Source organism: Flavobacterium sp. CG_9.10, assembly GCF_015752245.1.
In the GTDB taxonomy this organism is placed as follows: domain Bacteria; phylum Bacteroidota; class Bacteroidia; order Flavobacteriales; family Flavobacteriaceae; genus Flavobacterium.
Window position 1 is genome coordinate 1 of sequence record NZ_JADOVD010000014.1, and the last position, 57,671, is coordinate 57,671.

47 protein-coding genes, 1 tRNA gene and 1 pseudogene are annotated in these 57,671 nt (G+C 32.6%); 15 read left to right on the forward strand and 34 right to left on the reverse strand.

The features are described 5' to 3' along the window. Nucleotides 1-177: 177 nt before the first annotated feature. The 15 genes from IWX84_RS12195 to IWX84_RS12260 all read right to left on the reverse strand — a co-directional run bounded on the left by IWX84_RS12195 (nucleotide 178) and on the right by IWX84_RS12260 (nucleotide 22,163). Nucleotides 178-654, reverse strand: coding sequence for a hypothetical protein (locus tag IWX84_RS12195; protein ID WP_196851038.1), 477 nt, complete (start codon nucleotides 652-654; stop codon nucleotides 178-180). Between the two features lie 3 nt (nucleotides 655-657). Beyond that, nucleotides 658-1,329 carry a peptidoglycan DD-metalloendopeptidase family protein gene (locus IWX84_RS12200; RefSeq protein WP_196851039.1) on the reverse strand — a complete coding sequence of 224 codons (672 nt, stop codon included), beginning with the start codon at nucleotides 1,327-1,329 and terminating at the stop codon, nucleotides 658-660. A 165-nt stretch (nucleotides 1,330-1,494) separates the two neighbouring features. Continuing rightward, nucleotides 1,495-1,788 (reverse strand): putative quinol monooxygenase, encoded by a 294-nt coding sequence (locus IWX84_RS12205; RefSeq protein ID WP_196851040.1) that lies wholly within the window; start codon nucleotides 1,786-1,788, stop codon nucleotides 1,495-1,497. A gap of 1,005 nt (nucleotides 1,789-2,793) precedes the next feature. Continuing rightward, nucleotides 2,794-2,922: a hypothetical protein gene (locus IWX84_RS15465; RefSeq protein WP_255549324.1), complete on the reverse strand. Its 129-nt coding sequence runs from the start codon at nucleotides 2,920-2,922 to the stop codon at nucleotides 2,794-2,796. A 109-nt stretch (nucleotides 2,923-3,031) separates the two neighbouring features. Further along, nucleotides 3,032-4,396, reverse strand: a complete 1,365-nt coding sequence (locus tag IWX84_RS12210) for an NAD-dependent succinate-semialdehyde dehydrogenase (RefSeq protein ID WP_196851041.1) — start codon at nucleotides 4,394-4,396, stop codon at nucleotides 3,032-3,034. 951 nt (nucleotides 4,397-5,347) lie between these two features. Continuing rightward, nucleotides 5,348-7,756, reverse strand: a complete 2,409-nt coding sequence (locus IWX84_RS12215) for a thiamine pyrophosphate-dependent enzyme (protein WP_196851042.1) — start codon at nucleotides 7,754-7,756, stop codon at nucleotides 5,348-5,350. 186 nt (nucleotides 7,757-7,942) lie between these two features. Beyond that, nucleotides 7,943-10,690 (reverse strand): aminopeptidase, encoded by a 2,748-nt coding sequence (locus IWX84_RS12220; RefSeq protein ID WP_196851112.1) that lies wholly within the window; start codon nucleotides 10,688-10,690, stop codon nucleotides 7,943-7,945. Between the two features lie 190 nt (nucleotides 10,691-10,880). Then, nucleotides 10,881-11,609 (reverse strand): TIGR00730 family Rossman fold protein, encoded by a 729-nt coding sequence (locus IWX84_RS12225; protein ID WP_196851043.1) that lies wholly within the window; start codon nucleotides 11,607-11,609, stop codon nucleotides 10,881-10,883. 126 nt (nucleotides 11,610-11,735) lie between these two features. Then, nucleotides 11,736-14,567 carry an excinuclease ABC subunit UvrA gene (gene uvrA, locus IWX84_RS12230; RefSeq protein ID WP_196851044.1) on the reverse strand — a complete coding sequence of 944 codons (2,832 nt, stop codon included), beginning with the start codon at nucleotides 14,565-14,567 and terminating at the stop codon, nucleotides 11,736-11,738. Nucleotides 14,568-14,668: 101 nt separating this feature from the next. Continuing rightward, nucleotides 14,669-15,622, reverse strand: a complete 954-nt coding sequence (locus IWX84_RS12235; protein ID WP_196851045.1) for a Fic family protein — start codon at nucleotides 15,620-15,622, stop codon at nucleotides 14,669-14,671. 64 nt (nucleotides 15,623-15,686) lie between these two features. Beyond that, a complete protein-coding gene (locus tag IWX84_RS12240; RefSeq protein WP_196851046.1) occupies nucleotides 15,687-17,471 on the reverse strand; it encodes a chloride channel protein in 1,785 nt (594 codons plus the stop codon). A gap of 42 nt (nucleotides 17,472-17,513) precedes the next feature. Then, nucleotides 17,514-18,209 (reverse strand): DNA alkylation repair protein, encoded by a 696-nt coding sequence (locus tag IWX84_RS12245; RefSeq protein WP_209548849.1) that lies wholly within the window; start codon nucleotides 18,207-18,209, stop codon nucleotides 17,514-17,516. Continuing rightward, nucleotides 18,187-19,872, reverse strand: a complete 1,686-nt coding sequence (gene ggt / locus IWX84_RS12250) for a gamma-glutamyltransferase (RefSeq protein WP_196851048.1) — start codon at nucleotides 19,870-19,872, stop codon at nucleotides 18,187-18,189. The genes IWX84_RS12245 and ggt (IWX84_RS12250) overlap by 23 nt, the downstream gene beginning before the upstream one ends. 24 nt (nucleotides 19,873-19,896) lie before the next feature. Next, a complete protein-coding gene (ggt, locus tag IWX84_RS12255; protein ID WP_196851049.1) occupies nucleotides 19,897-21,582 on the reverse strand; it encodes a gamma-glutamyltransferase in 1,686 nt (561 codons plus the stop codon). Continuing rightward, nucleotides 21,579-22,163, reverse strand: a complete 585-nt coding sequence (locus IWX84_RS12260; RefSeq protein ID WP_196851050.1) for an ACP phosphodiesterase — start codon at nucleotides 22,161-22,163, stop codon at nucleotides 21,579-21,581. Before IWX84_RS12260 ends, ggt (IWX84_RS12255) begins: the two co-directional genes overlap by 4 nt. A 98-nt stretch (nucleotides 22,164-22,261) precedes the next feature. Here IWX84_RS12260 and glmM point away from each other — a divergent pair, with 98 nt between their 5' ends. The 4 genes from glmM to IWX84_RS12280 all read left to right on the forward strand — a co-directional run bounded on the left by glmM (nucleotide 22,262) and on the right by IWX84_RS12280 (nucleotide 28,889). Continuing rightward, nucleotides 22,262-23,665 carry a phosphoglucosamine mutase gene (glmM, locus tag IWX84_RS12265; RefSeq protein ID WP_196851051.1) on the forward strand — a complete coding sequence of 468 codons (1,404 nt, stop codon included), beginning with the start codon at nucleotides 22,262-22,264 and terminating at the stop codon, nucleotides 23,663-23,665. Between the two features lie 223 nt (nucleotides 23,666-23,888). After that, the gene (locus tag IWX84_RS12270) at nucleotides 23,889-25,739 is read left to right on the forward strand and encodes a T9SS type B sorting domain-containing protein (protein WP_196851052.1); all 1,851 of its coding nucleotides are present in this window, start codon (nucleotides 23,889-23,891) and stop codon (nucleotides 25,737-25,739) included. Nucleotides 25,740-26,260: 521 nt separating this feature from the next. Then, nucleotides 26,261-27,034: a membrane metalloprotease gene (locus IWX84_RS12275; protein WP_196851053.1), complete on the forward strand. Its 774-nt coding sequence runs from the start codon at nucleotides 26,261-26,263 to the stop codon at nucleotides 27,032-27,034. A gap of 367 nt (nucleotides 27,035-27,401) precedes the next feature. Then, the gene (locus IWX84_RS12280; RefSeq protein WP_196851054.1) at nucleotides 27,402-28,889 is read left to right on the forward strand and encodes an aminotransferase class V-fold PLP-dependent enzyme; all 1,488 of its coding nucleotides are present in this window, start codon (nucleotides 27,402-27,404) and stop codon (nucleotides 28,887-28,889) included. Between the two features lie 53 nt (nucleotides 28,890-28,942). Here the strand turns inward: IWX84_RS12280 and IWX84_RS12285 are convergent, their stop codons facing one another. Continuing rightward, nucleotides 28,943-30,508: a protein adenylyltransferase SelO gene (locus tag IWX84_RS12285; protein WP_196851055.1), complete on the reverse strand. Its 1,566-nt coding sequence runs from the start codon at nucleotides 30,506-30,508 to the stop codon at nucleotides 28,943-28,945. Nucleotides 30,509-30,672: 164 nt separating this feature from the next. After that, on the reverse strand, nucleotides 30,673-31,542 hold the full coding sequence (locus IWX84_RS12290) for a lysophospholipid acyltransferase family protein (RefSeq protein ID WP_196851056.1): 870 nt from the start codon (nucleotides 31,540-31,542) through the stop codon (nucleotides 30,673-30,675). Between the two features lie 116 nt (nucleotides 31,543-31,658). On the opposite strand from IWX84_RS12290, the gene IWX84_RS12295 reads away from it, so the two are divergent. Both IWX84_RS12295 and IWX84_RS12300 read left to right on the forward strand, forming a co-directional pair. Then, a complete protein-coding gene (locus tag IWX84_RS12295) occupies nucleotides 31,659-32,297 on the forward strand; it encodes a rhomboid family intramembrane serine protease (protein WP_196851057.1) in 639 nt (212 codons plus the stop codon). Nucleotides 32,298-32,348: 51 nt separating this feature from the next. Next, entirely contained in the window at nucleotides 32,349-33,038 is a 690-nt protein-coding gene (locus tag IWX84_RS12300; RefSeq protein ID WP_196851058.1) for an SIMPL domain-containing protein, read from the forward strand. 239 nt (nucleotides 33,039-33,277) lie between these two features. Here IWX84_RS12300 and IWX84_RS12305 read toward each other — a convergent pair. The 6 genes and pseudogenes from IWX84_RS12305 to IWX84_RS12330 all read right to left on the reverse strand — a co-directional run bounded on the left by IWX84_RS12305 (nucleotide 33,278) and on the right by IWX84_RS12330 (nucleotide 36,325). Then, a tRNA-Tyr gene (locus IWX84_RS12305) sits at nucleotides 33,278-33,358 on the reverse strand. A gap of 173 nt (nucleotides 33,359-33,531) precedes the next feature. Beyond that, nucleotides 33,532-33,918 (reverse strand): annotated as a pseudogene (locus IWX84_RS12310) (peroxiredoxin family protein); the annotation flags it as partial. An 18-nt stretch (nucleotides 33,919-33,936) separates the two neighbouring features. Next, complete coding sequence (locus IWX84_RS12315) at nucleotides 33,937-34,713, reverse strand: DUF4369 domain-containing protein (protein WP_196851059.1); 777 nt, start codon at nucleotides 34,711-34,713, stop codon at nucleotides 33,937-33,939. 339 nt (nucleotides 34,714-35,052) lie between these two features. Then, on the reverse strand, nucleotides 35,053-35,289 hold the full coding sequence (locus IWX84_RS12320) for a hypothetical protein (RefSeq protein WP_196851060.1): 237 nt from the start codon (nucleotides 35,287-35,289) through the stop codon (nucleotides 35,053-35,055). 170 nt (nucleotides 35,290-35,459) lie between these two features. Beyond that, nucleotides 35,460-35,900 carry a KTSC domain-containing protein gene (locus IWX84_RS12325; RefSeq protein WP_196851061.1) on the reverse strand — a complete coding sequence of 147 codons (441 nt, stop codon included), beginning with the start codon at nucleotides 35,898-35,900 and terminating at the stop codon, nucleotides 35,460-35,462. Nucleotides 35,901-36,076: 176 nt separating this feature from the next. Beyond that, a complete protein-coding gene (locus IWX84_RS12330) occupies nucleotides 36,077-36,325 on the reverse strand; it encodes a hypothetical protein (protein WP_196851062.1) in 249 nt (82 codons plus the stop codon). A gap of 91 nt (nucleotides 36,326-36,416) precedes the next feature. Here IWX84_RS12330 and IWX84_RS12335 point away from each other — a divergent pair, with 91 nt between their 5' ends. Then, nucleotides 36,417-36,962 carry a hypothetical protein gene (locus IWX84_RS12335; RefSeq protein ID WP_196851063.1) on the forward strand — a complete coding sequence of 182 codons (546 nt, stop codon included), beginning with the start codon at nucleotides 36,417-36,419 and terminating at the stop codon, nucleotides 36,960-36,962. A gap of 9 nt (nucleotides 36,963-36,971) precedes the next feature. Here the strand turns inward: IWX84_RS12335 and IWX84_RS12340 are convergent, their stop codons facing one another. After that, nucleotides 36,972-37,367, reverse strand: coding sequence for a response regulator (locus IWX84_RS12340; protein ID WP_196851064.1), 396 nt, complete (start codon nucleotides 37,365-37,367; stop codon nucleotides 36,972-36,974). Continuing rightward, nucleotides 37,364-40,123, reverse strand: coding sequence for a PAS domain S-box protein (locus tag IWX84_RS12345; RefSeq protein ID WP_196851065.1), 2,760 nt, complete (start codon nucleotides 40,121-40,123; stop codon nucleotides 37,364-37,366). Before IWX84_RS12345 ends, IWX84_RS12340 begins: the two co-directional genes overlap by 4 nt. Before the next feature lie 485 nt (nucleotides 40,124-40,608). On the opposite strand from IWX84_RS12345, the gene IWX84_RS12350 reads away from it, so the two are divergent. From IWX84_RS12350 to IWX84_RS12375, 6 genes are all read left to right on the forward strand, one after another. Continuing rightward, nucleotides 40,609-40,761: a hypothetical protein gene (locus IWX84_RS12350; protein WP_196851066.1), complete on the forward strand. Its 153-nt coding sequence runs from the start codon at nucleotides 40,609-40,611 to the stop codon at nucleotides 40,759-40,761. Between the two features lie 11 nt (nucleotides 40,762-40,772). Continuing rightward, on the forward strand, nucleotides 40,773-41,003 hold the full coding sequence (locus IWX84_RS12355; protein ID WP_196851067.1) for a hypothetical protein: 231 nt from the start codon (nucleotides 40,773-40,775) through the stop codon (nucleotides 41,001-41,003). A 20-nt stretch (nucleotides 41,004-41,023) separates the two neighbouring features. Next, nucleotides 41,024-41,404 carry a YchJ family protein gene (locus IWX84_RS12360; RefSeq protein ID WP_196851068.1) on the forward strand — a complete coding sequence of 127 codons (381 nt, stop codon included), beginning with the start codon at nucleotides 41,024-41,026 and terminating at the stop codon, nucleotides 41,402-41,404. Between the two features lie 255 nt (nucleotides 41,405-41,659). Further along, a complete protein-coding gene (locus IWX84_RS12365; protein WP_196851069.1) occupies nucleotides 41,660-42,778 on the forward strand; it encodes a vWA domain-containing protein in 1,119 nt (372 codons plus the stop codon). 184 nt (nucleotides 42,779-42,962) lie between these two features. Further along, on the forward strand, nucleotides 42,963-44,426 hold the full coding sequence (locus IWX84_RS12370; RefSeq protein ID WP_196851070.1) for an AAA family ATPase: 1,464 nt from the start codon (nucleotides 42,963-42,965) through the stop codon (nucleotides 44,424-44,426). 163 nt (nucleotides 44,427-44,589) lie between these two features. Then, nucleotides 44,590-45,183 carry a 2OG-Fe(II) oxygenase gene (locus IWX84_RS12375; protein ID WP_196851071.1) on the forward strand — a complete coding sequence of 198 codons (594 nt, stop codon included), beginning with the start codon at nucleotides 44,590-44,592 and terminating at the stop codon, nucleotides 45,181-45,183. 89 nt (nucleotides 45,184-45,272) lie between these two features. On the opposite strand, the gene IWX84_RS12380 is transcribed toward IWX84_RS12375, so the two are convergent. The 3 genes from IWX84_RS12380 to IWX84_RS15390 form a co-directional block, all read right to left on the reverse strand. Continuing rightward, nucleotides 45,273-45,983 (reverse strand): DUF4339 domain-containing protein, encoded by a 711-nt coding sequence (locus IWX84_RS12380; RefSeq protein WP_196851072.1) that lies wholly within the window; start codon nucleotides 45,981-45,983, stop codon nucleotides 45,273-45,275. Nucleotides 45,984-46,127: 144 nt separating this feature from the next. Then, on the reverse strand, nucleotides 46,128-46,577 hold the full coding sequence (locus tag IWX84_RS15385) for a hypothetical protein (protein ID WP_231385489.1): 450 nt from the start codon (nucleotides 46,575-46,577) through the stop codon (nucleotides 46,128-46,130). A 135-nt stretch (nucleotides 46,578-46,712) separates the two neighbouring features. Beyond that, on the reverse strand, nucleotides 46,713-47,270 hold the full coding sequence (locus tag IWX84_RS15390) for a saccharopine dehydrogenase NADP-binding domain-containing protein (RefSeq protein WP_231385490.1): 558 nt from the start codon (nucleotides 47,268-47,270) through the stop codon (nucleotides 46,713-46,715). 671 nt (nucleotides 47,271-47,941) lie between these two features. On the opposite strand from IWX84_RS15390, the gene IWX84_RS12390 reads away from it, so the two are divergent. Then, nucleotides 47,942-48,502, forward strand: coding sequence for a DUF6642 family protein (locus IWX84_RS12390; protein WP_196851073.1), 561 nt, complete (start codon nucleotides 47,942-47,944; stop codon nucleotides 48,500-48,502). 220 nt (nucleotides 48,503-48,722) lie between these two features. On the opposite strand, the gene IWX84_RS12395 is transcribed toward IWX84_RS12390, so the two are convergent. Beyond that, complete coding sequence (locus IWX84_RS12395; RefSeq protein ID WP_196851074.1) at nucleotides 48,723-49,190, reverse strand: thermonuclease family protein; 468 nt, start codon at nucleotides 49,188-49,190, stop codon at nucleotides 48,723-48,725. A gap of 108 nt (nucleotides 49,191-49,298) precedes the next feature. On the opposite strand from IWX84_RS12395, the gene IWX84_RS12400 reads away from it, so the two are divergent. Next, complete coding sequence (locus IWX84_RS12400; protein WP_196851075.1) at nucleotides 49,299-50,102, forward strand: hypothetical protein; 804 nt, start codon at nucleotides 49,299-49,301, stop codon at nucleotides 50,100-50,102. Between the two features lie 161 nt (nucleotides 50,103-50,263). On the opposite strand, the gene IWX84_RS12405 is transcribed toward IWX84_RS12400, so the two are convergent. The 5 genes from IWX84_RS12405 to IWX84_RS12425 form a co-directional block, all read right to left on the reverse strand. Further along, complete coding sequence (locus IWX84_RS12405) at nucleotides 50,264-50,686, reverse strand: DUF6943 family protein (RefSeq protein ID WP_196851076.1); 423 nt, start codon at nucleotides 50,684-50,686, stop codon at nucleotides 50,264-50,266. A 1,005-nt stretch (nucleotides 50,687-51,691) separates the two neighbouring features. Further along, nucleotides 51,692-52,813 carry a hypothetical protein gene (locus IWX84_RS12410; RefSeq protein ID WP_196851077.1) on the reverse strand — a complete coding sequence of 374 codons (1,122 nt, stop codon included), beginning with the start codon at nucleotides 52,811-52,813 and terminating at the stop codon, nucleotides 51,692-51,694. Between the two features lie 168 nt (nucleotides 52,814-52,981). Then, nucleotides 52,982-53,302: a hypothetical protein gene (locus tag IWX84_RS12415; RefSeq protein ID WP_196851078.1), complete on the reverse strand. Its 321-nt coding sequence runs from the start codon at nucleotides 53,300-53,302 to the stop codon at nucleotides 52,982-52,984. Between the two features lie 172 nt (nucleotides 53,303-53,474). After that, entirely contained in the window at nucleotides 53,475-54,203 is a 729-nt protein-coding gene (locus IWX84_RS12420; protein WP_196851079.1) for a hypothetical protein, read from the reverse strand. A 27-nt stretch (nucleotides 54,204-54,230) separates the two neighbouring features. Continuing rightward, a complete protein-coding gene (locus tag IWX84_RS12425; RefSeq protein ID WP_196851080.1) occupies nucleotides 54,231-57,656 on the reverse strand; it encodes a UvrD-helicase domain-containing protein in 3,426 nt (1,141 codons plus the stop codon). Nucleotides 57,657-57,671 lie beyond the last annotated feature (15 nt).

Genomic DNA, 57,671 nt, shown 5'->3' on the forward strand with positions numbered 1-57,671 from the left:
TGTCATCGAGAATGGCTTTTGTTTTTTGGTCACCTCAAAGGTAAACTTTGAGTTAAAAACTAGCCATTCTTTTTTAATCGTTTAGGACGCTATTGGTTTTTTACATACTATTCACTGAGAAATCAATATTATGGCTACTTAAATTACGGTGCTTATACTAAGGAATTTTATTTAAAGTTATTTGTTTTGAAAAGTGTCCACCCAATCAAGGGATTTAATCGAGGAAACTTTGTTTTCATCATTCATGGATACCCTTAGTTCTTTATTTGCAACCTTTTTTGTGTATAAAGCTTTATAACGAAAAACGGTTGTTTTTTCATAAATATTTTTATAAGCCTCCACTAATTGAAGGTCTTTAAAAGTTCCATAATATTGACGGAATTTGGTACATGTTTTTGTCAATTTTTCTTCCGTTGTGTTTTTAATTACGGATTGTGTTGCTTCACTTTCGTTAAAAGGTTTAAACTTGGAGGTGTTGCACGTCATTAAAACTCTTTTACCTAATTCATATGCTTTAGATTTTTGATTTTCATCTATTGCCGAAAGGGAAAGTTTAACGATTTTAACTTCTACAGGTTCTGGAGTATTTGTAACTTTTTTCGATTTACAACCAACAAGCAAAAGGATGGACAAAACAAGAATTAATTTTTTCATAATTTATTTAATTTTTAATAAGATATTTGGATCTGGACAGTTTTCTAAATAATAAGGGAGGTCATTTTTACTGCAAACTCCTGGATAATCGCCAAAATTATTGGATAAGTTTTTTATAATTTGAAAATGTAGATGAGGCGAGTAATCTCCATTTACCAATGCCGTTCCCAAAGTGGCTATTTGTTGACCTTTCTTATAAATATCTCCTTTTTGAATCTTGGAAATACTGTCTAAGGAAAGATGCCCATATAAGGTGTAAAAAACATGATTTTCAATTTTGTGTTCTAAAATAATAGTAGGTCCATAATCACCTAAACCGATATTATATTTGAAGCTATGAACTACACCATCTAGCGCGGCTAATACTGACGTTCCTGCTTTTATCCATAAATCTAGGCCAATATGAACATTGCGTTCATCAGTGTTTTGAACATTAAAAACAGTACTTCTTTTATATAAATTCCGTACTTCATTATAACCACCAAAAGCTACTTTCGCATGTTTTTCTGATAAATATTTTTCAATATATTCTTCAAAATCATTTGAATTGTCAATTTCTTGTTGTGAAAAAATAGCATTCGAAACTGATAAATCTAACGGAATGTATTTGTCATAGTCAATAGTTTCATCAATAACTTTTACATTTTGAATGTTTTCTAAGATAGTTTCAAGCATTTTTGTAATTTAATATTCTAATAAGGTCTAAATTTAAAATAAAAAATGCCAACATAAAAATTTTACGTTGGCAATGTAACTTTTAATTTTGAATTCAAAGTAAAAAGGTGCTATTCGCAAAAGAGTACTTTGTAATTTTTTAGAAAAAAATAAATAGCTTTTCGATTATTTTACGGCCAATAATTCTAAAAATTCAATAACAGGATCTTTGGATAGTAAGGTACCCGCATTTGCCATTAAAGCTTCTGCAATTTTACCTGCTAGATGCGCTTTTCTGCCAGCTTCAGTTTCAAATGTATCAAAAATTCCAAATGTGGAAGTTCCTATTTGCCAGCCATACCAGTTTACAGTGTCTGGTTCGTCTAAAACCAATGGTAATGCACTTTTTAAAAATGCAGCAACTTCATTTTCTTTTCCAGGTTTAGCTTCTAATCGTGCTAATAATGCATATTTTTCCATAATTTCTATTTTTGATTAAATTAATATTTTATTGATAAAGTATTGTTTTAAGAATTATAAAAAAATAACAATTCATTAAAATCAAAATTTGCTTGACTTTGAACAAGGTCTTTTCATTATTTGTAAAAGGCTTAAAAATTGCATATTGTCCAGTTTAAAGTAATAGCAAGTTTTTAAGTAACGGTTAGGAAAAGTTTATAACTATTTTTTTAAGCTCAAGATGATAATTTTGTATTGTATAAATTTGATTAATTCTACTTTTTTTAGAGTTCTTAAACGTCTAGATATATTATAATTAACGACACTATATAATTTAATACTTTTCTTATAATAGCCATTTGTGAAATAACTTATTTTGCAAATTTTTTCGCCTTTACCGAAAATTGTTTTATAATTTTTATAGACTTTAGATGGCCTAATTTTTTCATTGTCTTTATTGGAAGAATTTTCCTTAAGTTAAAGCGATTGGATTCTATTTTAGATAGGTGAAAATAAATTAAAAAAAAGCGTCTAGAAGTTGCAATATAATGAAGCTAACGACTTCTTTCTTTTATTTTTACTTTCAAAATTAAGCTTTGACAATCATTATACTGTTGTTATTACCTACAATTAAACCTAGAAATGCGGTGGGTAATTGGTCAAATCCATTCACAATTGTTCGCGTAAATTTTAGTTTTCCTTCTTTGACCCATGTGGATAACTGCTTCATCCCTTCAGGAAATCCATCAAACCAAAATAAGCAATTAAATCGGTCATGCCTAATATACTTAAGTAGTAACTCAACTCAGGAACATTTTTATCGACCTTTTGTATCATATCATCTTTTGACATAAAAGTTTCCTTCCATTGAAATCTCCCTACCACTGTATCACCTATTTTAAATTTATCTCATTTGCTCTCTATCACAATTGCAACTGCACGACCTTCCAGATGTTCAATTATTTTAAAAGGTTCAACATATTATTTGGCATTATTCATTCGACCACGCATATAAGGATCTACTAATTAACATTTTCCTTTTAATAATACTTCCCCAGCATCTTTTTTATTTAAGGTGGTATTTTCAATTTTAAAATTCTTAATTAAGACTGTTCCGTTAGGTCTTGCTTCCATAATAATTTGCCTTGTTGTCATATTTTTGTAATTTAAAATATTGTATAGATGAAACACGCATTTAATATAAACAGAAAAAATATCGCTCTATTTAAAAGTTATAAAACATATTTTAAATAGAGCAATCCTATTAGATTACTCTAATAAGTTTTTTATTTACAAACTCACTAATTCCTAGCTCAGATAATTCACGTCCGTACCCTGATCCTTTAGTTCCTCCAAAAGGTAAATCCGGTTGTGTTGAAGTAGGGTGATTGATGAAAATCATACCGCTATCAATCTTATCGGCTATTTTTACGGCTCGTTTTATATCTTTTGTATAAATAGATCCTCCTAAGCCAAAAGGCGAATCATTTGCAAGGTCTATTGCTTCTTCTTCATTTTCGACTTTATAGAATGAGGCTACGGGGCCAAACAATTCTTCTTGAAAAGTAGGCACTCCCCGTTTTAAATTAGTTAAAATTGTAGGTTGCATAAAGGCACCAGCATCAGAAGCCCTTTTACCACCCACTAAAATTTTCGCACCTGCTTTCTCAAATCTTTTAACCTGTTCCAATATATTTACTAAAGCTTCTTCGCTGCTAAGGGGTCCTACTTGTGTATTTGGATCCATTGGGTCTCCAACTTTAAGGGCAGCGACTTTTTTAGTAAATTTTTCTAAAAACTCATCGGCTATGGATGCTACTGCAATAAATCTTTTTGAAGCTATACAGCTTTGACCATTATTGTTCATTCTTCCTGCAATAGCCATTTCTACAGCGGTATCGATGTCAGCGTCTTCCAGTACAATAAAGGCATCGCTACCACCTAATTCAAGAACTGAGTTTTTTAAATGTTTTCCTGCAGCTTCAGCAATACTTGAACCGGCACCTTCGCTTCCAGTTAATGAAACTCCCTTGATTCTTTGATCACTTACTAATGCTGTACTTCGCTTTCCTGAAATCAATAAATTTATGTAAAGTCCTTCTGGAGCTTTAGCTTCTGTAAATAAATCTTCAATTGCAATAGCACATTGAGGCACTATAGATGCATGTTTTAATAAAATTGTATTTCCTACCATTATATTTGGAGCGGCAAATCGTACTACCTGATAAAATGGAAAGTTCCAAGGCATCACTCCAAATAAAACACCTATCGCGCTACTGCGAATAAACGCTTCGCCTGATTCAGGGTTTAATTTTTTATCGGCAAGAAATTCAGCACCATTATCTGCATAATAGTCCAATATATCTGCGCTTAAATCAATTTCCCATTCCGCTTGTGAAATAATTTTCCCCATTTCAAGAGTAATTAACTTGGCTAAGTCGCTTTTTCGTTTCCGCATTAGCGAGGCTACTTTACGTAATAGTTTAGCTCGATCTCCGTAAGAAGTTTTTTTCCATTCTTGAAAAGTGTTATTTGACTTTTGAAGTGCAGCTTCAATTTGCTCATCAGTCATTTCGTTGAATGATTTTACAACTTTGTTTGTTGCAGGATTTGTTGTTTGAATAGACATAAATTTATTTTTAATTTGTTAAAAAAGATTTAATCGTCCTTTTACTGAGATATAATAAGTAGAAACAGATACTGTGATTTGTAATAATTAGAAATACAGTATCTATTCCGAAGTTTTTAATCAGCTTTTTTACGGATTAAATTGAGTTCCATAAAATTAGCACTAAGTCCTTTCCTTTTTTCGTAATTAAATGTTAAAAGAAAAAAGCAGCAATATTAATTAATTCGCAAATTTTAACGAGTAATTATTTATTATTAAATCTCGAAAACGTCTATGTAATTACAAGATTGGTTTTCAGTTAATTAGCAATTTTAAGGTTTGCATTAAAACGTTAAAACGAAAGGTTGCGGTATGGAGTTTTGAGGCCGGTAACTTTTGTAAATCGTTATAAGAAATACATGATAAAACGTTATTTTTCTATTATTTATATGGACTTTAAAATAAAAATGAAAACACTATTACTTTTTCGTAAGCTCTTAACATAGTTCGTATTATTTTCTTTTAATGCTATTCCTTAGTTGGAATTAAAATAGCCAATAAATTCACTTTAGATTGGCTTTTTAGATTACTTCATTAAAAAATACTAGTGTTTTTTAATTGTAACAACGGTACTAAAATTATCAACATTTTTCCTCTTTAACTATTACCATGAGTAAGAAGAATATCAAAACAATCATTTTCCTTTATATATATATATATATATATATAGCCATGAGGACTTTATACCGGTTCTATATATTCAATAAAAACTTTAATCATTTTATTAGAATTATTTGTAGTTTCTATCTTTTTATAACAGTAAAAAAATCTATTTACTGATTTGAAATCTAGACTGTTGGTGGTTATTTTAGGTTGATGCTTGTAGCTATGTAACTTGGAAAAATAGTAGATTGATAGATAAAAAAAATCCCAACTTTATAAAAGTTGGGATTTAGAAAAATTTTATTTTCTTTAATATAAATTCGGATATTTAGTCGGATTTACCTCGTTCATCATAGCATAGACTTTTTCGAAAATGTCCTCAGTTGAAGGTTTAGAGAAATAATCACCATCTGTTCCATAAGCAGGTCTGTGTGCTTTTGAAGTTAAAGTTTGCGGTTTACTGTCTAAATAATTATAACCATCCTGTTGCTCGATAATTTGTTGCAAGATATAAGCTGAAGCTCCGCCTGGAACATCCTCGTCAATTACTAAGAGACGATTCGTTTTGATGATACTTTTCACTAAATCTTTATTAATATCAAATGGTAATAAAGACTGTAAATCTATAATCTCACAATCAATACCTACTTCAAGCAATTCTTTGGCCGCTTGTTGTACCAATCTCAAAGTGGAACCATACGAAACCAAGGTTATATCTGTTCCTTCTTTCAACGTTTCAACAACGCCAATTGGGGTTTTAAATTCACCATAGTTCAAAGGCATTTTTTCTTTTAATCGGTAGCCATTCAAACATTCGATCACTAAAGCTGGTTCGTCACATTCCAATAAAGAATTATAAAAACCTGCTGCTTGCGTCATGTTTCTAGGTACTAACACATGTATTCCTCTGATGGCGTTTATGATCATTCCCATAGGAGATCCAGAATGCCAGATTCCTTCTAAACGATGGCCACGTGTGCGTATAATTAGTGGAGCTTTTTGTTTTCCTACCGTACGATATCTTAAGGTGGCTAAATCATCACTCATGATTTGGATGGCATACAATAAATAATCTAAATATTGAATTTCAGCAATTGGGCGTAAGCCACGCAATGCCATTCCAATACCTTGACCAATAATGGTTGCTTCACGAATTCCTACATCGGCTACACGAAGTTCTCCGTATTTCTCTTGCATTCCTTCTAAACCTTGGTTTACATCACCAATATTTCCTGCATCTTCTCCAAAAATCAAAGTCTCAGGATATTTTGTAAAAATAGCATCAAAATTATCACGCAATATCATTCGTCCATCAGTGTCTTCTGTGGCATTTTCGGAATATTGGGGTAAAACTTTTTCAACTGAAAACACATTCAAATCAGTTTCAGAAAATAAGTTGCTACTAAAATTTTTCTGTGTTTTTTTAGTATACGCCGTTATCCATTGAGACAATTCCTCTTTTCCGTTTTCATTCATTACTAATCGTAATGTTTTTCTGGCTGCAACAAGAATCTCTTTTTTCAAAGGAGATTTATTGCTGCTTAATTCAGAAATGAAATTTAAGATTGTTTCTTTATTTTTGCTAGTTTCCGCTATTTTTTGTAGCAAAGAAATCAGTTCTTTTTGTTCTTCAATAATAGGATTCAAAAAGGCGCTCCAGGCCGCCTTTTTACCTTCCATTACTTGTTTTTTGGCTTCTTGGTCAATAGCTTCAATTTCTTCTGGAGAGGCAATATTAATAGCAATCATCCATAGTTTCATTTGGCGAAGACAATCAAAATCTCTTTCCCACGCTAATCGGGCTGCGTCTTTATATCTTTCATGAGAACCAGAACTAGAATGTCCTTGTGGTTGAGTGAGTTCATTTACATGAATTAAAACTGGAACGTGATTTTCTCTTGATATGAGAGCTGCTTTTTCATAAGTAGCTACTAGATCAACATAGTCCCAACCTTTTACTCGCAGTATTTCAAACCCGTTTGTATCTCCTTCTTTTTGGTATCCTTTTAAAATTTCAGAAATGTTTTCTTTAGTAGTTTGATGTTTTGCATGTACCGAAATACCGTATTCATCATCCCAAACACTCATAACCATAGGCACTTGTAAAACACCCGCAGCATTTATGGTCTCAAAAAATAAACCTTCAGATGTACTTGCATTTCCAATAGTTCCCCAGGCAATTTCATTACCTCCATTAGAGAAATTAGTTGCATTGGGTATTCCTGAAACCTGTCTGTATATCTTTGAAGCTTGTGCAAGTCCCAATAATCGAGGCATTTGCCCGGCAGTAGGAGATATATCAGCGCTTGAATTTTTTTGTTTCGTTAAATCTTTCCAAGATCCGTCTTCATTTAAACTGTGAGTGGCAAAGTGACCACCCATTTGTCTTCCTGCTGACATCGGTTCTTGTTCAATATCAGTGTGACCATACAATCCGGCAAAAAATTGTTGCACGGTTAATTCACCAATGGCCATCATAAAAGTTTGGTCGCGATAATATCCAGAGCGAAAATCACCGTCTTTGAAAGCTTTGGCCATTGCCAATTGTGGAACTTCTTTTCCGTCTCCAAAGATTCCGAATTTTGCTTTTCCAGTTAATACTTCCTTACGTCCTAATAGACTACATTCCCTGCTTATTGTGGCTATTCGATAGTCATTTAATACTTCGGTTTTGAAATCTTCAAATGTCAATGTAGAATTGATTTTTTCTTTTATCATAATTGAAAAGTATAACTTTGTGAGGCAAATTTAATTAAAAACTAGCTATTTTCATAATTCATTGAAAAAAATATAATTAAATTATTGCAATATATTTGGATAAAAAAGGGGCTCTTTTTTAATTATAAGTACTTAAATAACTATTTTTTTAGTAATAATGTAAATATAAATGGTATTTGTAATGAATTAAAACCATTTTCGATTAAAAATATTGATTAATGTTTTTGGTGATAAAGTAACTAAAAATCTTATTTTTTCATTATAATTATTTTGTCCTATTTCCCATCCATTATTAGAATATACAGGAAAAAACAATTCAAAATAATCGGTGACCAAGTTGAGACGAATACCAGAATCATAAACAAATTTGCCGTTCTGAAACTTATTTTTAACTACACCTACATCACCATAAATTTCAATCCAATTCCAGATATTAAAACTTCCGTTTACCGTTGTAATCCATTGATTGGCATATGGAGCAGCTAGTTTGGATTTGAATCCTCCTTCGGCTAATATGAATTGTTGACTAAAAAGACCTGCCTTTTCAGATCGGCCGTAATAATTGTAATCAAATAGATAATCCGTGGGTCTGTCAAGTGCAAAACTATAAAAATCAGAATCCGTTTTATTATACAAAAAACTACCGGCGTACATTCTCAAATTAATCTGAAGATTGTTTTCAAAAAGCTTTCTATATTCCAATTCGCCTGAAATTTTCCCAAATTCACTTGAGATTTGTAAATCAGAGGTGAAACCAAAATGATTAGTAACTTCCGTTTTTGAATTAAAATATTTTGCATCAAATACGGAATAATTTTCTTTTGAATTAGTAAGCAAAATGGAACTCTTTTCTTTATTTACGAGTACTTGTCGTAACAATATTGCTTGTTTTCTGTTGTCTCTAAAATTTTCTTCTCTGATTCTCAGTAGAACCATAGGATTTATCCTTAGGTAAGATGCATCAGGAGCGTAATGAAAATAGGAGCTTGACAGAGAATATCTCACGTTATAAAGTCTGCTATTTCTATAATTTTGATTGATTGCTAATGAACCCGATCCTGAAAAATTATTAGTTTTCGTTGAATAAGACGGATTAATGTCAAAAGTAAAAGGTTTATCCAGTATCGTTTTATTGTGTAATCGCAAACCGGGAGACAAACCATCATATAAATTATAAGATAAGGAAGGGACATACAAAATTTGATTGTAATAAGGATCTTCTAAATCCTTCATAAAATTAAATTTAATAGGACGATTGTTTGGGTAAAAGCTTTTTAATGATTTCCAGTTGTTTCTCAAATTGTACTCTGGAACTTCATTTTTATAGTTTAAAACGATTTTATCGACACTTTTTCTTTCAATTGTAAAACTGCTGTCTATTTCGGGAATATCAAGCCATTTCTTAAAAATAATTTCCCCTTTTTTGATACCGTAAACAGGAACTGGAACTAAAACACCTGTTTTACTTTTTACAGAAAAGGTTATACTGTCTTGAGTTCTTGAAACAGTAGAAAATTTGTAATCAATAATATCACGAGAGTTAATAATCGTTTTAAAAAACCAGTTGATATCTTTATTTGAATTGGATTTTAATATTGTTTCAAAATCATCTCTTGAAGTTTGTTTTTCCTTATTTTGAGTATAAAACTGACGAATACTACTGTTTACAATATTGTGGTCAAGATAATCGTCTAAATAGATAAGACTAAGTCCGGCCCGGTATTTACTGGCAATCTGTTCGTTGAATTTTATCAAGCTGTTTTTTGGATTTCCTAGTGGCTGATCTAAATTTTTTCGAGCCATTAGCATGTAAAAATAGCTGTATTGCTCGTTAAAATCTAAATTAGTCAAATTATAACTTTTCAATAATCTAAATTTAGAAACACTGCCAAACATCTTGGTATTTGGATAATTTTCATCAATGTATTTCATCATTGCATAGACTTGAATTCCATCATAAATCCAGTTGTCTTTTCTTGGATCTAAACGCAAACTGTTTTTTAAATAGGAATTCAGGTAGGTTTTTAAAAATTTGATTTCAAAAATAAATTCATCCGAAAATGGACTTAAAAAAGACGGCAACTGATTCAAACCGTAGAAAGGATTTCTTTCATAATCTGTTTGGGAAACAATTATTTTTTCATGTGGATATTTTCCAATCAGGTTATTGGCATAATTCATTACACGATCCACAATAATTGCTTTTTGAACGGCACTTACTTTATTTTCTTTAAGATTGGTCAGGACTTCAGTTGCACTGTTTTTATAAATGATGAAAGTAGATTTTGGTTCTATAAAAAGACTAAAATCTGTTCTGTTATTTCCAGATAGTTTATAGTTAGAAAAGACCTCATTTTTAGGGGTTAAACTATTATTTAAATCAGAAGTGATTTCTAAGTTTTTTGGAATTTTCAAGTCAATGTCAAAATCTGAAACGGCATTGGCAATATCATCTAAATTGTTATTGTTGTTCCGAATAAAATCATGGTTTTCATAGCGGGCAGGAGTAAGGAACCAGTTTTTTAGGTTCATTTCCCCGTCTTTACCGTAGCCATATTTTGTAAATTTATCACTGGGAATTTTAGTAATATAAGTAAGTTGTAAAATTACTTTCTGATTGGGAAGTAATTTTTCTTTTAATTTGACTACAATTAAATCCGGATTCTTCTCTGTTCGTTCCCAAGAAATTATCGACAGATTTGAATCTGATACGGTTAAATTTTTTGTACTCCCTCGTTCTTCTTCTTTCGCCAGATGAAAACCTCGGTAAAATTCATCAGAAAAACGTTTAGCTAATGGTGTATTTTTATTAGAATACCCATTGTTCCAATCATTCAAAACAATCGACGTCAAAGTGTCACTCGATTGGTTAAAAAAAGAGATTTCTTGTTGTATGTTCAGCGCTTTATCCTCTGAATTCAACTCGATAATCATCTTAGAATGATGTTGTCCATATTGTTTTATCGAACTCAATAAAACAAGATTAAAAAAGATGATTTTATAAAATAATTTCAAGTAGCCGTTTTAAAATTTTAAAAAAATAAAAGTACTTATTATTAGACACAAAATGAAAAAATGTCGATTCAAAATAAAATAAAAAAAGCTGCATAAAAGCAGCTTTTTCTTAAAAATTGGGAGTTAAATCGTATTTTTTATAAAACTTATCTAAAACTTCAACCACTTCATCTTCGGTATCAACAATTTTAAACAAATTCAAATCCTCCGCATGGACAGTGTGCTCTTTTTCTACCAAAACTGTTTTGATCCAATCAATTAATCCTGCCCAAAAGCTGGTACCAACTAATATTATCGGGAATCTGGCGATTTTTTTTGTCTGAATTAAAGTCATCGCTTCAAACAATTCGTCCATAGTTCCAAAACCTCCCGGCATCACAACAAATCCTTGCGAATATTTAACAAACATTACCTTTCGAACAAAGAAATAATCAAAATTCAAATTTTTGTCGCTGTCAATATAAGGGTTGTAATGTTGTTCAAATGGCAATTCAATATTAAGCCCCACAGAGGTTCCGCCACCTAAATGTGCACCTTTATTACCCGCTTCCATAATTCCAGGTCCTCCGCCAGTGATGACGCCATAGCCGGCTTTACTTATTTTATAGGCAATTTTCTCAGCCAGTAAATAATATTTATCCTCTGGTTTTGTTCTGGCAGATCCAAAAATAGTCACACACGGACCTATGCGCCCCATGCTTTCATAACCGTTGACAAACTCGGCCATGATTTTAAAAATTGCCCAACTATCATTGGTTCTAATCTCATTCCAAGTCTTTCTTTTCATCCGGTCTTGGATTACTTTATCCTCGTCATTGTCAAAATCTTCTAATCTCATCTTCTAAAATATAATTTAATATCAATTTTTTGGAGCTATTTCCAGCTATTCGCTTGTATCTTTTTACTTTTTAAAGAAAAAAAATAAAAAGGATATCGCTTCTATCTGGGCTAGGACTCCAATCGACTAAAGTAATTCTTTTTTCAAGAACTGCGCCGTATAGCTTTTTTTATTTTTTATAATTTCCTCAGGAGTTCCTTTCGCAATAAGTTGTCCGCCGCCTTTTCCGCCTTCAGGACCAATATCTATAATGTAATCTGCCAGTTTGATTACGTCCATATTATGTTCGATAATCAAGATCGTATTTCCTTTATTAACCAGTTTATTGATTACTTCCATCAACACTCTGATATCTTCAAAATGCAAGCCAGTTGTGGGTTCGTCGAGAATGTAAAAAGTGTTTCCAGTATCTTTTTTAGACAATTCACCTGCCAATTTGATGCGTTGTGCTTCTCCACCAGAAAGTGTCGTGCTTTGTTGTCCAAGAGTGATATATCCCAAACCAACATCCTGAATTGTTTTTACTTTTCTATAAATCTTAGGAATCATTTCAAAGAACGGAACCGCTTCATCTACGGTCATATTCAGCACATCCGAAATGGATTTTCCTTTGAATCGAATTTCCAAAGTTTCTCTGTTAAAACGTTTTCCTTGACAGGTTTCACATTCCACATAGACATCAGGCAAAAAGTTCATTTCAATCGTTCGTACTCCTGAACCTTCGCAGGTTTCACAACGTCCGCCTTTCACATTGAAACTAAAACGACCTGCTTTATATCCCCGAATCATACTTTCGGAAGTCATCGTAAACAGATTTCTTATTTCGGTAAACACTTCTGTATATGTTGCAGGATTCGAGCGTGGCGTTCTCCCAATTGGACTTTGGTCAATATCAATTACTTTGTCAATATGTTCTAGACCTTCAATTTTTTTATAAGGTTGTGGTTTTTTGACACCATTAAAATAATACGCATTCAAAATAGGGTAGAGCGTCTCATTAATCAAGGTAGATTTTCCGCTTCCCGAAACTCCGGTCACGCAAATCATTTTGCCCAAAGGCAATTCTATCGAAACGTTTTTCAGGTTATTTCCAGTTGCTCCAGTTAATTTTAAGAATTTTCCATTTCCCTCACGGCGTTTTGCTGGAACTTCGATTTTCATCTCGCCGTTCATGTACATTGCTGTGATGGTATGGTGTTTCAAGATTTCGGCAGGTGTTCCTTTACTGATGATTTCGCCGCCATATTTCCCAGCTTTTGGTCCAATATCAATCACATAATCCGCACGTTCAATCATGTCTTTATCGTGTTCCACCACAATAACGGAGTTCCCAATATCTCGTAATTGCTCCAAAGAATGAATAAGTTTATCATTGTCTCTTTGGTGTAAACCAATACTTGGTTCATCCAAAATATACAAAACACCAACCAACTGCGACCCGATTTGAGTGGCCAAGCGGATGCGTTGTGCTTCACCACCAGATAGCGATTTAGAACTTCGGCTTAAAGCCAAATAATCCAAACCAACATTCATCAAGAAATTCAGTCTATCCTTAATTTCTTTTATAACTTCAGTAGCGATACGTTTTTGTTTATCGGACAAATGGTTGTCTAAATCGTAAAACCACAACGTCAAATCCGAAATATCCATATCACACAATTCCGCAATATTTTTTTCGTTTATTTTAAAGAATAGTGCTTCTTTTTTCAAACGGGAACCTTCGCAAACCGGACATTTTATTTCGTCCATGAATTCCTTAGCCCAACGTTTTATGCTTGTTGAACCGCTTTCGTCATGTTGGTTTTTGATAAAATGAGAAATCCCTTCAAAATCAATTTTATATTCACGGGCAACTCCCAAATCTTTGGAATTGATTGTAAATTTTTCTTTTCCGCCATTCAAAATCATTTCCATGGCTTCCTCTGGAATAGTTGATACAGCATCTGTCAATTTGAAACCGTATTTTTCTCCTATAATTTCCAATTGCGTGAAAATCCAAGACGATTTGTATTCGCCCAAAGGAGCAAAACCGCCCGCTTTTATGGATAATTTTGGATTTGGAATAATCTTCTTTGGATTTATTTCATTTACTGTTCCTAAGCCGTTGCAATGATCGCAAGCGCCTTTTGGGGAATTGAAAGAAAATAAATTTGGTTCTGGATTTTGATAGGAGATTCCAGTTGATGGACACATCAAATTCCTGCTGAAAAACCGTACTTCATTAGAATCTTGGTCTAAAACCATCAAAACGTTTTCACCATGATGCATCGCTGTATTGATGCTATCGCTTAACCGTTTTTCATTTTCGGGAGTATCATCAATCACCATTCTGTCTACCACAATTTCTATATCGTGCGTTTTATAACGGTCTAATTTCATTCCTAATGTAATATCCAGTATATCACCATTCACTCGAACTTTAAGAAAACCTTGCTTCGCAATTTGCTGAAAAAGCTCGGCATAATGTCCTTTTCTAGCGCGAATAATTGGAGCTAATATATTGATACGTTTTCCGGTAAAATCATTAATAATCAAATCTTTGATTTGTTCATCATTATAACTAACCATCTTTTCGCCCGTATTATAGCTATACGCATCGGCACCTCGAGCATAAAGCAAGCGCAGAAAATCGTAAATTTCAGTTATGGTTCCTACAGTCGATCGGGGGCTTTTACTAGTCGTTTTTTGTTCGATGGCAATCACGGGAGAAAGTCCATCAATTTTATCCACATCGGGACGTTCTAAACCTCCTAGAAACTGTCTTGCATAAGCCGAAAATGTTTCTACGTATCGACGTTGCCCTTCGGCATAAATGGTATCGAAGGCTAATGATGATTTTCCTGATCCCGAAAGCCCAGTAATTACGACTAGTTTTTCTCGAGGAATGGAAACATCTATATTTTTAAGATTGTGAACACGAGCGCCTTGAACTTCAATGGTATTGTCTTTGTCTAGCATAATTTTTGCAAAAAAGCAAAGTTACCATTTTGATTTATTCTTTCGATAGAACAGTATAGAAGTTTATGTTAAATTAGAATATAAAAAAACGCTAACATAAGCTAGCGTTTTCTCTTTCTTGTTGCCATATATTCCTCAATGGCTTCTCTAGTGGTAAGCCAATTACGACCTTCTTTATAGGCATCAATTTTTCCTGTTCTAGCTAGTAAACTAATATATTCTTGACCATAAGGCATATTAGGTTCTTGCACCAGATTTGAAATTTCAACATATTCTTTTTCATTACCTGGTAAAGCATTGATGTAAATATTTAAAGTACGTTCCAATGATTGACACATTAATAGGGTCAATTTTTGATAATTACCGCCATTCGCTTGATTGAGCGCTTCATAGTATTTCTTTCTATCATTTTTTAAGATGATTGCAGGCGGAAAGCCACTTCGCATCAATAATAGATTCATTGCCAGACGAACTGTGCACCCATTTCCATCAAAAAAAGGATGTATCCAAACTAATTTATGATGAAATACAGTTGCTAATTCTATATCATTAAGTTGCAATGGATTTGTATTTATAAAATCAATCAACTCATCAAGTAAATCCGAAACTCTATTAGCATTTGGTGGCATAAAATTAGCACCTGTAATGCGAACTCCTCCGTTGCGGATTCGTCCTACAAAATCATCTTCGATAGAGCGTAAAACTAATCCGTGTAATGATAAAATGTCTATGCTTCGCAAATTATAATTATCATTTACTATGGAATATAAATAGTCAATGGCTTTATCATGATTGTGAGTTTCAAAATGCTCCCGAAGTGACTTTCCTTTTATGGTAATACCCTCTTGAATGACCATCTGTGTTTCTCGTAAACTCATGGTATTTCCTTCAATACTATTAGAATTGTAGGTCCACTCGATGGATAAACTTTCTTTAATTTTATGCAAAGCGATGTTTGGCAAAGGTCTGCTGGATTGCAAAATTTGCTTTTTTTCATACAATCTGTCAAAGGTTGATTGAAATTCTGGTCGATATGTTAAGTCAATATTCCACATATTAACAACAAATATACTTCTTAATATCGGATATCCAAGAATTAAAATCTATCCGATATTAAATTTATTCTATTGTCATCGATTTTAGTTTGGTTCTATAGGCTTCCAACGCAAATGATTTGGATATAAATCCAAAATATTTTCCGTCTTTTATTACGGGAAGAAAAGCGACTTTAGAACTTTCAAATTTATTCATTACTATTTCCATACTGTCATTTGGATAAATGATTTCAATAGGTTCGGTCATGATTTCTTTTACCAAAGTATATTTTACGCGATACTGATTAAAGATAATTTCTCGGATGGTATTAAAATGGACAATACCAACCATTTTCTTTTCTTTATCGACTACAGCAAAAATTACTTGATTCGAGTGTGAAATTAAATCGACTAATCGTTCTAAATTTTCATCAGTGGAAACGGTTAAATAGTCTGTTTGAATTATTGAATTAGTGTCTAATGTAGCAAGTATATTTGTGTCTTTGTTGCTCGTAAAAGCATGCCCTTTTTGTACTAAACTTTTTGCATCCATCGAATGTTTTTCAAAACGTTTTGAAATGGCAAAACTGATAGAAGCGACAATCATAAGCGGAATCATTAAGTTGTAACCTCCCGTGATTTCTGCGATTAAGAAAATTGCGGTTAATGGGGCATGAAATAATCCACTTAAAATTCCAGCCATTCCAACCATCGTAAAATTGCTAATGGGCAGATTAGTGAGTCCTGTTAAATTTAGAAATTTAGAAAAGAAAAAACCCACATACGAGCCCAAAAATAGGGAAGGAGCGAAGTTACCTCCATTTCCTCCTGAACCTAAAGTAATCCCTGTAGCAAAAACTTTCATCATCATCGTCAAACCAACAAATGCTAAAAGAGCCCAACTGTTATTTCTAAAACTACTAAAAAGAGTGTTTTGCATTAATTGTCCTGGGTCATTTTCAGATAATGTTTTAATACTTTCATATCCTTCACCAAAAAGTGAAGGAAAGATAAAAATAATAATTGCTAAAATAGAAGCGCCGAAAAGTGCTTTCTTATATGGGTTGAGTTTTAGTGTAGCAAAATAATGTTCGGTTTTATTAAAATTTCTTGAATAATAAATAGAAATGAATCCGGTAAATAATCCCAAAAGGATGTAATAAATTATATTGTGATAATCAAAAGTTTGTTGCTGTTTGAAGGATAACAAGATATTCTCATCTAACACAATTACCGATACTAATGCACCTGTGGCTGCGGCAATCATAATGGGAGTAAATGCAGAAATACTCACATCAACCAATAAAACTTCAACGGCAAATAATACTCCTGCAATGGGGGCATTAAAAGCAGCAGCTATTCCAGCTGCGACTCCACAGCCTATTAATAAAGTCCTATCCTTATAACTTAATTTATATCGTTGAGCATAATTTGAACCAAAAGCTGCTCCTGTAATTACAATGGGGCTTTCTAAACCAGCAGATCCACCTAAACCAACGGTAAGGGAACTAGTAATGATTTGGGCATACATTTGCTTTGTTGGAATAATACTTGCTTTTTTCGCTACAGCATATAAAATCTGTGAAGTTCCTTTTTCAATTGTACCACCCAGAACTCTATTGATTACAAATACCGTAAGCAAAATCCCTACTATTGGTAGAACACTGTTAATAAAGCTTAATTTTAGAGTACCATTTATATATGTGGCAAATGAAAAAACCCAGTGTGCAAAGGTTTTTAAAACAATTACAGCAAATGCCGAAGTGATTCCAACTAATATACTGGATAAGAAAATGAATTGTTTTTCTGTTAATATCGATTGCGACCATGCAATTATGTTTTCTAACTTGAAAAGATATTTTTTGAACATTATGATTTTTTAGAAGAGCGCTAAATTACAATTATTTTGAACTCAATTAATATTTTTTAAAGCTTCTTTTGTACTCAACGGCATTAAATTATTATTGATCACAAATTTTTTTACTGCTTCAGGGTTTGTTTTTGCATATTCTCGCAAAGCCCATCCAATTGCCTTTTGAATAAAAAATTCTTTTGAAGTTTTATGTCTCTCTGCTTCCCTTTTCAGTAATTCAAAATTAGTTTTTTCCTTATAATTCAATTGAAATAAAATGGCACTTCTATTGAACCACATATTGTCAGAACTGGAAAAGCGTTGTAATACATTTTCGGTTTCCAATGGGAATTCGAGTAAATATTCTCCTAAAATGTATTTTGAAGTAGTATCAACACTGTCCCACCAAGAATTTGAAGAAATTAATTTTTCAATGAGTTGAATATCTTCTATCTTGTAATTTCCTTTAAGCTCTTTTATCAAAATTTCAATTGCGCAATAATGAAATTCTCGTTGTTGTTTCAAATACATTTCTAAAGCAGTTGCTCTTGCATTTTTAGTAACTTCAGCTTTGTTTTCTTTCCAAATTTCCTTTAAAATACGTCTTCGTTCCTCAGTTTTTATTCCAAAAAAGGGAAAGTTATTTTTCATGTATTTCGCCATTGCAAAAGCATTTTCGGGATTGCTATTTTCATGAAAAGCTGATTCTAATGTTTTTATAAAATTCATAATTCTAAAATCCAATGGCTTTGTCATCCCCTCTAAAATCGGCTCCTCCTTCTAAAGTTTTATTTGGCAGGACTAAAATAGCATCAACTTTACCAATAACTGGCGTTGTCTTTTCATTGATTAAATACCCTTTTGATTTTAAGGTTTCAAAGGTTTTAGTGTCAAAAGTATTGGGTTCAAATGTGATTAAATCCGGCAACCATTGATGGTGAAATCTTGGGGCATTTACTGCTTCCTGCATACTCAAACTATATTCGTTAACATTTAATATCGTTTGTAATACCGATGTGATAATGGTAGATCCACCTGGCGAGCCCACGGTCATAAATAATTTTCCATTTTTTTCTACAATGGTTGGGGTCATAGAACTCAACATTCTTTTTTGTGGAGCGATGCTATTGGCTTCATTTCCTACTAACCCAAACATATTAGGTTCCCCCGGTTTAGCACTAAAATCATCCATTTCATTGTTTAATAAAAATCCCAATTCATCACAATAATATTTCGAACCATAGCCGGCATTAAGCGTTGTTGTTGCTGCAATTGCATTACCAAATTGGTCAATTATCGAATAATGTGTGGTTTCTAAACTTTCATTATAATTTACCTTACCTTCTTTTATATCAGAAGAGAGCGTTGCTTTATCAAAACTAAAATTTGACATTCTTTGCTTCAAATATGTTTCATCCATTAATGCTTTTAAGGGGATTTTTACAAAATCAGGATCTCCTAAAAAGTAACTTCTATCGGCGTAGGCTCTTCGTTCCGCTTCCACAATAACTTGGATTGCCTGAGTTGAGTTATGTCCCATTTTTGATAAATCGTAAGGTTCAATCATATTAAATATTTGGGCAAGACATATTCCGCCACTGCTGGGCGGAGGCATCGAAATGATATTTAAATCTTTATATTTAAAAGTAAGTGGTGTTCTCCATTTAGCTTCATATTGAGCCAAATCTTCCATGGTAATTATGGCTCCTTTTTCCTGCAGATAATGCACTAAAGTTTTGGCTGTTTCACCTTTGTAAAACTCATCTCTACCATTTTTTGAAATTCGTCTTAAGGTGGCTGCTAATGCCGGATATTTTATAGTATCATTTTCTTTATAGACTTTTGAAAGTACTGAATTGGGACCATTAATGTTACTCAATTCCTGTCGATATTCATTAAGTCTCTGCTCTTGTTTATGGGTAACCACAACGCCATTTTCTGCTAATTCAATAACCGGTTTTAGTATTTCATCGATAGGTAAAGAACCTAATTTTTTATGTACTGCAAAAATACCTGCTATGGTTCCCGGTATCCCAATTGCCAATGGAGATTTTGTACTTTTACCAGGAATGATATTTCCTTTTTCATCCAAAAACATATCTTTCGTAGCAGCTAACGGTGCCTTTTCACGGTAATCTAAAGAACCTAATTCGCCATTTGCTTTTCGATACACCATAAAACCACCACCTCCAAGATTTCCTGCAAAAGGATAAGCAACTGCCAGAGCTAATTCAGTCGCAACCATGGCATCAAAAGCGTTTCCTCCTTTTTTCATGATTTCTACACCAATTTTTGAAGCTTCTTCTCGCGCTGAAACAACCATTGCTTTATTAGCGACTAATCCAGTGGGTTTTACCATTACATTTTGAGTTTTACAACTGATACAAAAAATGCTCAATGCAATTATAATTTTTTTCATTCTGATAGTATAAAATATGTTTTTTTAAAACCCAACTGCTTTGTTATCCCCTCTTTTATCTGCTCCGCCTTCAAGTTTTCCATTTGGTAAAACCAAAACTGCATCGACTTCTCCAATTATTTCTTTATTTTTTTCATTGATAAGGTACCCTTTTTTCTTCAAATTGTTCAATAATTCCTTATCGAAAGAATTGGGTTCAAATGTAATGTCATCGGGTAACCACTGGTGATGAAAACGAGGAGCATTTACCGCTTCCTGCATACTCATGCTAAATTCGTAAACATTCAATATGGTTTGTAAAACTGAGGTAATAATGGTTGAACCTCCTGGAGTTCCTACTACCATAAATAGTTTTCCTTCTTTCTCCACAATTGTTGGTGACATAGAGCTCAACATTCTTTTTTGGGGAGCGATGCTGTTGGCTTCAGTTCCCGTAAGTCCATATAAATTTGGAACTCCCGGCTTAGCGCTAAAATCATCCATTTGATTGTTTAAGAAGAAACCCAGTTCATCACAGTATATTTTGGAACCATAATTATCGTTTAAGGTTGTTGTCACAGAAACGGCATTTCCTTTAGCGTCCACAATCGAATAGTGAGTAGTTTGTTTGCTCTCATATCCTTTGATTTCTCCATTGGCAATATCAGAAGATTTTGATGCTTTGTCAAATGAAAAATCCTTCATTCTCTTTTCTAAATAGGATGGATCTACTAATTCATTCATTGGAAGTTTTACAAAATCGGGATCTCCCAAGAAATAATTTCTATCGGCATAGGCTCTGCGTTCCGCTTCTGTAATTACCTGAATTGTTTTTTGGCTGTTATGACCCATTTGAGCAAGATTATAAGGCTCAATCATTTTCATGATTTGATTCAAGCAAATGCCACCACTACTTGGAGGAGACATCGAAGTGATTTTTAAACCTTTATATTGAAAGGTAATTGGAGCTCTCCATTTTGCTTGGTATTTTTTTAAATCTTCCAATGTTACATTTCCGCCTTTTTTGTTAAGGAAAGCAACTAATTTTTGAGCAGTTTCTCCATTATAAAATTCGTCCCGACCGTTTTTAGCGATTCTTTTTAATGTTTCTGCCAATGCAGTGTATTTTATGGTATCGCCAACTTTATATCCTTTCGAAAATAAACTATTACGGCCATTAGCTTTGATAAAAGAAGCTTTATAGTCGGCCAAACTTTGTGCTTGATATTCGGTCACAATAACCCCTTTTTCTGCTAATTCGATTACCGGTTTTAAAATTTCGCTAATAGGTAAAGAACCATATTTTCTGTGTACTTCAAATATTCCGGCTATCGTACCAGGAATTCCTGAAGCCAGTGCTGTTTCTGTACTTTTCCCTTCAATTACATTTCCATTTTTGTCCAGAAACATATCTTTACTGGCTGCTAATGGCGCTTTTTCTCTGTAATCTAATGCTCCAGTTTCTCCATTTTCTTTTCTAAAAACCATAAAACCACCACCGCCAATATTTCCTGCCTGAGGATGGGAAACTGCCAAAGCCAGTTCTGTTGCAACCATAGCATCAAAAGCGTTCCCGCCTTTTTTCATGATTTCAACTCCAATTTGTGAAGCTTCTTCCCGTGCCGAAACCACCATAGCTTTTGAGGTCACTAAACCAGTGGGCACAACCATTTTTTCATTCGATTTGCAACTTAAAACAGCAAAGGCAAGCAGAAAGATTATTTTTTTCATAAAGTCATTATTTTATCATTCGAAAATAGTATTAATTCTTTAAAGAATTCAGTAAACTCTTTTTCAAAATCTGCATAATACTCTTTTAGCTCAGCTGATGCAAAGCGCATTTTTGATTCATTTTTGGTTCGGCTATCCATTTGGGTCAATATTTTGTCAATTCCGTCGATGGTTTGATAACTTTCGAGCCAATTGTATTTAATCATATAAGGCATCATTCCAAGGGTTCGTTCGGTTAAAATGGCTGTATTATCCAGTAAAGACTGATAGAAATTAGCGACATATGTGTCCAGATTTTCATCCGAATAATTAACCCAATTTTTTGCCAAAAAATGGTCATAAAAAACATCTACAATCACACCGGCATAATGATGATAGTTTTCGTGTAATCGTTTGGTACTTTTTCTAAAAATAGGATGGGCATCTGTAAAAGTGTCTATGGAACGATGAAGCACAATTCCTTTTTGGACATCCAATGGAAAACTTTCAAAATGTTTCCCCCGAATCCCATCGGCCATAAAATTGCCTATTTTGATTAAATCATTGTCGCCCGAGAGATAGATGTGTGCTAAGAAGTTCATTCGCCTAAATTATGAATTCTAAATGACTTTTTTAAACTGTCAATTATTATATTTGTGGGAAATTTAAAATAAATTACTCAAAATTTAAAAATATAAGAATGACTTTAATAAAATCGATATCAGGAATACGTGGAACAATAGGAGGGAAAGTAGGAGATAACCTTACGCCGGTTGATGCAGTAAAATTTGCCTCAGCTTATGGGACATGGTTAAAAAACTATCAAGATTCCTCAATTCTTCGGGATGACAAGTTAAAGGTAGTAGTGGGTCGTGATGCTCGTATTTCAGGACCGATGATTCATAATTTGGTGATAAACACATTGATTGGTTTAGGCATTGATGTAATTGATTTAGGATTGTCAACGACACCAACGGTTGAAGTTGCCGTTCCATTGGAGAAAGCAGATGGAGGAATTATCCTTACCGCATCTCATAATCCAAAGCAATGGAATGCTTTAAAGTTATTAAATGAAAAAGGCGAGTTTCTAAATGGTGCCGAAGGAGAAAAAATCCTTGCTATCGCTGAAGCCGAAGCATTTCATTTCTCGGATGTGGACAGTTTAGGTGAAATTATTGAGAATGACGCTTATATGGACATTCATATTGATGAAGTATTGAATTTGCCACTAGTTGATGTTGAAGCTGTAAAAGCGGCTAAGTTTAAAGTGGTTGTTGATGGAGTAAATTCTTCTGGAGGAATTATTATTCCAAAATTATTGGAGTTAATGGGAGTTGAAGTAGTAAAATTATACTGTGAACCAAACGGTCATTTTCCTCATAATCCGGAACCATTAAAAGAACACTTGACTGATATTTCTGAATTGGTAGTTAAGGAAAAAGCGGATTTAGGAGTTGTAGTTGATCCTGATGTAGATCGTTTGGCTTTCATTTGTGAAGACGGAGAAATGTTTGGAGAAGAATATACTTTAGTGGCCTGCGCCGACTATGTGTTGAGTAAAACCCCTGGAAATACGGTTTCTAATATGTCTTCCTCTCGTGCGTTGCGAGATGTAACTAACAAACATAACGGAAGCTACGAAGCCAGTGCCGTGGGCGAGGTGAATGTGGTGGATTTAATGAAAAAAAATAATGCAGTTATAGGTGGAGAAGGAAATGGCGGAATCATTTATCCAGAGTCGCATTATGGTCGTGATAGTTTAGTGGGAGTGGCGCTATTCTTGACGCATTTGGCAAACAAAAAAATGACAGTTTCTGCATTACGTGCTTCGTATCCTGAGTATTACATGAGCAAAAACAAAATAGAATTGACACCACAAATCGATGTCGATGCGATTCTTGTTGCCATGACAGAGAAATACAAAAACGAAGATATTACCACCATTGACGGGGTAAAAATCGACTTTGCTGAAAATTGGGTACATCTAAGAAAATCAAATACCGAACCAATTATCCGTATTTATACCGAAGCCGCTTCACAAGCGCAGGCGGATAAATTGGCTTTAAGAATTATTGATGAAATTAAGATGATTGCAGGTATTTAACTTTTATAAATCTAAAAAGCCGTTTTAGAATAAAATCTAAAACGACTTTTTATTTGGTATTGATTTTAATTATGTATTTTCTGATAATTTTTTTGTGTAAGAACCTGAAAATGAGTTTTTAAATAAAAATTTGGAGTATTATTGTAATCTCAAATGTTTGTAATTAGTAAAAAAAGTCTATAAAAAAACTATTAACAATTTTTTCACCTTATTTGAAACTGTTATGGAAAAAAAAACGATTCTTTTATTAATAATTTTTCTAATTTCAAATGTTGTTTCTTCACAAAATACAGGTTACAATCTAGATTTTGAAACAGGAACTTTTATTGGTTGGCAAGCAGGAAAAGGAAGATGTTGTCCAGTAGTAATCAAAAATTCAGGAATTGTTAAAGGTAGGCATACCATTATGTCAGGAAACGGCGTGGATCTAAAAACCTGCAAGAAATTATCTGTTGTTGCTCCTGGAGGTTCGTATTCTGCACGATTAGGCAATGACAGCTCAGGCGGTGAAGCCGAAACACTCTCATATACTTTAACCATTACGCCAGAAAATTCTTTGTTTATTTATAAATATGCTGTGGTGTTGCAAGATCCAGGTCATGAACCCGCAGAACAACCCTATTTTCGTGTAAATGTTTATAATGAAAATAGAGAGCTCATAGATCCCACTTGCGGTGCTTATAATGTTGTTGCAACAATTGACCTTCCCGGATTTCAAACTTGCGAAGAATTTAATGTTGTGTACAAAGATTGGACGACAGTTGGGTTGGATTTAAGCCCTTATATAGGCCAGAAGATTACCGTAGAATTCGAGACCAGTGATTGCTCAATAGGAGGACATTTTGGCTATGCATATATTGACGCTTTTTATTCATCACTTACAATAGGTTCTTCCTATTGTACTGATGCGAATGCTGTTACTCTTTCAGCTCCCATCGGTTTTTCATACTTGTGGGAAACGGGTCAAACCACCCAAAATATAAAAATAAATAACCCTATTGACGGAAAAAAATACGGTTGTGAATTGACCTCTGCGACAGGATGTAAAGTAGCTATTTCAACAGTTGTAAATCTTCAAGATCCTATCGTTAATTTTGAAGTCTATAATGTTTGCGATAAAAAAGAGGTGATTTTTAAAAACACTTCATTAAATTCAGCTTCTACATTAAATACATATAAGTGGGATTTTGGAGATGGTACAACTTCCAAGGTTGAAAATCCTACCCATATTTTTCCTGCTCCAGGAAATTACAATGTCACATTTGAATTTGTAAATATTTTAGGTTGCAAATTTAGTAAAACGCAAAATGTAACAATAAATCTAGCACCAGAACCTACTTTGACAGACGGGGTTATTTGTTTTGATTCTTTAGGTAATTTGGCGAAAGGTTTTACTTTGAATAGTGGATTATCATCTGGAGATAATGAATATAAATGGTTTCTGAATAGTGAATTAATTAATGATGCTACTAAAAGCACCTACACGGCAGTTGAGAAGGGAAATTATTCTGTGTTGATTACGGATATGCAAACGAGTTGCTCCAGTCAGGCTTTTGCAACGGTAGTATCATCGCAAATGGCGAGTGATGTTATTGTAAACTTAAGTAAATATTTTGCAGACACTAATTTTTTAAACGTGGATGTTGTTGGCGGATCAGGACCATTTCTTTTTAAATTAGATGATTATGGATTTCAACAATCTAATTTTTATAGTGGGTTGTCGATTGGAGATCATTTTATCACGGTAAAGGACAGTGTCAATTGTACATTAATATCTAAACAATTTACCATTTTTGGATTTCCAAAATTTTTCACCCCAAATAATGATGGTTTTAATGATTATTGGAATATTCCAAATTACAAAAAATTATTCCAAGCGCAGATTTATATTTTTGACCGATATGGTAAATTCATAAAAGAAATAGCTCCTTCGGGACTGGGCTGGGATGGAACTCATCTCGGTAATTTGATGCCAGCAGCAGATTATTGGTTTACTTTGAATTATAAAGAAGAGGATCAAATAGGTAATTTAGAATCAAAAACATTTAGGTCTCATTTCTCTCTAAAACGATAATTTCACACCAAAGTCTTTTTGCAACTGAAGTTAATGTTTTTATTGTGCAAATCATTGAAGAAATAAAAGCGGTCGCGGGAATCTAAAACTGCAATTTTTAAAATATAAAAACCCCTTTCAATCTTAATTTTGAAAGGGTTTGTCTTTAATACTGGGCAATATTCTGGAATATTTAGTATAATTTGTTGACTTCTACTAATTGTAATGTAAACTACATTACAGGTTTATAACTTCCTATATACTCATAATGCAACGATAAAATAACGGGTTTCGGTTCTTTTGCGTCTCAAGTTGGAGTTACTTATTTAAATAAAACGATAAGAATTTACTAATCATTATAAAAGAGAGTTTTACAGTAGTTAGATTTATTATGTAAATACTATTTTTGTGAATCTAATAATTAGCAATTATCGTAAATAAAGATGGTGAGGCCATTTCTTTAGCCGATAGTTAAAGTTATATAGATAGCGTAGTAATAATTGTAAGTTTTAAAACATTAAAAAAATAATTCAAAAAGAATAATGAAAAAAAGAATTCTAATACTGGTACTAAGCTTTGTCTTGCTACTTTCATGCTCAAAAGAGGATAGTACAACCAGTACTTCAGCAACATTCAACGTAAATAATAACAAACAAACGACTGGGAGTTCATCCAATGATTTGTTGTCCGATAAAAAATTTAATAGTGCAATTGTTGAAGTAGTTTATGTAGTGGGTTTTGAACCAACATCTACTACAATTAACAACTTAGTAGCTTTTCTAAAAGCTAGAATGTATAAACCTGGGGGAATTAGCGTAATTAAAAGATCTATTGCATCACCGGGAACTGCACCTTATACCATTCAAGAAATAGCAGACATTGAAAATGCAAACAGAACCAAATATAATACAGCAAATCAAATTGCTATTTGGGCATTTTTCGCTGATGGACAATCAACCAGTGATACAAGCACAAGTGTGATTTTAGGAACTGCCTACTGGAACACTTCCTTTGTTATATTTGAAAAAACGGTGCAAGGATTAAGTGATAGCCCATTTAAACCTAACAGAACTTTATTAGAAACTACTGTTGTAACGCATGAGTTTGGTCATATTTTAGGACTTACTAATCTTGGAACTACTTTACAAAGTAATCATGAAGATGCAGCGCATGCAAAACATTGCAATGTGGAAAGTTGCTTAATGTATTGGTCTTCAGAAACGGGAGGCGGAATATCTAATATGGTATCAGGAGGTACAGCTCCAAAACTGGATGCGCAATGTATTGCGGATCTTCAAGCAAATGGCGGGAAATAAATAAATTGATATAAGAAATCTGATAACGGTTCCTTTAGGACGTTATTTTTTATGTACCAATACCCTTTCAGAGTCGAGCTTTGAAAGGGTTTTCTTTTTTAAGCCAAATTCTTTTCTATTTTTGGAGCGAATGATTGGGGCTTTTTCAGAGGTATTGTTCCCGTTTTACGTTACAATCTTTTCCTTTTTAAAGGAAAAAGGAAAAGGATTTTCACTGCAACCGGGGCTAAATTTGGAAAGAATGGTGTTTTTTTAGTCGCGCGTTAGAAATTCACACTTTTAGGTTTTAAAAGCAAGCATCCAATTAAATTTCTTATTTCAGAAATCCCAAGAAAACCTATATCTTTGAACTCAAATTTATATTACAATGACTTCCACAGAAACTCCAACGCAATTAGAACTCTATTTCCAACAGTTTCGTAAGAATATTATTGGAATAGATCAAACATTTGAAACTCCATACGGACAACAACAAATTATCTATACGGATTGGACCGCCAGTGGTCGTTTATATCGCCCTATTGAGGAAAAACTGATGAATGAATTTGGTCCTTTTGTGGCCAATACGCATACGGAGACTACAGTTTCGGGAACAGCAATGACTAAGGCATACCATCAGGCGCGTCATATCATCAAGCATCATGTCAATGCTAATTCTGATGATATTTTAATTACTGATGGAACAGGAATGACAGGAGTAGTTAATAAATTCCAACGTATTCTTGGTTTGAAAGTACCAGAAAATCTAAAAGACTTCATCACTATTCCCGCCGAAAAGAAACCAGTTGTTTTTATTTCGCATATGGAACATCATTCTAATCAAACTTCCTGGTTGGAAACTATTGCTGATGTTGAGGTAATTCCATCTACTGAAGATGGTTTGTTCAGTGTTGAAAATTTAGAAATACTGCTTGACAAATATAAAGATAGAAGTTTCAAAATTGCTTCTATTACTTCCTGCTCTAACGTTACCGGGATTAGAACGCCTTATCACGAAGCAGCAAAATTAATGCATCAACATAACGGACTTTGTTTTGTCGATTTTGCTTGTTCAGGACCTTATGTACAAATAGATATGCATCCCGAAGATCCGGAAAGTTATCTGGACGCGATTTTCTTTTCCCCGCATAAATTTCTTGGTGGTCCTGGTACCTGCGGTGTTTTGGTTTTTAATAAAAAATTATATCAAAATTTGGTTCCTGATTGTCCTGGAGGCGGTACGGTAAGCTGGACAAATCCTTGGGGTGAACACAAGTACATTGATAATATCGAAGATAGGGAAGATGGTGGAACTCCCGGTTTTCTTCAAGTGATAAAAACGGCTTTGGCTATTCAGTTGAAAGAGAAAATGGGTATTGATAATATTCTTAAACGAGAACATGAAATTGTTGATTCTATTTTTGAATCATTGGGAAATATCCCAAACATAAAAATACTTGCTGGCCAACATCATGATAGGTTAGGGGTGATTTCTTTTTTTATAGAAGACTTGCATTTCAATTTGGGCGTGAAATTACTAAATGACAAATTCGGAATTCAAACACGTGGCGGATGTAGCTGTGCTGGAACTTACGGGCATTTTCTGTTGCATGTGGATCAGGAAACTTCCCATAAATTGATTGACGAAATTACTTTGGGAGATTTAATCAGAAAACCGGGTTGGATTAGAATGTCTATTCATCCAACAACGACAAATGCTGAAATTGAATTTGTATGCAATGCCATAAAATCGCTTGCGGAAAACCATAAAACTTGGGCTTTGGATTATAAATATAATTCCGTTACCAACGAGTTTGTTCATAAACAGGCAAAATCATTAGAAGATGAATTGGTAAAAAGCTGGTTTTCGCTATAAATAATAAATAGATTTTAGTTTCAAAAGTAATTTTTATGTTGTCTTTTAGTTTTTTAAGAACTGCAAGACAACATAGAACTTCCAATTTTTTCCCTGGCCCAATCGGGTCTCTTTGCAAACCATTTTTCCGCTTCAATTTGTTCCTGATATGGATTTTTTAATAATTGATGTAATTCTTCAATTAGCGAATAATCCTCTTTTTCAGCAGCTTCAATTGCTAAATGAGCCATGTAATTTCGAAGTACATATTTTGGATTTACCAGATTCATTGCGGCTTTTCGGTCGTCATCTGAAATGGATTCTTCCTGCATTCTATTCAAATATTGGGTAAGCCAATACAACCACGAATCTTTAATTTGTTCGGTAACTGCTTCGGTTTTGTAGAAAGATTCGTAAATATGTAAAAAAGCATTCTCAACGACTTCTTCTTTCTTGATGTGGCTTAATTTTCTAAAGAAAATAGTCATATCTGTTTCTGTAAGCTGCAAATTTTCGGTTAGGATATGAATCAGTTGATTGTCATTTTCTTTTTTGGTTTCCAAACCTAATTTAGAAAGCATCATAGTAAGGTAGTCATCTTCATAAATAGTTTGAAAATCATTTAATATAGATTCTAAAGGTGCCGTTTCTTCTATCAAAGGATACAGCGCGTTGGCCAACTGATACAAGTTCCAAAGTGCGATTTCCGGTTGATTGCCAAAACGATATCTTCGATTCTCGCGATCGGTTGTGTTAGGGGTCCAATTGGGATTATAGTCTTCCAGCCAGCCATAGGGGCCGTAATCTATGGTAAGTCCTAAAATAGACATATTGTCCGTATTCATCACGCCATGAACAAAACCAACACGTTGCCACTGCACAATCATTTCACGAGTTTTATCGGCAACCGCCTGGAAAAACTGAATATAACTTTCTTTAGTTTCCCCTTTAATTTCAGGAAAATGATATTTTATGGTAAAATCAGTGAGTAATTTTAATGTTTTTAGGTCATTTTGAGAAGAAAAAAGTTCGAAATTTCCAAAACGAATAAAAGACGGCGCAACTCTGCAAACCACTGCACCTTTTTCATAATCGGGGTGGCCGTCGTACATCACATCACGCAAGACTTGGTCACCAGTTAGTATTAAGGATAAAGAGCGGGTCGTGGGAACTCCGAGGTGAAACATAGCTTCGCTGCAAAGATGTTCTCGAATGGAAGAACGCAACACGGCTAAACCATCTGCTCTGCGGGAATAGGGTGTCATTCCGGCTCCTTTTAATTGCAAGGCAAAAACTTGCTTATTTTGTTCGACTTCCGCTAGAATTATTGCTCTGCCGTCACCTAATTGTCCGGCCCAATTTCCAAATTGATGTCCCGCATAACTCATTGCGTACGGACGAGAATTTGGTATGATTTCCTTTCCGGAAAAGAAAGCTGTAAATTCAGGTAATTGTGTATCTTTCTCTGTGATTCCAAGCATTTCAGAAACTTCTTCAGAAAAATGAATTAGTTTAGGATTAGAAGGAACTCTAGGCATTACATAGGAGAAACAAGAATTATGAACCTGACGCGTAACATTGGTCTCGTCAATATCAGCAGGCAATTCCGCACTAAACCTATTATTGATTTTTAATTTCATTTTTCTTTAAGTAGATTTATCAAAATTAGCATACTATTTCTAAAGCTTAAGTTAAATTAATAAAAAAAGCGGTTTTAGTAAAAAGAACGAACCTAATTTTTATTTCACGTTAGTATTATAACAGAAATTGTGCTTAAATCGGACAAGATTTAATCTCCGATTTTTTAGCGACGGTGTTTCCATCTTTTATGAGTCCAAAAATAATATTCGGGAGCTTCATTTATTTGTTTTTCCACCTCTTGAATAAAAGTATGTGTAATTCCAAAATCTGGAACCGATTTAGGATTATCGGTAATAGGAATTAATGTCGCTTGATAATATCCCCTTTTTACTTTTTTTACTTTTAAAAAAACGACATTCAAATCGTATTTTCTGGCTAACATTTCAGCTCCCGTATGCACTGGAACTTCGATTCCCATAAAGGTATCCCAATGAAATATTCTGTCGGCTTTTGGGGATTGATCACTGATTAATGCATATAGAGAAAGGATTCCATGTTTTTGATTATTGACAATCAACGGGATCGATTTGTTTGTAACGACTAATTCAGTATTGTATTTTGATCGAATATCTCTAATAAGTTTATCGAAATATTTATTGCTTATTTTTTTATAAACCCCTACGCCTTTGTACGTTATTTTTTGATTAAGTGTAATCATCCACTCCCAACTTGCATAGTGGGAAGCCAAAAGTATGATGCTCTTACCTTTTTTTTCATAGTCCTTCATAACCTCCAGATTAGTTATGACGAATCTTTTGTTCATTTCCTCAGAGGATATAGTCATGGTTTTTGACATTTCCATAAACATATCACATAAATGGTGGTATGACTTTTTCTCGATGACAAGTCGTTCCGCAGCACTTAGATAAGGTAATGCCAAAGCTAAATTTTCTCTGACCACCTTTTTTCTGTAACCAATGATATAATAGACGATAAAATACACCACATCAGATAACCAATAAAAAATGCGAAAAGGAAGAATTGAAATAATCCAAAGAAACGGATAGGCTATTATAAATATAAGAAATTGCATTCAGTAATTTTTTCTTGCAAATATAACGCAAAAATGAATATCCATTTATATTTTGAACACTTACTGCTGAGGTCTAAGAGAATCACTACATTTACAATTCACAATAAATAGACTTTATGGATGTTATTTTAATAGGAATAATTGTTGCCAATGTTTTAATAAGTTACAAAGGTTTTAATGACCTTTCTTTTTTTAGAAAGTATGAATTTCATGTTGGTAGCATTCGTGCTGGCGAACAAATTAGAATGGTTTCCTCTGGTTTTTTGCATGTGGATATGACCCATTTAATTTTTAACATGATGACTCTTTATTTTTTTGCTCCTGTAGTGATTGGATATTTAGGTGGTTTATCATTTGTTTTGGTCTATGCCGCAAGTTTGGTTTTCGGAAGTCTGTTAACCATGCTTTTGCATAAAAACGATTATAGTTATAGAGCCGTAGGAGCATCGGGTGCGGTTACTGGTGTTTTATATTCGGCAATTTTATTGCAACCGGATATGATGCTGGGTTTGTTTTTTGTAATTCCTATTCCAGCTTATCTTTTTGGAATCCTTTATTTATTGTATTCTATTTACGGCATGAGGGCCAAGAATGACAATATTGGTCACACGGCCCATTTTGGAGGTGCTATTGGAGGTTATGTGATCACACTGATAAAAGAACCGCAATTATTCGTAGATCATACCTTAATGGTAGTTTTATTAGCTATTCCTATTGTTATTCTTTTTGTAATGGAAAAAATGGGAAAATTATAATGGCATAACTTTTGAAAGAATATTACAACAAAACAATCAAATATTATTTAGATGAAAAAAGCAGCACTAATTCTATCGATTCTATTTCTGACGATGTCTTATGGTCAAGAAATTAAACAAATTCCACAAATCACTGTAAACGGAGAAGGAAAAGTTAAAGTAGTGCCAGATCAGGCTACGATTTTAGCTACCATTGAAACTAAGGGAAATAATGCCAAAGATGTTAAAAGGGATAATGACCAAAAAATGGAGGCGGTTTTAAAGTTTATAAAAAGTATGAATTTAAATCCCGCTGATTATAGAACCCAACGCGTGTCTTTGAATCCGCAATACGATTATGAAAAAAAGAAACACAGCTATAATGCAACGCAAACTGTTGAAATTTTATTAAAAGATTTATCAAAATATGATGGGTTGATGGACGGTTTAGTAGAGCAAGGAATAAACAGAATAGACAATGTGACTTTTCAATCTTCAAAATTAGCGCAGTACCAATCAGAAGCCAGAAAGTTAGCCATGAAAGAGGCCAAAATGAAAGCGGAGGACTATGTTTCTGTTTTAGGACAAAAAGTAGGTCGTGCTATGACTATATCGGATAATTCACAACCGTATTACCCACAGCCTGTTTATATGGCCATGAAATCAGCTGAAATGAGCGATATGAAAGCTCCAAGAGAAACTCTTGCACTAGGAGAAATCAACATTACTTCAAATGTTAGTGTGAGTTTTATTTTAGAATAGAAAAATAAAAAAATCAGTAGAAAAGTCCCGTCTCATTTTTTAGAATGAGAAGGGACTTTTTCTTTTTTATTAAACCAGAAGACTGGCTTAATAAAATAGTTGTTTTTATATAAAAAAAACGTTTCAATTTCTTGAAACGTTCTAGTGGGGAGAGCAGTCCCGATACTTCGGGATAACCTGCGATTTTTGCGGATTATTTTTATATAAAAAAAACGTTTCAATTTCTTGAAACGTTTTAGTGGGGAGAGCAGGATTCGAACCTGCGAAGTTTACACAGCAGATTTACAGTCTGCCCTCGTTGGCCGCTTGAGTATCTCCCCAAGACTCAACAAGCATTGCTTATTGTGCTAACCGGGTGCAAATATAAAAACTGTTTTGAAGTTTCCAAACTAAATTTAAACTTAATTTTAGTATTATTTTTAAAGCATTGGTAGTGAATAAAATAAAAAAATCTCCACTAGGGAGATTTTTTAGTTTATTCGAATAATTCAGCTTATTTAGCTAAAAGCTCCATGATTTTCGCTCTTAGTTCATCGCCTCTTAAATCTTTTGCAACCACATTTCCTGACGCATCAAGAATGAAAGTGGCAGGAATTGATTCCACTTTATATTGCTTTGCAATTGGTTCATCCCAAAATTTTAAATTTGAAATATGATTCCAAGTCAATTTATCTTTTGCAATAGCTTCTTTCCAAGCTTTAGCATCTTTATCTAATGACACACCAACAATATTCAGACCTTTGGCATGCAAATCTTTATAGATTGCCACAACATTAGGGTTTTCTTGACGACAAGGACCACACCAAGATGCCCAAAAATCAACAATGGTAACTTTTCCTAAACATTCTTTCAAGGAAATTATTTTCCCTTCAGGATTTGGTCCAGAAAAATCTGCTCTTCATTTAGCTTCAGCTGCAGGAGCAGCAGGCGCCATTGGTGGAGTCGCTCCCATTGCAGGAGATTTCAATTCAGCAAGTCTTGTTTTAATTGCTTTACCTGGTTTAGTACTTTTTAAAGACTCATCTAAACTATTGAATATTTTTTCTGATTTTTTAACATCGGCAGTAGGATCGTTTAACATTCCTTGGATGATTAAAGCAGAAATAAATGATTTTGGGTGAGTTTCAGCATAAGCTACATATTTAGCTTTTGAAGCTTCTCCAACTTCAAGTTGAATCTTAGAAAACTCTTTCATTAATCCATTGATTACAACAGTATCTTTGGATTGTTGAGCAGCGTTCATTGCTTGCATGTTTTTGCTTTGGAAATCCACTAATTTCTTTTGAACTTTAGTAATGTCCTTATTGAAAGTCACATATTCATCATTGTTATATGTTCCTGAAACTTTAGAATTTTGGACACTATCCTTATTTATTGCGATAGTAACTTCTCCATTTTCTAAAATGAATGGCAATGGAGCTTGTGCACCTTCTAATTGAATAGTATAAAAGGATGGTTCTGTAATTTTTCCTTTCATTTCAAATTTGCCATTTTCAACTTTTACAGTATCTTTTGCAATCATTCCTTGACCATTTTCATTTTGAGTTTGTAGAATGATAGTTTTACCATTTTCAATTCCTGTTGCAGTCCCTGAAATTAGGTATTCACCTTTGCCAACTTTGCTACAAGAAATTAAAACAACAGTAGCCGAAAGTAATAAAATTATTTTTTTCATTATTAATTAGTTAATTAAGTTAAGTCAGCAAAAGTATTTAAAAAAATAAATTATAAATAATTTTAGTACATAAATTTTTGTTATAGTTTTTTATTCTTAATAAGGATCTGAAACCTATAAAAAAGGAATAATTTGAGTTTTTATTACGAAGTGATTTTAAAAAAAACTACAGATTTGCAACGTATTGATTATTAAAATTTTAGAATGAAACATAAGTGTTTTTTACTTATGATTATGCAAAATATAGCTACACGAGATGTCCTAAAATAATAAAAACCTTTAGAGAAATTAAAATTAAAGAGTAATTAAAAATTTAAACAACCAACGTTGTTGGGCTTCTTATATCAAGTTAGATTGATTAATTTCACATTTTTCAATACTGTAATTAGCATGTTCTAATTCATTTACAGTAATCTTAATGTCTAAATTAATTTCCCTTAATTGTTTGTTTAAATCAGCAGATATAGGATTCGATTCAAGATTATATTCTATTTCAGATTTCTGTTTTTGCAGAATATCCAGCATTTCTTTTGCTTTTTTATATTGGGATTTAAATAATTGGCAAGGGTCATTCATAATTGTTATTTGTAGATTTATAATTATTTGGGGGAGCTAAAATATTACAAATAAGTGTATTATGCAAGTTTGTTTTTTTTAAATAGTTCTAAAGAACAGTTTTTAAAACAGTTTTGAAATAAAAAAGCACCCTTTTGGAGGGTGCTCAGAATATTTTTTCTTAAAAAAAATTAATCTTGGTTAATTGTTTTTCTCCAAGTAAAAGAATTTAGAATATGTCTTTTTGCAAATCTTCCAGGAGAATCTGCATTAACCATTTTCACATAAGTTGCTTTTGGAACACTAATATATTCGTAAACACTACCGTTAGAAAAGTTGATAATTAATCTACCTTCAACAAACTTATAATCTGAAATTGTTGCGGTAGCAATTGTTTCTGTATATTCTGGTAAGTTTTGTTTTAGCGTTTCTGGATTGATGCTTACCAAGAAATGATACGCTTCAATAATTTTTTTACTATTTTCTTCCGCCGCTTTTAATCCAGCTTCGTCGCCCTGAAATTTGTCAGGATGCGCCTCTTTCATAGCGTTACGGTAAATTGTTTTCAAATCTTTAAGCTCTGCAGTTTTGTCTACATTTAGCAGTTTGCGGTATTCAACTATTTTTTTCATAAATATGGTAACTACTTGTCTTTTAATATAAAATCAATATAATTTGATTTCAAAATCGACAAATTTTTTGCAAAGGTACACTTTTTTTTAACTTTTTAGTTTATGACGAAAAAATATTCAAAAAAAAGTGGGTATTATTTATGGTTATTGAAAGAAAAAAAAGGGCTGCAAACTTTTTATTGTTGTGGTTTATTATTTGCTTTATCAAAGTTTTTTGACTTTTTCTGATATTTATTATAGCTAATATCACTTGGATTCTCTATTATGGATTTGATTGTAATCATATCGCCAACAGCGTGTTTAGCCATAACCATTTTGTAATCTAAAAGATATTCACCACAAAAAAAATTGTTGTTTTCATCTTTTTCAATTATTCCGGTATATATTCCTTTTTGTAACATTTTTTCTTCTGAAGCTTTGGTCATAATCTATTTTTTTATTGAAATTCAAGTTTGCAAAGTTAATCAAATATTTTTTGTCTTGCTCTATTTTGGAGTTTCTGATTACCTTTGTTTTATGGAAAAAATTTTTCGTCCCAATCCTAATTCATTTAAAAACACCTTTTGTGTGTTCCATGAAGTGTCGTCAAGCAGTTTAAAAGGATTGATAGTGCAATACCAAAGTAAATCGGGGAGTAGTTACTATTATTCTAAATCAGGAATGTATCGTTTGTCAAATCATTGGGGTCGATTGGCCAATAGCAAATGGCGTTTAGAACCTTTAGAACCGGAATCCGAATCAAAAATTAAATTGGGTTTCGCATCTTGGTCGAATTTCTATTCTGATAATGACGTGGATGAATTGTATTATTTGGAAGCAAATTATATCAAAAAAACGGTCAACTATCAACATAAAAACAATCCTAATTATGATAAGAAGGCCATTCTTAGAACAAGTTTTGAAACGGCCAAAAAAATAAAACAAATCAGGAATCTTTTTACTTTGACTTCTTGGGCTAAATATTTTGAATACGATGATTTGGATGTTTTACGAAAACAAATTATTGACAAATTAATCTTTACCAATAGAACTTTGGAGGAAATAAAAAGAGAAATGGTTTAACTCCTCTAATTAATCATTTGAGGCAATTAATACTAAATCATTCATGTTTATAGGTTTAGATAAATATCCCAATATATCGGGGTACGTTTTTGATTTGTTTTTATCTTCTATTGCAATTGAGGAGCTTACAATATAAACAGTAATTTGTTTAGTAATTGATGATTTTAAAGTCTCTAATTCTTCCATAAATTCCCACCCATCCATTATAGGCATGTTAATATCGAGCAATATTATATCAGGAAGTGATTCACAGTTATTTAATGAATTTGTTACAACATCTATTGCTTCTTTACCATTTTTGAAAGAAGAAATAGCGGAGAACATCTCAGATTTTTGTATAATTTTATTGACGATGATTTGGTAAATAGCATCATCATCTATAACCCAGATAGTTTTTTTTCTCATTGTATGTAGATTTTGAAGGTAGTCCCGATATTTGGCTCACTTTCTACGGTTATATTTCCTCCCATTGCGTCAATTTGGTTTTTGGTAATAAAGAGCCCAATTCCTTTTGAATCTGCGTTATTGCTAAAAGTTTTATACATCCCGAAAATTTTATCAGCATTCTTTACAAGGTCAATTCCAACCCCATTATCTGAAATTTGAAGTACATTCAATTCATTCTCGGCAATCCATTTTATTAAAATAACGGGTTTGCGCTCCGGATGTCTGTACCGAATGGAATTAGAAATTATATTATAAAGAATGCTTTCCAGATAAGCCGGATTATAATTTACCATCACCGTTTTTGGTATGTCAGTTGTAATTGAAACGTCATTCAATGTTATTTGTTCGGTAAGGACATTTTGCGCTGTATCAATATATTGGTTTAGATTTAAAGATTCCGATACTAAACCTATATTTGTCCTGATATTTATCACTTCGTTCAAATGAAGCATGGTTTCATTCAATGAATTAGAAATAGATTTCAATAATTGGATCATCTCGTTTCTTTCTTCTTCTGATTCTGACATTTCGATTAATGCCATAATTGACGAAATATTACTGGTATGCGATCGTAGATTATGGGACACAATATAAGAGAAATTTAACAGTCTTTTATTTTGCTCCGTGACCATATTGAAGGAATTATTCAGATCTTCTTCTGCTTTTTTTGTTTTAGTGATGTCAATCATAATACCACGTAAACCTACGGCGGTACCATTTTCAAAAACAACTGTTACAATATCTCTCAGCCACACTACTGCTCCGTTTTTGGCAATCATTCGATACTCAAAATCATGATTTAAATTTTCATTGGTTTTTAAAACGCAATAATTGATGGTCCATTCTCTATCTTCCGGATGGATGTGGTCTGCCCAAAAAGTTTTACTCGCTAACCATTCCTCGGAGGTGTAGCCCAATATTTCTTCTACTTTTTTACTGATGAATGTAAATGAAAAGGTTGCAATTTTGCATTCCCATACAATCCCATCGATAGTATTGATTAGCGATTCAGTCCTTTGTTGTGAATCGAGAATAATTTTTTCTGAAGTTTTTCGTTCTGTAATATCTTCAGTAGAAACAATTATTCTTCCTAATGTTTTTTCATAGCCACGAATGACATTCCATCTTAAATTAATAAAGCGCAATTCTTCTTTTGAATTCTTAATGACAGTATCAAATACTAGTTCTTGATAGTTTTGAGTTATTGCTATAATTTGTTTTGTAAAATCTTTGTATGAGCTGGGGTTGAATAATTCAGACTTGACTATAAGTAATTCTTCTTTCGTGTTTACTTTATATAATTTTAAACAAGCTCTATTTACATTTACCACCTCGATTAAGGAATGTAGTTTATTCGTAAACTTTGGATTACTTAAGAGGTAATTTTCTACCTTTTCCGTTTTTTGATCCATTAAATCATGTTCTATAAGGTAAGATTTAACCTTAGAGAAATCTTCTTCCCGTAATGGTAGATGGGAGTCTTCAAAAAGACTTTTAAAATGATTTTCACTTTTATTTATAGCCGCTTCCGTTTCTTTTTTTAATGTAATATCCTCGATAATCGCAATATGAGTTGTGGGTTTTTCATTGATGTTCCAAAGCGGAGAAACAGTAAGATTTGCCCAACGAATATTGCCGCTTTTAGTAACATACCTTTTTTCCATCGAAAACGTTCTAATTTTTCCTTCACGCAGCTTTTGCATATTTGCTAGATCTTCTTCAAGATCCTCATGATAGGTTACAGATTGAAAATTCCGTTCTTTCAATTCCTGCGCAGAATATCCTAAGAATTTGCAGTTTTGCTTGTTAACCTCGAGAAAATAACCAGAATAAGAATCTATATAGGCTATTCCTATCGCCGCTTGATCAAAAATGGTTTTAAATTTAATTTCTGTAGTAATAAGTTTTGCAGCTTGATTATTTACTAAAAGTTGTAATTCTTTTGGCATTTTCAACAATTTAAATATAAGTAGTCCAAAAAGTCCAGCAAAAATAACACCTAAAACCGCTGGAATTAAAATTTGGTAATAGAGATAATTTTGGTGTTGCGAAATCAAGTATAACTTCCAGTTGCTATCCGGAATTAATACGGAAATATTATATTTTTCAGAAAAATCGCTTTTATTTGGTAAGTAATAAATTTCTTTTTGGGTAACTGGATTTTTCTTTGATAATTGAAAATAATATTTTGATTTATTAACATTATTAATGCCTGAAAATTTCAATAAGTCATTAAATCTAATGATTACGGCAGAAAATCCCCAAAATTTATTATTCTGAAATACGGGAAACCGACCAACAATTCCAACCCCACCTTGTTTTAATTTTAGGGGGCCTGCAAAATACATTTTTTGCGTTTTAATTGATTTTAAAGCTTCGTCCCTAAGATAAGGTGTAGTTAAAATATTTAAATTTAATGCGGATTCATTTTCCTTTTTGGGATAGGTGTACTTGATCACTCCATTAGGAACTAATTGAACTGCGCTGATGCTATGGTTTGATTCCAATAGTTTTTTACCAATGTTGTCAAAGTTTTCAGGGATACCCTTATTATTAATGGTTAGCGCCAAAGTCAAGGTAGTGGTATAACAGTTTTTGAGGGATTGTTCGATATTTTGATAAACAATTTGTAAGGTGTTATCCATCTCCCTACGCTCATCTTCTTTTATAATTCGGTATTGTTGATAAACGATATAACCAACAATACAGCTCATAAAAATAAATATTATTAGACCTGTAGTTTTGGGCTTATTTAAAAACCAAGTGATAAATTTTGACCGTTTAATTGCTGACTTCATTTATAAAATTTGAAACTCCCTTAGAAGCTGTTTTCTTTAAAACTTATAAATATATATATAAAAGTTAAAAAAGCAAAAGATTAATGTTGAGAAACTATATTATTTACGTGAAGATGTTACATAAATACTTTTTAAGATAAAATTTAAAAGTTAAATTTTCAATGAAGCGATTTGATTTATTTTTAAATTATAAATAACGCAGATACAATTATTAAAATAAAAGACAAGGAATATTCAATATCGATAACCAAACTAATAGTATAGAAAAATAAAATAATCTGAAATTCAATAATAAACCCGAACTTTGCAATCCTGTTTGGATTCAAAATAGAAGGCGATACGATTAAAATAAGAACGAATCTTATGAATTAATTATTTCATAAGAATAAAATAGAATGAATATGAGCAGAAATAACGAAGGAAATATTAAGAAACACAACGATAAACTGCATAAAGCGCAAGACAAAGCAAAGCAAGCTGAGAGAGATCGCAAAGAAAAATTAAAGCACATAGTAAAAAAATTCAACGATAGTAATTCTGCTGACAATAGTTAAATAACTGAAATATGGAAAAAGATAAATTCGATGCAATTAAAAATAACGTTCAGGAAATCATTGATTTAATCGCTAACAAAAACCGAATAGAAGCTAACAATAAATTAGTTGAAGTGAGTGATGAATTAGACGAATTACTAGATTTTTCTGACGATGATGAAGATCTTAAAGAAATCAGTCATTATCAAGTATTGTTGAATAAATTGCACAAAAGGATCGTTGCACTAGATGGACAACTTTAATCTAAATAGTAGAATATAAAATGACATTAACAAGGTGCTTTTGTGTTTCTTTAAATACGTTTAAAGAATGTTGTGAACCGTATATTTACGGAACTCATAACGTTCCAACTGTTTTAGCCTTAATGCAATCCCGTTACTCAGCTTACGCCACACTTCAAGCGGCATATTTAATGGAAACTACCCATATTTCTGAAAGGAAACACTATTCCAAATCTGATATTCTTCAATGGGCCGCAAGTAATAAATGGCAAAAACTGGAAATTATTACTGCCACAGAAAATACAGTAGAGTTCAAAGCATACTTTTTGGACAGCAAACTACAAAACCAAATTCATCACGAACTTTCCACTTTCAAACTCGAAAATGGGAGTTGGTTTTACGTTGATGGGAAATTCTTTTGATTTTTCCATTTTATTATGGAAAATGAATTAGGTACTTGCTGTTTGCGTGAGTGATGGCAGTGGAAATCCTTTTTTTTGGCGTTTTTCAGCCAAAAAAAGATTGAGAACGTACAGCACGACCGCGCTGCAACGCAAGTGGAAGTGGGGGCACGCCCAAATTATTTTGAAAATATATATCCTGAGTTTACTGTTTTAACTAAAAATTAATAGATGTTTGATTGAAGTACATTTTTAAATGATGTAATTTTAACAACTATGAAAAATGACAATAAAAAAGGTTTTTATTTCAAGCAATATGCAGCGCCAGATCAGTCTCCATTTGAAAAACTCTTTGGAATTTTCAAGGAATTAATCACACATACTTCGGGGGATTTTGATGAAGCAATCGATTGGTTGCGGGAATTAGACAAAGAATATAAATTGACCGATGAACATTATACAATTGATGATTTTATCGAAGATTTAAAGAAAAAGGGATACATTCGTGATGAACTTAAGGAAGACGGAAGTTCAGGAATTGGAATTACTTCAAAAACCGAGCGGGCCATTCGGCAGCAGGCATTAGATACTGTTTTTGGAAATTTAAAGCGCAGCGGAAGCGGGAATCACAAGACGAAACACGCTGGAAATGGCGACGAACATACAGGTGAATTTCGAGAATTTCATTTTGGAGATGGACTAGAACGAATTTCATTGACTGAAAGTTTGCGAAATGCCCAAATCAACAATGGAGTTGACAGTTTTATGTTGACCGAAAATGATTTGGTTGTCGAAGAAACCCAATTTAAATCCCAGATGAGTACCGTTTTGATGATTGACATTAGCCACAGTATGATTTTGTATGGTGAAGATCGAATTACTCCAGCCAAAAAAGTAGCAATGGCTCTAGCAGAGTTGATTACAACGCGTTATCCAAAAGATACTTTAGATATTTTAGTTTTTGGAAATGATGCTTGGACAATTGCAATCAAAGATTTGCCTTATCTAAAAGTGGGACCTTTTCATACCAATACGGTTGCCGGTTTGCAGTTAGCTATGGATTTACTTCGCCGAAAACGCAACACCAACAAACAAATTTTCATGATTACAGATGGGAAACCCAGTTGTGTTCGTGAAAAAGATGGTACTTATTATATGAACAGCAACGGTCTGGACGAATATATTGTAGATAAATGCTACAGTCAGGCGCAGCAAGCCCGTAAATTGCACATTCCAATAACTACTTTTATGATTGCCAAAGATCCTTATTTGCAACAGTTTGTGAACAAGTTTACGGAGGCTAATCAAGGAAAAGCATTTTATACCGGATTGAAAGGTTTGGGCGAAATGATTTTTGAAGATTATGAAACAAATAGGAAGAAGAGAATCAAGTAAAGAGGTAGAAACGAATATAAAGAAAATAGAACAAAGAGAAAAGGAGAGTAAAGAGAATAGGATAAAGAAATAAGAATAAAGAAATAAGAATAAAGAAGCAAGACAATAGTATCAAGATAATAGAATGAGAGAGCAGGAATACAATTTTTAAATTATTCAATCTTTCAATCTTTAAATTTCAAACATGAAAATAGAAAATATAAAAACATTAGGAGAATTAAAAAAATCAGGATACGAAACTAAAAGCATCAAAGATGAATTGCGATCCAACCTGAGAGAAAAAATCAAATCAGGAAAACCAACGTTTGAAGGAGTTCACGGATTTGAGAATACTGTTATTCCAGAATTAGAACGAGCAATTTTATCTCGTCATAACATTAATTTATTGGGTCTTCGTGGTCAAGCCAAAACGAGATTGGCTCGCAAAATGATTGAATTGTTGGACGAATATATTCCGTTCGTGACTGGTTCAGAAATTAATGATGATCCTTTGAAACCAATTTCGCGTTACGCCAAAGACATTATTGCCGAAAAAGGTGACGACACTTCAATTTCTTGGTTGCACAGAAGCGACCGTTTTTTTGAAAAATTAGCCACGCCAGATGTTACCGTTGCGGATCTGATAGGTGATGTTGATCCTATAAAAGCAGCAAATTTGAAACTTTCGTATGCTGATGATCGAGTGATACATTTTGGGATGATTCCAAGAGCGAATCGTTGTATTTTTGTCATCAACGAATTGCCTGATTTGCAAGCGAGAATTCAAGTGGCATTATTCAATATTTTGCAGGAAGGGGATATACAAATCCGTGGTTTCAAGTTAAGAATGCCGCTGGATATGCAATTTGTCTTCACAGCGAATCCAGAGGATTATACCAATCGTGGTAGTATTGTAACGCCGTTGAAAGACAGAATTGGTTCTCAGATCTTAACGCATTATCCAGATACAATAAAAATTGCGAGAACTATTACAGAGCAAGAAGCTAAATTAGACCGCGCACAAAGCGATATGGTTTATGTTCCTTCATTAGCCAGAGATTTGTTGGAACAAATAAGTTTTGAAGCTAGAGAGAGTGAATATATTGACAACAAAAGTGGTGTAAGTGCCAGATTGAGTATTACTGCTTTAGAGAATTTATTAAGTACTGCTGAACGTCGCGCATTGCGATCTGGCCAAGATAAAACTACATTGCGTTTGTCTGATTTTATGGGAATTATTCCTGCGATTACTGGAAAAGTCGAATTAGTTTACGAAGGAGAGCAGGAGGGAGCCGCTGTTGTAGCTCAACATTTATTAGGTGATGCGATTCATACTTTCTTTCCGGCTTATTTTCCAAAGATTGAAAAACTGGAAAAACAAGGCGATAAAACAGCTTATTCAGATATTATTGATTGGTTTTTTGCCGAAAGTGGTTTCGAATTATTAGATGATTGTTCCGATGAAGATTATGAAAGAATCTTGGGAAGTATTGTGCCTCTCGAAATATTAATCAAGAAATACCAACCACAACTCGAAAAAGAAGATAAATTCTTCATGAAAGAATTTATATTATGGGGATTGGTAGAATATAAAAAACTGAGTAAAGACCGTTTTTCCGAAGGGTATCAGTTCAAAGATATTTATGGAAGTTATATCAGTAAATTATAAAATAATAAAAAGGGTTTGGATTCATTTCTAAACCCTTTTTTATTTATGGCAATTGTATTGAAAAGCTAAAGAAATAATTTTATTTATTTCATAATGAGGTATTACCGGTTTTATTTAGTTTACCTTGTCCCGTTGGCCGTATTTGCAGTCGTCAAAAAATAAAATGGAAAATAATTTTGAAGATTTAATTGCTTCTTATATTGAAAATAAAGTTGGTATATCTGAACATTTTTTAAGTGATGCTTTGGCCAATAGCTTAAAGCAAAATTTACTTGATTTAAACCAACAAAGTTTGTTAGTAGATGCTGGAACCGGCAATTCAGAAGCTGTTTCTTATGATAGTGCGGTGAGAAGTGATTCTATATATTGGTTGGATAAAAAGCATAATAATGCCTTCGAGAACGAGTTTTTTGCTCAAATAGAAGACTTTATTGCCTATTTGAATCTAAGTTGTTATACTGGAATTACAGGCTACGAGTTTCATTACTCTTTATACGAAAAAGGTGATTTTTATCTACAACATTTAGACCAGTTCAAAAATAATCCGAGCCGAAAATACTCGATGATTAGTTATTTGAATAGCAATTGGCAAGAAAGTGACGGAGGTGAGTTGTTGATTCATCAGGAAAATAATAACCAAAAAATTGCACCTACCCAAGGTAAAACTGTATTTTTCAAAAGTGATGAATTAGTTCATGAGGTTTTGGTAACCCAAAATACCAGAATGAGCATTACAGGATGGTTGAAGTGTGATTAATGACTTATTTTTTTGAATAAATTTTATTAGATTAATTGTAAAAATGGTAATATTAAAGAATGAAGTCAAAAGCAAAAATGAAATTTAACTTATTTTATTTTTTCCAATTCTAAATATATTTGATCCATTTCTGTTTTTAAATTTCCAATATCAATTTTCAAATTTTCAATTTCAGTTTCAACGGAATTAATATCTTCTTCTCTTTCATCGGTAGTTCTTAAAAACTGAAAATCATTTGCCTCACTCATTTTATTTTTTGCTTGATCCAAATTACTGAAATCAATCGCAAGTTTTCTCTTTATTTCCGATAGTCTGTTGCTCAAAGTTTCTTTTCTTTCTTTTTTAATTCGATCAGTTTCTATTCGCTCTTGCTCTGCGATAAGGTTTTTTTGTTCTTCAATTTTTTTTTCTTGCAGTTGAAATTGTTGGTTATTTTTTTCGGTTATATTATTTTTCTGTTCTAAATCGGAACTTCTGTTTTCGTCAAAAATTTTAAAACTAACAGTTCCAATGATTAACACTAAAAGCCCACAAAGGATAAAAAAAAGCATCTTATCTATCCCTAAAATTTTAGGATTATCATCAGTTTCTTCCAATTCAGGCGATGGCTGAAAAGATTTTATAGGCGGAGGCACTACTGTTAAAATAGATTGTAATTCCATGACTTCGCCGGCATTTTTCCAATTCGCCATGCCTTCGCACCAAACTGGTGTTGTCTTTGTAATTGATTTGGCTTTCAGTTCGCTTAAATCAAAAGGACCGCTACTTTCAACGCCGTTATGTAGGTAATAGGAATTCATTTATTATTGATGCTTATTTATTTATGTAGTTGCAATTTTTTGTGATTTTCAAAAGTACAAAACAAATCGCTTTTTTTTTAATTATTTTTCAGAGCTATATTTTCTTTTGACGCTAGAAATAATTTTCAATAGCGACTAGAAAGTTCACATCTTTCCATAAACCCGTGCTATATAATTCCCATTTAGGAACTTGGCAGGCTCAATTTGGCTTTGTAAAATAACTCCAATGGTAGCGTTTTCCAGTAATAATTGAGCCGCTTGGGGTAATGGATCGGCAGTTGTTGTTTGTATGGCTCGCAATTGGTGTTTTCCCACTTTTTGCGGGAGTATACATTTAGCAATTTCTCGTCTGCGTAAAATTCCTTCGGCGTCTTTACCTTCTACTGCAGCGTACAAAATAATCTGGTCATTTTCTATATGAGGTATGGCGGCTTTCATTTTTTGTTGCAAATTAGTTATAGCATCATCTGAATTTTCCAAATTAGAAAGTTGCTCTTGTACCCAAGCATAATGACCTGGATGACGCAAAGTTTTGTAGTCAAGAGAATACACTTTTCCTAACAGTGCCTTGGGTAAATCGGCGGCACCACCCAAAGTAAGATCCTCTTCATAAGCAATGCCATCAATGATGATAGCAGCTCTTTCCGATAGCGATGGAAGGCTTTTTTTCGTAAATTTTATAAGTGCAATAGTGTCTTTAATATATTCTGTGGCAACACCTACCGGACTTCAGGTAAAACTATAATAATGAGGGGCTACGGCATGTTTCTTGAGAGCACCAACTTTTAATTCGAGCTTGTCTACCGTATCCACTTTGTAGTGAATCCAAAACTGTTGAAGAAGTCCGTTTACCAGTATATTAATATAGCCGGGAGCAAGACCGGTTTGAAGAATAAAACCTGTTTTTACATCCTTTGCTAACGCCATTATTGTTGAAGTTTCGGCAACATATTCCGTAAGATTAGCGTAATGGAGATGGAAATCTTTAGCAAATTGAGCGATTCTTGGTGCTTGACTTCCGGGAAGACAGTCCAGAATGATATCCCCTTGACGCAAAATTGCAGCCATTTCATCCGTCAGGCCTTCTTCTGCTAGGTGAAAATCAGTAACTGAGCAGGATTTCGTCGTTCCCATTTTAATCCAATTCACAACTTTATTTGCTTTTGAATGGGTTCTGTCTCCAATGAAAAGGCTGGGCGTGACTTCACTCCATTCTAGTAATATCATAGCAACTGCTTCGGCAATGCCGCCAGCTCCGGCAATTATAATATTGAAATGCTTTTTCATATTATAAAGTTACCCTTTTTTCTTGAAATACTATTTATGATAATTTAAGAATTTACATCTTTTGGAATCGAATTTTCCTGTCAAGGATAGAAACGGAAAGCACGTAAAGGAAGTGGGCATAAAAAACAAGCCTTAAAATAGCGACCGGAGGAAGCTCGTTTTTTGGGCTATGTTTTATGAGCAACTTCCTGCGGACTTGTAGTGTAGAGCCTGCTCGGACAGCCAAAAAAAACACTGTTAATTGGAAATTAAAGGCCTCATCCAAAGTAATAATAGTTTCCGGATTACTGTTTACTATAAATACCGATTTTGCATGGTGCTAAAATAGTTATAATTAATGAGCAAAAAATCAGGGAAATTTTTTTCGATATACTTATTTGAGATTAGGGTTTTACTGTTTTCCGAACTATTTTCTATCCGAACTATTTTTATTTTGAAATAAGAAATAGCAGGCTTTGTTTAATAATTATGGACTGTTAAATGTTGATAAATGAATTTCATTCTTAGTAATTTTGTAATCGAGAAGGAATAACTTTGTCTATGAGAGTTCAGGACCTCACAGCAAGTGATAATTGAGCTGCCGATTTTTTCTACTCTTTCAAGTGTTGTTAACGAGGAGTCTTTGCCTCAATAAAAAATTTGTTTGTAAAGCAATTACAAAATATAATTTTATGGATTACGATAAATTTATCTTCTGCCTCGAAGCCGTTCCCGATGTAGAAACGTACACCAATACTGAAGTGTTCAATAACTTGGGACAAATCGCCTTTGAACAGGATATTACAAGTATTTACAGAACTTGCGATACGATTGAAGGTTTAGAAGAGGGTTTAAATGCATTGCGTTACGATGACCATAATTTTAAGGATTATGAAATAATCTATCTAGTAATGCCCGGCGAAGGGAATAGTATTTGTGTAAATGATTATTACTACAGTCTAACAGAAATGGCAGAGCTTTTTGAAGGGAAACTAACAGGAAAAATTTTGCATTTTGCCAATAAAAAAGTACTGGACTTAGACCAAGAAGAAGCACAATATTTTTTAGATGTCACGGGAGCACGTGCGCTTTCGGGTTATGGGACAGCAGCCCATAATTTAAGCAGCATTCACTTGGATAAAGTTTTTTTTAGTTTATGCCAAGACCAAGATAACCTGGTTGAAATTGTAGAGGAATTACATGAAAAACAATATGGACTTTGTAAACTGCTCGATTTTAGATTGTATTATTAAAAATGGTGCGGATCGATGGAATAGTTTGAAATGGCAGCCTAATAAATTTGTCTAAAGTTTTACCGAATACTTAAGAAAGGATTTTCGCATACTAAAAATTACTTTCCAATACAATATTTGAAGTTCCTATATATTACAGCACTTAGCAGTGTTCGGGCAACAAATAGCCAACAGAAACACTGTAATAACCATAAATACAAGACAATTATAGGCAAATATATTAAAATTTGTTTACAATAGAATACAGTCCTTTTTGAGTACTTTTAGCTTGTAAACTCCATTCTTGATACAATGGAAGCATTTCACAAAATACATCGTTATATGGCTTTGCATAGCCTTCCTTTATCATTATTTCGTTTAAAATTCTACCATCATTTAAAATTAAGTAGCCTAATAGTCTTCCGTATTTATCAACTAAATTATTTTTCTCCTGAACTAAATTGCATAAATCACCCAAATTAACCTGATCTTTTAAAAAATTAAATGATAAATACCCTAATTTAATTAATAAGGCAGCCGGAATATGTAATTCTTTTTCATCCTTTTTGATCTTATTACAATAATTCATTTCTGGCGCATCAATACCATATAAACGAACTTCAAACTCTTTTTTTGATGTATAATCTTCGGCAATTAGTCCGTCTCCATCTACAAATCTTTTTACTTTAAGAATAATATTTTGTGTCATAAGTTTAATGGCGTTAAAATGCTTTAAATAGCACTATTTAAGTAATTGATTGTTATTTATTTACGTTGTAAATTTAATAGATATTTTTAACATAAAACATATAATATTATGGCAAGACAGAAAGGACATATTAAATATGTCGGCACACTAGGTGAAGTAAGACACTTCAAAATCAAAGGCAATGAAGGGTATTTTGCAGGATTAAAAGGAGGCCCTACAGCAGAACAAATTAAAACTGCACCAGGCTTTATCCGTACTCGTGAAAACATGAGTGAATTTGGAGCTTGTGCGAATGCCGGTAAATCAGTTCGCGTTGGTTTATCATCATTAATGAAACAAATGTCGGATAGTCAACTTACGGGACGATTAACTGCTATTATGAAAAAAATCAATATTGAAGATGGTTCTGAAGCGAGAGGTCAAAGGGCAGTTTTGGTTTCACAACAACCACAATATTTAAAAGGGTTAGATTTCAATCGTAACATTTCTTTTAATGGTGTTTTCAGAGCCCCGTTTACATTAACTGCTACTGTTGACAGAAATGAGAGTACGTTAAGTATTCCGGCTTTTAATCCTCTCAATTACTTAAACATTCCATCTGGTGCAAGTCATTTCAGAGTCATCAATGCTTTATCCGTTGTTTCAGACACTATTTATAATCCTACTACCGGAGCTTATGAACCTGCTGAACCTGCTTTAAATGAAGTATCAAATATTGCCTATTCTGATTATACTCCAGTTGATGCTGTAACCGCTTTAATTGATGTTATGACTACCTTACCAAATGCTCCAACAATGACAATCAATGTTGCTGTTTTGGGTAGTATTGGAATAGAGTTTTATCAAATGGTTGGTTCTAATTATTACTTATTCAATACTGGTAATGCTTTAAAAATCCAAGATACTTTTTAAACGAAACCATCAGTTTGCAAGACTGCAAAGTTTGCAAAGTTGCAAATTAAGCCCTTTCTAACGAGAGGGCTTTTTGTTTTTACTAATTTATCTATAGTGTGGACTTATGTATGACTTACGTTGCATATAAAGTGCAATTATGTGTTAGTCGATTGATATTATTACTTTTTAAAATAATGAGCTAAAATCGACTTTCTCATTTCATTGATCGGAATCAAACTTTCTTGAAATTGCTTTTCTTTCATTTCAATAATTTGTAAAGCTTCGACTTGTTTTTTATGCTGCTCCATATTTGACAACATTTGATCTAGCTTCGGAATAAAGTTCTTTTTGAATTCGTGAATCAGTAGAAATGGTATAACAGAACCGTAAAGGTGTTGATTCCAAAAATTAGCTTTCCACAAGCTATAAATAAGCCAGTATATTGTTTCAGCTTGGTCTTTGCTTGCTAAAATAATAACAAAACAATTTGTAAATGGGGTCTTTTGAGGCTTCCCGCTATTTAAGCCTTTGTTGAGAATGTAAATTTGATTCTCTTGGCAAACAGCCTCTTTTCTGTGAGTTTTAATGATTACATTCGGCATAATTTCTGAATTAAAATGATGCTGTCGCTAAGCTCCGCACCATATAATTTTTAAAAGAAAAAAAGAAAAAAAAGAAAGGCGTCTAAGAAGTGGAGGTTTCAAAAAGAGTCAAGTTTTTTTGAAAAAATACTACCCAACTATTAATGTAGAAGCGGAATTGTCTTGGCTAAAACAGGTATTGTTTTGAAAATATAAGGGTGGAGATTTTTTCAAAAACCCGTAGGGCTTGAACTTTACTTTTTGAAACCGGAACTTAAATTTGCTTTCTTTTTATTTATTTTTTTAGAACCACAGAAAGTTCTTGAAATCCTATTTTTGGATGTTGTTCTATAAACGGCAATCAAACACCCCCAAGCACCGCAGAAAAAAATGATTGTAGCGATAGCGGAAATTATTGTTTTTCGAGGAGCGAAGAGGCGGTGTTGCGGCAATCGAACAGCTACCATAGACGTGGGAATAGAGCGAAGGAACGTAGCGAAATGAAGCGGATATGAGCGTGAAACGGCGGGGAATAAATAAAAGACAGCCTGTAGGCGTTCCTTGATTTAAGGCAAAGTGAGGTTTTTCACCGAACTGAGCCAACCCCGATAGCTGTGCGAAGGAGCAACCGCCAAAAAACTGGAGGGCTATAAACAGAATACGGCTGGAATGTAGTGAAGCGTAGCCTGCGGAGCGCAACGAAATGAAGCGGTATTATGGTTATGGTAGCCCGACCGAACGCAGAAAGAGACCGTGTGAAGATGAGGAACGAAACAGCGCAAAAAAAATAGCGGCTTATTTTTAAGCGGCTGTTTTTATTGTGCTGTGAAGTGCCTGTGGAACGGAGGGAAACCTAACTATTTAATTGAAAAACTAATTGCTTATTTACCGAAAAGTTCTTATGAAAATGTAAGGTTGACCGACTGGAACAGCCGAACGGAACAAAGGGAACGACCATAGTGAGACCGCTTGATTGCCCGTGATGTTTGAAACGGAAATGTCTTTAATTAATACTAAGTGTCTTTTTTACCATCTTTTGTATTCCAATGTTTCTCTGTTGACTTTTTCGAATATTTCATCTGCTATTTCGGTAAAAGGGTCGTACCATTCTACTTTGTTATTTGCCCATTCTAACCATTTTAAAACATCATTAGTTAATGAATTATTTTCTTTTGCTTTGATTTCGACCTCAGCAATATATTTTCTTAATATTTCTGCTTGATGCCATCTGTTTGCTTTTTTGAATAAGCCTTTAAATTCAATTAATTCGAAATTTCTTTTAGCTTCAAGTTCTTCTTCAATTTTACGATTCCGTTCGTATTCTATATTCCTAGTTTCTCTATCAATATCATCTTGTTTTTCTTTAACAGCTTGCAATTCTAATTTTGCAATTATGTTAGGAATTTTATCTTCTATTTTGCTATTAATACTATCTGTCCATTCTTTTGCTGGGTAAACATCTAGAGTAAATGATAAAAAACCTGAAGGATATAATTCTGTTGAATCATAATAGGTGCCTTTCACTATTTTTCTTTTTAATCTTTCTCTAAGACCAATACTTAATTCTGTACCTTCAATTACTATTTTAGTTCCTTTATTTACAGTTATTTTATGACCTCTTTTTTGTATTGCTTTTATAAAAACATCCATAAATAATAATGCTCTTTTTACATTTTCTGGTGCTACAGTAATATTGAGAATACCAACGGAAGTGTTTAAAAGCCCGTTTATGTTATGATAATAAGAAGGTTCTTTTGTTTTTAAGTCATTTTTAGCGTCAATAATTAACTGATATGGTTTTGTTAATTTTTCGGGAAATAGTATAGTCTCTTTTAGTGTGGTTTTTATTTCTTTGGTCAGTTGATTTAATTCGTTTCCTTCGCCATTTATGATTGTTTCGGAATTCTCTCTGAATTTCAATGTAATAGATGTTTCTACTTTGTTGTTTACAGGAAGTTTTTCAATACTAACCTTTTTATTAAATTGAATCTTTTGCCAATGTCCATTTTTTGGTAATGGTATGTCTAGTTTCTTGCATACTTTTCTTAAGCCATTATCTGAGAGGTTATATTTCGTTGCTAATTTAGACAAGGGATTTGCCCAAACTAAATCGTAAAGTTCTTTGCGGGTTAATTCAATAGTTACCATACTATACCTTTTTTTAATGAAAGATAAAGGTAAGATATATTGATTAAAAAGTGAAATTAACCCTTCGACTTCACTTAGAATAGGCTATCAAACAAAGGGCAGCATTGATGCTAGGAATACTTGTATTTGGAGCGATTTTTGTGCGGATGAGTTACGTAATTAAATATATTAATCTACATACATTGTAATACGGAAAGCTAGTTTTTTAGCTTTGCAACTTGGACAGTAATTGCCCTCTTCGTTAAAATATAAATCGAAATTACTGAATGATTTATTATTGTAATTATCGCCTTTTAGATTATCATCAGAATAAAATAAATATTTCTCTGAATCTTTATGATTGTAATGATTTACGGTTTCGAATTCTAAGGTTTCTTTATTTATTGATGGAACAGGACAATGTGTTAAATGATTAAATTTACCACCGCCCACTCTAAATTCATTTTTAAAACCACAATTACGGCATAATGATGCTACTATGTTTCCCATTTTATTATTTTTTATTAATTACCATATCCTGAAAATCAATTAAATAAATATTATCTCAATCGTTTGATTTATTTAGCCCTTTTAATACTTGCGTTTGTAGCATTGTTCGTAATTATTTAAATAAGCTGAAAATGTAACAATTTCAAATAGATTTTAAATTTTACGCCTCCACTTAAAATTTATTTGAATCATCGTTATTACTTACGTCTTTAACTTGCTTCGGTTTGATGATCTTGCTATTTAGTTCAATGTAAATTATATATTCATGTGTTGCAGGGCTATTTTGCATATAAACTTCACTGTTTTTGTTATTAATAAAATAACCGATTTGAATAGTTTTATAATTCAAATTCCATTTATACGCGGCAAATTCGTATGGTTGTCCCATAATTTTTCGGTCATACTCTCCTTCCGCTCTGTCTTCAAAAGAACTTTGACGAATTTTTCGATCTTCTGGATGTTTAGTATTATATGTTTGATTTAATACTATAAATTTTTTATACTTTCTGGTAATTGTTTTCTTTAAATCATTAAGAACACTTTTAGCTCTTTTAATTGTAGTGATTTTCCCTTTGCTTTTTAACATATAATAGAAAACTCCCTTTCCTGGTTCCGCTTTAGATAGTGTTACTAAATAAGGCATATTATCGATTTTAATTTCACGGTCTGTTTTGCCTGGATTCAAACCGAAATATAAATTATCAATAGCGTGCATTTTTAAAGAATCTATTGGTTTTTTTTGTTTACTTGATAATGGAATTGTCGCTACAATAATATCTTTTTGAACTTGCTCATTATGTGGATCAGAGATTGCATCTTCTTTTTTATTACTGCAACTAACACCTATTATTCCCGTTAACATAAGAATTATTATAGAATGTAGATTTGATAATTTACCCATATTTTTATTATTTAAGTGATGTAATTACTAGTTTTCTGACCAGACCTCTATTTTATTAGGATTTATTACTAGGTTAGAAATACGGTCTATATTGAATGTTCTTTCTTCTTGGCGTAAGTAGCAATATCCATAAACGCAGAATGAATTGTATTGACCAATTGTTTTAAAGCCAGTAGGCTTTATTGTTCTTAAACTTTCTACACCTCCTTCAAACTGAACTGATTTGTGGTAATTGAATTTTATATTTATATCAAATTCTATTGCTAATTGGATATATCCTTTAATTGTATCATAATCATTCGTAGTTACTCTATGCTCACCATTCGAATATTTATTTCTTAAAATAGCTAAACATTCTATTTTGGAAGTAATTGCATCTTTATTATCTGGATTAAATGTTATTTCGTTATTAATTGAGTCAATAGCTTTTATAAAATGACTTGTTTTAAAATATGCTTGTGCTAACCAATAATTGATAGAGTTGGAATTTGGTTTTAATTTATTGAAATATATCCAACTACTAATGGCTTGTTCATACTCTTGTAAATCATAATAAGCACTACCTCTCCAATAATAAGAATTAGCATAGTTGTTATCCTTATTTATTGAAATATTATAATGGTTAATAGCTTCTTTTAATTGATTGCTTTGATCATAAGCCCTTGCTAAATCGAAATGGATTTGTGGAGCTGCATTATTAAGTTCTATTGTTTTATTTAAGTATTCAATAGCTTTTTTATATTCCTTATTGTCCGAAAAGGTTTTTGCTAGAGTTGTAAAATCTTCTGTATTTATTTTTCTTGTATAATTACAATAACTATTGTTATTGCAGGAATAAAAATAACCGTAAGGACCTTTTCTTTCGATAAGTTTACCATTGTCACACCAATCGCATTTTATAGCAGTAATAGGTTCATTTTCTTTAATTTCATTGACGAATTTCGAGGGATATTCTATGCTTGATAGAATATGAACGTGTTTTTTTGCTCTAGTTAATGCTACATAAAACAAACGTCTTTCTTCTCCATTCGGGAATTGATCTGCTTTTGATAATAAAAAATTTAATAATGGGTCGTCTGATATTTCAGAAGGAAAACCATAAGTGCCTGAATTACCATTTAGTATTATGACATAATCCGCTTCTAATCCTTTGGCGGAGTGAACTGTCATAAAACTCAAGTTTATTAAATCATTGTCATTATGATGGTATTCGTAGCGTTTATTTTTACTAACATATTTTTTAGAAATATAATTTAATTTTTCTAAACATTTGTTTTCGAAATCATAACGACCTAAAAGTAATATAGAAGTCTTTTCTTCGGGATTGTTTTTGATAATTTGACTAATTACTTTGTCAAGTGCAATGTATTGATTGCTTCCTTTTTTGTCGGCATCAACATACTTATGAAATGTAATTGCATCAACATCACTTTTTTTATTTGATTTAAGAGATTTCTCAATTTGATTGGGATTCTTAAGAATGAAATTGCTAGAAACATCAATCAGTTTATTATCAAATCTATATGTTTGCTCGATATACGAAGTATTCGTTTTTCGATTGAAATCAGTTAAAGTTGAAGTTTTAAAATATTCTTCAAAACCAGTGAATATTCCGATGTCACTTCCTGCAAAACGATAAATTGATTGCCAATCATCACCCACACAAAATAATTTAGTTGATGGATTTTGGTTTAGTAATGCTTTTATTAACTGAGATCGTGATTTTGAAATATCTTGAAATTCATCAATAATAATATATTCGTAAGGAGAAGTATATTGATTGTTTTTAACTGTTTCAGTAGCTAAATTAATCATATCACTAAAATCTATTTCATCGTTTTCTTCTAAGTAATTTTGATAGTTTTTATAAATAGGCTCAAATAATTCTAAAAAATTAGTAGCTCTAACATCATTATCTTTTACAGCTTTGGACTCCAATGTTATTATTTTCTCATTATTGGATTTAAAAAGTGCTAAAAAGGTATTGATTAGTTGAGTGAAAACATCAATATCTTCGGGAATATTTTCTTTTAAATAATCCCATAAACCATCATCAGAAATTGGATATAAAACAACATTGTGTTTAGCTAATTTATCAGTAAGGCTGTTTAGTAAATAGCCTTCTTTTTGTTCCCAGGAGTAAGTTTCAATAAGAGTAGTATTGTTTGTAAAATGTTCTGTTCTTTTCCATTCCATACCTTCGGAATATTTTTCTTGAGCAGTTTTTGTTGCATCGCCTTTAAACCAATTGGGAACTTTACCATTTTTATCAATACCAAAATGCTCTATATAAATATCATATTTTGGCAAATAGAAGTCTGGCTTATATTGTCCAAACATTTTACTTGCGGTTTTATATTGGTATTTTTCTTCATATTTATATTCAATTTGGTTTCTGAATAAAAAGTTAGCGATTAGAACTTCTTCTTGACTTTTGAATTTTTCACGGTATTTGATAAGAACACCGTCTCTCGTAGTAGTATTGATAATTTTATATCCTTCAAGTTTTTGCTCTTTTAAATAATCATTATGTTCACCATCAGTATTAAATTCTTCAAGAGATTTGTATGGTTTTAAATAATATGCTAAAAAATCTAGAAGTTTAGTGTGATATTTGTTATCGGTTTTTGAGTTATTAATGAAAGATTGAATTAATGACTTAATATCAATTTTTTTTAAATCCAACACTTCCGGTGCTTCATTATTTACTTCGGCAATAATATCTTTTCCTAGTTTGTGAAATGTTTTTACAGATAAATCAATTTTCATTTTATTGCGTATTCTATCACTCATATCATCTGCTGATTTGCGTGTAAAAGAAATCAATAGAATTTTACTTTTATCTATTTTTAATCTTTCAGTTAGATATTGGACTTTACCTGCAATGGTTGTAGTTTTTCCTGAACCAGCACCAGCAATAATTAGGTTATTGTCTTCGTCTATTACAACTGCTTTCCTTTGCTGGTTATCGAGCGATTTACCTTCTATATTGCTTAGGATTGCATCGGAATCTTTTAGTTCTTTTGTAACATATTCTTTATTTCTGTTTTGAATACTATTTTCTAGGTTATTGAAATTTGATAAGTATAAATTAATAGTTTTAAGTTCTTTATCATAGTTTGGTAAGTTTCTGTAGTCAATAGAATTAATACTCTTATATAAAGGATTATGAAATTCTTTGAATATAAATAAATCGTAATTGGATATAAATTTTGGATTTTCTATAAATAAAGATAATGCATTGTTATAATCCTCTATTTTTAGTAATAAAGGATTGAGTTTGTTTTTTTTATTTTTATGAAGTTCTGCAAGTTCTGCTATCTTTTTTAACCTTAAATTTTCTGCTGCAATTCTTTTTCGCTCAAGTTCTTCACTTTTTAATCTTGCTTCTCTTACAATGTATATGATTAAAGTAACTACTAAAATTACCACTATAATAAATATAAATATCATTCTCTTTTAATTATG

Bases quoted from the DNA above. Each gene is read 5' to 3' on its own strand.
- glmM (WP_196851051.1), top strand. From the start codon at position 22,262: ATGACTTTAATAAAATCGATATCAGGAATACGTGGAACAATAGGAGGG.
- IWX84_RS12330 (WP_196851062.1), bottom strand. From the start codon at position 36,325: ATGACCAAAGCTTCAGAAGAAAAAATGTTACAAAAAGGAATATATACC.
- ggt (WP_196851048.1), bottom strand. From the start codon at position 19,872: ATGAAAAAAATTATAATTGCATTGAGCATTTTTTGTATCAGTTGTAAA.
- IWX84_RS12275 (WP_196851053.1), top strand. From the start codon at position 26,261: ATGAAAAAAAGAATTCTAATACTGGTACTAAGCTTTGTCTTGCTACTT.
- IWX84_RS12350 (WP_196851066.1), top strand. From the start codon at position 40,609: ATGAGCAGAAATAACGAAGGAAATATTAAGAAACACAACGATAAACTG.
- IWX84_RS12345 (WP_196851065.1), bottom strand. From the start codon at position 40,123: ATGAGCTGTATTGTTGGTTATATCGTTTATCAACAATACCGAATTATA.
- IWX84_RS12355 (WP_196851067.1), top strand. From the start codon at position 40,773: ATGGAAAAAGATAAATTCGATGCAATTAAAAATAACGTTCAGGAAATC.
- IWX84_RS12360 (WP_196851068.1), top strand. From the start codon at position 41,024: ATGACATTAACAAGGTGCTTTTGTGTTTCTTTAAATACGTTTAAAGAA.
- IWX84_RS12270 (WP_196851052.1), top strand. From the start codon at position 23,889: ATGGAAAAAAAAACGATTCTTTTATTAATAATTTTTCTAATTTCAAAT.
- IWX84_RS12245 (WP_209548849.1), bottom strand. From the start codon at position 18,209: ATGACAAAGCCATTGGATTTTAGAATTATGAATTTTATAAAAACATTA.
- ggt (WP_196851049.1), bottom strand. From the start codon at position 21,582: ATGAAAAAAATAATCTTTCTGCTTGCCTTTGCTGTTTTAAGTTGCAAA.
- IWX84_RS12315 (WP_196851059.1), bottom strand. From the start codon at position 34,713: ATGAAAAAAATAATTTTATTACTTTCGGCTACTGTTGTTTTAATTTCT.
- IWX84_RS12375 (WP_196851071.1), top strand. From the start codon at position 44,590: ATGGAAAATAATTTTGAAGATTTAATTGCTTCTTATATTGAAAATAAA.
- IWX84_RS12220 (WP_196851112.1), bottom strand. From the start codon at position 10,690: ATGATTATCGAGTTGAATTCAGAGGATAAAGCGCTGAACATACAACAA.
- IWX84_RS12200 (WP_196851039.1), bottom strand. From the start codon at position 1,329: ATGCTTGAAACTATCTTAGAAAACATTCAAAATGTAAAAGTTATTGAT.
- IWX84_RS12235 (WP_196851045.1), bottom strand. From the start codon at position 15,622: ATGTGGAATATTGACTTAACATATCGACCAGAATTTCAATCAACCTTT.
- IWX84_RS15465 (WP_255549324.1), bottom strand. From the start codon at position 2,922: ATGACAACAAGGCAAATTATTATGGAAGCAAGACCTAACGGAACAGTC.
- IWX84_RS12365 (WP_196851069.1), top strand. From the start codon at position 41,660: ATGAAAAATGACAATAAAAAAGGTTTTTATTTCAAGCAATATGCAGCG.
- IWX84_RS12335 (WP_196851063.1), top strand. From the start codon at position 36,417: ATGGAAAAAATTTTTCGTCCCAATCCTAATTCATTTAAAAACACCTTT.
- IWX84_RS12395 (WP_196851074.1), bottom strand. From the start codon at position 49,190: ATGACACAAAATATTATTCTTAAAGTAAAAAGATTTGTAGATGGAGAC.
- IWX84_RS12280 (WP_196851054.1), top strand. From the start codon at position 27,402: ATGACTTCCACAGAAACTCCAACGCAATTAGAACTCTATTTCCAACAG.
- IWX84_RS12320 (WP_196851060.1), bottom strand. From the start codon at position 35,289: ATGAATGACCCTTGCCAATTATTTAAATCCCAATATAAAAAAGCAAAA.
- IWX84_RS12295 (WP_196851057.1), top strand. From the start codon at position 31,659: ATGGATGTTATTTTAATAGGAATAATTGTTGCCAATGTTTTAATAAGT.
- IWX84_RS12390 (WP_196851073.1), top strand. From the start codon at position 47,942: ATGGATTACGATAAATTTATCTTCTGCCTCGAAGCCGTTCCCGATGTA.
- IWX84_RS12415 (WP_196851078.1), bottom strand. From the start codon at position 53,302: ATGGGAAACATAGTAGCATCATTATGCCGTAATTGTGGTTTTAAAAAT.
- IWX84_RS12210 (WP_196851041.1), bottom strand. From the start codon at position 4,396: ATGTCTATTCAAACAACAAATCCTGCAACAAACAAAGTTGTAAAATCA.
- IWX84_RS12285 (WP_196851055.1), bottom strand. From the start codon at position 30,508: ATGAAATTAAAAATCAATAATAGGTTTAGTGCGGAATTGCCTGCTGAT.
- IWX84_RS12405 (WP_196851076.1), bottom strand. From the start codon at position 50,686: ATGCCGAATGTAATCATTAAAACTCACAGAAAAGAGGCTGTTTGCCAA.
- IWX84_RS12380 (WP_196851072.1), bottom strand. From the start codon at position 45,983: ATGAATTCCTATTACCTACATAACGGCGTTGAAAGTAGCGGTCCTTTT.
- IWX84_RS12410 (WP_196851077.1), bottom strand. From the start codon at position 52,813: ATGGTAACTATTGAATTAACCCGCAAAGAACTTTACGATTTAGTTTGG.
- IWX84_RS12425 (WP_196851080.1), bottom strand. From the start codon at position 57,656: ATGATATTTATATTTATTATAGTGGTAATTTTAGTAGTTACTTTAATC.
- IWX84_RS12240 (WP_196851046.1), bottom strand. From the start codon at position 17,471: ATGTTCAAAAAATATCTTTTCAAGTTAGAAAACATAATTGCATGGTCG.
- IWX84_RS12205 (WP_196851040.1), bottom strand. From the start codon at position 1,788: ATGGAAAAATATGCATTATTAGCACGATTAGAAGCTAAACCTGGAAAA.
- IWX84_RS12260 (WP_196851050.1), bottom strand. From the start codon at position 22,163: ATGAACTTCTTAGCACACATCTATCTCTCGGGCGACAATGATTTAATC.
- IWX84_RS12420 (WP_196851079.1), bottom strand. From the start codon at position 54,203: ATGGGTAAATTATCAAATCTACATTCTATAATAATTCTTATGTTAACG.
- uvrA (WP_196851044.1), bottom strand. From the start codon at position 14,567: ATGCTAGACAAAGACAATACCATTGAAGTTCAAGGCGCTCGTGTTCAC.
- IWX84_RS12195 (WP_196851038.1), bottom strand. From the start codon at position 654: ATGAAAAAATTAATTCTTGTTTTGTCCATCCTTTTGCTTGTTGGTTGT.
- IWX84_RS15390 (WP_231385490.1), bottom strand. From the start codon at position 47,270: ATGAAAAAGCATTTCAATATTATAATTGCCGGAGCTGGCGGCATTGCC.
- IWX84_RS12300 (WP_196851058.1), top strand. From the start codon at position 32,349: ATGAAAAAAGCAGCACTAATTCTATCGATTCTATTTCTGACGATGTCT.
- IWX84_RS12370 (WP_196851070.1), top strand. From the start codon at position 42,963: ATGAAAATAGAAAATATAAAAACATTAGGAGAATTAAAAAAATCAGGA.
- IWX84_RS12400 (WP_196851075.1), top strand. From the start codon at position 49,299: ATGGCAAGACAGAAAGGACATATTAAATATGTCGGCACACTAGGTGAA.
- IWX84_RS12215 (WP_196851042.1), bottom strand. From the start codon at position 7,756: ATGATAAAAGAAAAAATCAATTCTACATTGACATTTGAAGATTTCAAA.
- IWX84_RS12325 (WP_196851061.1), bottom strand. From the start codon at position 35,900: ATGAAAAAAATAGTTGAATACCGCAAACTGCTAAATGTAGACAAAACT.
- IWX84_RS12225 (WP_196851043.1), bottom strand. From the start codon at position 11,609: ATGAGATTAGAAGATTTTGACAATGACGAGGATAAAGTAATCCAAGAC.
- IWX84_RS12340 (WP_196851064.1), bottom strand. From the start codon at position 37,367: ATGAGAAAAAAAACTATCTGGGTTATAGATGATGATGCTATTTACCAA.
- IWX84_RS12290 (WP_196851056.1), bottom strand. From the start codon at position 31,542: ATGCAATTTCTTATATTTATAATAGCCTATCCGTTTCTTTGGATTATT.